Genomic DNA, 57,671 nt, shown 5'->3' on the forward strand with positions numbered 1-57,671 from the left:
TTGAAGGAAGAAGGAAGGGAAAGCAAGATGAGTTTCAGCGACTGGTGATGGCACTAAATCCTGGTGATGTCATTGTGGTTGCGAGTTTACAGGTGTTTGGAGAGGAGGCGACAAAAGTAGCCAGCCGTTTGTCGACCTTGCGACACAAGCAGGTACAGTTAATTAGTTGGAGTACTCAGCTACATTTGAATTACTATAAGCGAAGCGGTGGATTATTATAATAAATAGTTTAAGTGGGAATGAATACTTGAAAGTTGTATAGTGTTCATAAACTGATGGTCGTTATATACATCGGTGATAACTATTAGAAAATGAGAAATATTGTGCAGTTATCTGGATTAAAATGATAGTTTGTTCGTTTTGTATTTGCACGAATAAATGATGTTGAAACAATCAAAATGCGATTAAGGTCTATTTTGTCGAATTGTTATAAGTCAGTATAGGAAGGGGTTAAAGGAGGATATTATTGAAAGGTCAATCGAATATCAAGAATACTATCACATGTCGTTTTTTATATTAGTTAATTGGAAAAATCTCGACCTCCCAGAAAGGGTTAATGGAGCTACAAAAAGCTTATGAGAAAAAGACGGTAGATGCTGCTCTTTCAGGTTCTTACCAAACAGCGATTGAGGCTGTGATGCTGAATAAAACCATTCCGAATTATACGGTAGGGAAAAATACTAGATGAGTTGTACGCTGCTAATAAGGACTACTGGCCAGCATTGACTTAATAGATTTTATGAGTTATGAGTTTAATTTAATGAGCTATCAAAATGATTGTCATCTGATTATCTAATAGTAGAGTAATTAAAGCCTATCAGCAAAAATTGCTGATAGGCTATTTTTATTGCTCAATTATCTGACGGAATGACGAGAACTTAAACTCCGAATTGATCTATAGAAGGCCAAAAGGTGAACAGAATAGCTAGCGTTAGAACTCGTTTAATTGCATCAGCATTACCAAAAGAAGCACCTCCTACACTCCAATACTTATTTTCTTAAAAATTGAGACGATCTAGGTCAGAGATTAAGACTCACAAAGCGAAAAATCGTGTAACGTTTAAGTAGACCTATTTTATTGAGCTGAGTAACTATGTTACTTAATTTAAAAATAAACAAAAAACTATTTCTTAGTCTTACATAAACTAAGAAATAGTTTTATCTGTTTTATAGCTGAATCTACAAATAAAGAATTGTTTGGTTTTATTATACCTGTTTTTTTGAACGAGTCAACCCTTTTTTTCAAGCTATTTGGTCACTTGAACTACTTAACTGACGTTTTACTGGAAAAAAATAGGCCAGAATCGCATAAAAAAAAAGCTAGCTTGACCAATCGTTAGTTTTTTACGCCGTCAAATTAGCCGTCAATTTTAGATTATAAAGGAGTGCATGTATAATGTCAAAACGTGGTGAAAATATTTATAAACGTAAGGATGGTCGCTGGGAAGGACGATACCCTAAAGGCCGTAAGCTAGATGGTCATCTTTATTACGGCTATATCTATGGCCGTAGCTATAAAAAGGTCAAGGAAGAAGTCTCTTTATTAAGAGCGCGCTTCACTCTAAAAAATGGTCAAGCAGGTCAACTGTACCAAGGAACTACAACTGAATGGGTGAGCTATTGGTTAGAAGAGGTTGTTTCTCAACGTGTAAAATCAAGTACTTACGCGAGCTATATGAATAAAATAAGCGTCCATTTCATCCCAGTTTTTGGTAACCAGCCTCTACCAGCCATTACCAGCCAAGCTCTTGAAAGCTGGATCAAAGATATGAGGTCAAGATTAGCTTTATCCACGATCAATGTCCTATTTCGAATTGTTAAAGGGTGTTTTAGCTATGCTAAAAAACGTGGTTACCTTTTAACAGATCCGACTAAAAATGTATCCATTCCCATGATTTCTGTCAAAAAACCTCATGCTTTCTCTGTTATTGAACAAAAGAAATTGGTCAAAAGCTGTGAATCTGGTAAGCAATCTTTGCCTGTCATGATTGCCTTAGAAACAGGGATGAGAGTGGGTGAAATCTGTGGATTAAAATGGTCAGACATTGATTTTGAACAGAAGATTATTCATGTCCGCCGAACCGTTCAACGGCTGACAGACTATTCCCACAATAAACTGAAAACCTACTTGGAGGTTGGAACACCTAAGACCACTCGTTCACAGCGTACGATCCCACTTTCAGAACGTTTAAAAAAATTGTTATTAGCACAGAACCCAATGGGTGAGTCTCAATTTGTGTTAAATAACAGTGAGAAACCATTGGATCCTCGGACGGTTACTTACCGGTTTAAACGTTTGAAAGAACGATTAGGGTTGCCTAACTATACGTTTCACACGCTGCGTCATACCTTTGCGACTCGTTGTGTAGAGATGGGGGTTAACATTGCCGCTATTAGTTCTTTACTAGGGCATACCTCAATTAAAATGACGTTAGATGTTTATACAAGTTCGTTTATAACCGATCAACGAGCTGCTGTTGAAAATTTAGCTGCCTTGTAAAAAATAAAAAAATGAGAGTTTTGCTATTTTTTGCTTATTTGAATTAAATTTCGAATAAGGAATATTAAAACAAAGTATCATGACGAGTTAGGTGATTATTGAGTAGAGATAGTCTATCTTAGACTCTTTTTTTGTTCCTAAAAATTGTAAGCCGTCATCCTCGCCGTCAATAGCAGCGGAAAATAAGATGACGTCGCTGTTATTCTGATATTTCTTGGTTTATGTAAGACTAAGAATAGTTTTGCCAAAACCTCTTTAAAGAGTTATAGCTCATTTTAACAAAAATAAGGAAGAAAAGGTAATGAAATGCCACCTCTGATACATATAAAGTGATTTAGGATTGATAGGAATAGTCGATGGTTCTATAAACGGTAGACTGTGAACGTTTAAGAGTAGTCATCAATTGTGGTTCATTTAGTGTTCCAATAACTCTGCTTAAGTGATAAGGAGGAAGAGTGAAAGGGACTAATTAGAACACTCAAGAGATGTATGGAGTAGGTTGGTGTTTTGAAAGGGGGTGGCGGTTTTCAACAAGGAGAGAGAAGGAGAAGTGACGTGAGGAGTGAAAAAAATTCGATGAGGCAACAAAAAGAAAAAATGAAAAAATGGACAGTTTTAGGAGTAGGAGTTGTCATCCTAGGGTTTGGGCTTTGGAGATCACAGTTAAGTCCTTTGTTAGGAGCAGAAGCCGAAAAAAACTCCTCACAAAAGGAAGAAGCTAAAACAAAAGAGAAGGCAGCAAAAGCAACTAAAAAAGCAAGTGTGCCAACTCAAACATTGCCGGCTGTTTCCAATGATCAAGGACTATCAGCAACACCTAAAATTGTTAAGCTAGATCAGAATGAGACGTTTCTTGAAGCGGGAACGTCAACAGATGAGCTACAACAATTAGTGACCGATGTCGCTATTCCTAAATCAGCTAGTGGTGTTGAGTGGGAATATGTGAATGAGGATGGTTCGCCTGCAGCTCCAAGTAGTGAAAATATCGGGACTCAGCTGGTCTATCTGAAAATTACTGAGAATGGCACTTCATCAAGTATTCAAATCACTGTTCCAGTTACAGTGACTGATGACACAGTGTCAATTGAAGGCGATGTCGCGTATACAAGCCGGAAGCTTGATATTATTACCACATCTGATGTTAATGGCAATAATGATCAAGAAATATCGGATAACCTTAAACAGCGATTAGGACTTGAAGCCTGGGATATGGCGACAGGTGACGTTTTACCGATTAGTATTACGGATCTAGATGGCTTGGGTGGAAATGCGACAATCAGGCCTTATCATCTAACCTATGAGATAACCTTGTCAGATAAAACTGTCGCAAACGTTGAAAAAGAGTACACATTTTTAGCGGACAATATCTTGAATGGTGACTCAGAATCTGCGACTGCTTCGCCAATTACCAGATTCAATGAAACTGAAGAAACACTTGGATGGAGTGTCCTTGAAGAAGGGTCAACAGAAGGTGTTCTAGAAAATGCCATTAACCATTCTAGAATAGGTTTTGTAAAACGCGGGATAACGTCGAAATATCCTATTTCTGGTGGTGGGGCACAGGGGTTTTATGTTGACCGGGGTGCCGGATATGGATTTATCTTCGGTAATGACAAAATGTCTGCTATTCCTTACGTTAATAATACCCTATTATATCCGCCATCAAATACTGCTGAGGTCAATATACAATCTGGTGTGGAGCGTCGCTCGTACCCTAAGGAATATTATTTAAAGAAGGGGAATGTTCTTAAACAAATTTTAATTGATACGACTAATGAGGTTGCTTATGTCTATAACATTACAATTCAACGTAATCTGAATTTTTCAGTCATGTTAGCGATGTACAATACAGCCTCAACTGCCCGAAACTTCTCGATGTTAGAGATGGTCGACACTGCTTTTCCTAGTGATCAAGTTCCGATTTTATCTATGGGAAATAATAGTGGGTTCTATATGAGGGAGGGTGGAGGCCAGCTCGCTGTTAAAGTAAAAAATGCAGCAGGGGAGTATTTGTCAGATTTTACGATGCAAGCCGCTGGAGCAAATCTTGATGTAACACCATCTGGTTACCCTAATGCACCTAGAGCATTAAGAATGAAAAACTGGTTTAAAGCGGATTTCTCAAAAGCTGGACTTGAGCAGTATAATTATCCAAAAAATGAACCGATTATTAATGGTCCAAAAGCAACAACGAAGGCAGATACGGCATTTCAATTAGGTGCACCACCTCGCTCAATTAAACCTAATGAAGCTCTAACTACTGGTTTTGAATTGTTTGTCGGGGAAGAATTACCTTATATGGAACTTGCAGTTGACCCGAATGCCAAAAATATTTATCAGGATGATCTATTTGAGACTTTTGAAATGACCTATGATTTGCAGAAGGTTCCAGCTACTAGTTCAGGTCTGGCAACTAAGGGTAACATTATTCTGACTTATCCAAACGAGGAAGTAGGACAGGTTGAATTTACAGGGGTCGAACCGTCAGTAGGGAATGCCAACCGCGGCAAATTCTTAGAAGCTAATGGGAAACTTTATATTTCAAAAAGCAAATTGCCTGAGCGACTTAACGATGATCAAGGAACCATTAAGAGGTATAACACGACTATTATAGCGGAATATGGCGCACCAGAATTTCAGTATGAAGGACTTCCTTCTAATGAACTTGTTGTACCAATCAATGTGTACCATCTTGGTGGACAACCAATTGCACAAACCGTTAGGAAGGGGTCTGCATGGACTAAAACAGCCACTTCTTTAATTAAAGACCCAGTTATTTTGCCAGAAAATCAATCTTATTTAAAGATTGATTACGTAGAAGGAATGCCAGATACGTCAAAAGCTGGTCTACAATTTGTTAAGGTATCCGTCAGTGATACTAAGGCTGGGAAAACGACAATTGTCGATGTTCCAGTGAACGTGATTACTGGAACACCACCAACGACAGGTATCACTCTTTTAGGTGATGATGTCAGTATCAGAGCAGAAGAATTGGCTGGTAAGACTGACAATGAAATTGAACAAATTGTTTTAAAAGAATCTCGGGCAGTTGCGTGGGATAATGCGACAGGCCTGTCGGACGGAATCGAATTGGGCCTATTGCCTAAAGGTCTTGTTCAACCTGTTCCAGGTAAGTATCAATTGACTCTTAGCGCAAAGAGAGACGGAAAAGAGGTTAAGGCAATCATGTTAAACGTTACCGTTTTACCTGATATGTCTGCTGAAGCAGTCCCTCAAACAGTGTCGTTAGGAACAGATGTGAGTGATTGGGATGCTGATACCTTATTAGGTACGGTGACTAATGTTGAAGGGGCTGGTGCCGACTATGTCGTTACTTTAGTGAAAGCACCTGATACGATCCGAATCAGCACTGATAGTAGTATGACTGTTAAAGTTGCTAGTGCGGATAAACCCGATCAAGGAATTGATATGGAGGTTCCAGTGACGGTTACTTGGGGGAATTCACTTGCAATTGGTAGTGACTCTTCTACTCCAGGATTTTCTGACAAAACCTTAGCGTTAACATTACATGAAGATCAACAAGGCCAGCCATATTTGAGCTCAAGCTATGGTGAGTTAGAAGAAATCTATAAAGGGTATTATTTTGATTGGTTTGGGGCTCCTGCAATAGGACCTTTTTATCAACTTACTCATATTAAGACCGCAACGCAAGCGGCAGGTAAAGACCAAGCACTTGAAATCAGTGATGGTCCTAATCCAGTTGGAGAGGTCATGTTAGAAGCAACACGTTTAGATCGACCATATGATATTATGGCTCAACTAGAGACCAAGGGCAAATGGACGGTCAATTATGGTGATATCTTAAAAGTCTATACGGCAAAAGGAAAATATGATTTGTATGCTAAGGACCAAGGCCCAACCAACCCACAAGATGGCTTACCTAATGGGAAAACGATGTTTGTACGGCTAACTAAAACGGGCTTTAAACCTATCTATATCAATCAGTTGCAACCAAAAGAGGTCAGCATAAATGCCGCTTCAACTGGTTCAGAAGCAGACTACGATGCCAATTACAGTGATATTGCCAGTTATTTTGATATTCCTGCTGGTGCATCAACTACCAGTTATGCGGATATTACCTCAAATGGCTTTAAAAGATATCCGAAGCTTAATCTAGCGGTAAGTGAAAAAGATACTGGTAGTGTTTATGTTGCTCAGACGTTAAGTAAGACCAAGGATCAGCATCTAACTTATGCCTACGAGGTGTCGTTTGTTGGAATAGGTCCTGAATTACAAATCGTGTCACCGTCAGAACCTTTAAGCTTTGGAACTCAGGCTATTCAGTCTTATACCCAGGAAATTAAGCGGTCCGATCCAAATTGGAACTTTATGGTACTGGACAATCGCATGACCAAAAGCCCATGGGTAATTCAAGCAAAAATAACCAATCAATTTCAAACGACCGGCACGACTCCTAAAGAGTTAAAGGGAGCGGAGTTACGGCTCAAGCAGGGCAAGAATGCGATTAGCTTAAATAGTGGGTATCAGTCTATTTATCAAAAGGATGTCCCGGCGGCTAGTAATAAAGTAACATGGGCAGCTGAGGAAGGGTTCTTCTTGAAGGTTCCACCAGGTGCGATTGATAAAGATGCGAGCTATTCAACTACAGTTGAAATTGTCTTAACCGATGTGCCAAAAGAGTAGGAGGATGACATGAAAAAACTAAAACGAATTTCTTTGATTGCCATTCTTCTGGCTCTAGTTGTTGGGTGGTCAACTCAACAAGTGGTTTTTGGAGAAGAGGCTGGCATGACTAATAATGTCGGGGTTGGCTTTGATAATGACTATGAACCATCCAGTTCTAGTGAACCAGAGCCAGTTCCAACGCCTAAACCTAAACCTGTTCCAGCACCAACTCCGAAAGGGATTGCAAAGGTGTTGCCACAAACAGGTGAAGAACTAGGCAGTAGTACCGTCAGTTGGATAGGACTTTTAATGATCGTGTTGGTCATTGGTCGATTCCGACGGAAAAAAGAATAAGTGCGTAAAAAACGCTTATATATAAATCAATAAATAGGGAGAGTAGAATAATGAAAGCAATCAAAACAACGAAATTAATGGGGCTAGGGTTAGTTAGCTTGTGTGCCCTAACGCTAGGCGCACCAAGTGTATTAGCAGATACACCAGATCCAGCTTCAGCAAGTGCCAAAGCAGATGTAAAATTTGTCGAAGATACAGAAGAGGTTGACCCAATGGATCCTAATAAACCAGAAGTAACAGATCCAACAGATCCAAGTAAAGAGCCTGGCAAAGTGATTCCAGATGGTGAAGGGATCGGTGGTAATGGTAAAAAGACATTTAACATTAACTGGGTGTCTAACTTTAAATTTGGTGAAGTAAAAATTAAAGGAAGCACGATGACGGCATTTGCGCAACCAACTACTTTGAATTGGGCAGAAGACTCAGCGACTCCAGGTGAGATTGTTGCAAATGGTGAGAAAACCGTTGGGATAGCTAACTTCTTGCAAGTAACAGATAACACAGGTAATAATGATGGGTGGCATGTCATGGTAGAAGGCACCCCTTTTTACGAGTTAGATGATCAAAGTAAAGAGACAACGACTACTTTAGCAGGCGCACAGATCTTTTTAACAGAGCCACAAATAATTGGGGCTCCGGGGAATGAGGCGTTAGCGCCTACTTCTTCATTAGCTGCAACGACTGATATTTTAACAGGTGTTGGCGGACATAATGTGCTAGAAGCTGCTGGTGACAAAGGACAAGCAACTTGGTCATTAACATGGGGAGCTGACACAGATAAAACGACTCTTAAAGGAATTACCGTTGCTGGTGATACCGCAACAGGGAAGGCAACATCTGGTGTTAAATTAGCGGTACCAGTTACGGCTAAACCAAAAGTGAATAAGAGCTACCGCTCAAGTGTACAGTGGACCTTAACAGCTGCTCCTAAAAAATAGTAAGAGCAGATAGTCATGATTAAGATAAAGCCAAATGGGCTTAAAAGACAACTAAGGAGAGAAATAAACATGAAAAAAATGACAGTAGCAAGTTTAGGAATTTTATTGTTTAGTACATTACCATTAGGAAGTCAAGTTGCATTTGCTGACGAGACGACAGAAGGTCCAAGAGATCCAATCAAACAACCAGTCGCAAATAGTGACGCAACAGTTCTATTTGAGGCTGATGACGATACTGATATCGTTGTTCCACCAGGCGGCGGTGGCGGTGGTATCATCGATGAAGGTAACAGTGATGGTGGTAAAGGGGATGGGAACCCAAGTTTCAACATCGCGTATGTGTCTAACTTCCGTTTCAATGACCGAGCAGCAGATGACACTGATTTTACTAAGTTCGACGCGATTAAGTTAAATGCTAATGGAATGACTCTATGGGCTAAAGGGACACAATTAGCTATAAAAGAAGTTGACAAAGATAATCAATTGACAGGAGTAACTACCACTTATAAAAAAATTCCTAACTTTGTTCAAGTTGTTGATAATCGTGGGGAATTAAGTGGTTGGAATCTAAATGTAACAGCAACTGAGTTTACAGGTAAAGATAAAGAGGATAAAGAAGTGACATTAAAAGGTGCACAATTGTCATTGAACGAACCAAGCTTGAACGGTCCTGTTGATCCTGAAAACTTATTAGTAGCTCCTACATCATTTGCTAACGCTGTAGTAATAAATGATGCGCCTAAAACAATTATGAGTGCTAATGGTGAATCTGATGAGAAGGCTGCTGGCGGGATCGGGTCTTGGTCACTTAATTTTGGTGATAAGGAAAAATTAGCAGAGAATGACTATGAGACATTAGTCACAGATACAGGTGTTAAATTAACGATTCCTGCTTCTGCTGGAACTAAAGCGGGTGTTAACTATAAATCAAATCTAGTTTGGACATTATCAGATGCTCCATCTACAGTAGAACCTTAAATTATTTTATATCTAGTAGGAGAGCTTCTCCTACTAGATTCATGCGTTAAAATCGGCAATTGGAGGAGTAAACAAACATGAAAAAAGTAACAATACTTATAGCAAGTTTAATGAGTGCGAGCCTTTTGGGAGCGACTTTTGCGTATGCTGATGAAGCTGTGTATCCTGTTCGGGCTAATAGTGACGCAACCATCATTTTAGAAGATGATAAAGGGGAAGGTGGCGAGACAACCGGTCCCGGTGGTGGAGAAGATGGCAATCACGGCGGTGAGACGATCAAACCTCCAACGGGTGGTGAAGGTGGCGAGGGTGGTGTCGTTGACCCAGGCCAAAAAACGTCTCTACGTTTAAGCCTTTTAACAGCCTTTGATTTTGGGGCAATTAAAATGTCTGGTAATACAGAAACATATGTGGCTAAATTGCCAACGCCTGAGTTTGAACCAGGTGGCAAAAAAGAGCGTCCTAACTTTATCCAAGTGACAGATAATCGTGGTAATCTAGCAGGCTGGAATGTTACCGCAAAAATTGCGGAGCAATTTACTAACGGCACCACTACCTTAACAGGAAGTTTTATCACGCTTGACAATGGTTGGACAGAGCCACAAGCAGCTGATAATGCAGAATTTGCTCCAGCAGTTACAACAGGGACGATAAAATTGACAGAGACGCCTTCACCTATTGCTTCGGCAGCAGCTGGAAAAGGGATGGGAACATGGAATATCATGTATGGAACGCTTTATGCATCAGAGCAAGCCAAACTTGGCGATGCTAAAACGAGTGTTAACTTAACAATTCCAGGTAGTATTCAAAAATCTGAAGGTACTTATAAAGCAAAAATCGAATGGACGTTAGCTAACGCGCCAGCTCAATAAAAAAGTTATAAATGATGACGCGGTTTGAAGGAATGGGAAAGGAAGACCTTTTTCCCTTTCTTTAACCGGTGATAATCATAAGAGAAGGAGACGTGACAGGATGAAAAAACAAGCAGTGTTAAGTACTGTAATGTTGTTGCTATTTTTGGCTCCTGCAACTGCCTTGGCAAGTGAGACAGCTAATACAAACTCCAACGCCTATATCGAGATTGAAAAATATACGGGCGACGGCGAAGAACCTGTAAATCCAATTGATCCAAAAGAACCAGTTAAACCTGGACCAGATGATGATGGCAAAAACCCACATCCACCAAGTACTAAGGGGCCATTAAGTCTTAATTATATCTCTAATTTACAATTTGGCAGTCAAGAAGCGAACGGGAACGATGCAGTCTATCCAGTTAAACCAGACCGTGTGATTAACAGTCAAGAAGCAGAGATAGAGGTACCAAACTATGTTCAGATTACGGATAATCGTGGCACAAATTCTGGTTGGAGTTTACTGGTGAAACAGGATCAGCCGTTTAAAAATGGGGCTCACAGTTTAGAGGGGACGGAGATCGTCTTTACCTCAGCTGTTTTGAGTAGTAAATCAGGAAAAGAAAGTACGGCACCAAGTGCGACGCAGTCATTTACCTTAACACCTGATGGCAATGCAGCGGTCGTCATGACGGCAGCGACTGATCAAGGAATGGGAACCTGGGTCACCCGTTTTGGAAAAGATGTTGAAGAAGCGAAAACAGGGGTTCAATTGAAGATACCTGGCGACTCAAAAAAAGTGGCTGGCTTCTATCAAACAAGTTTAACTTGGACCTTAACGGATACACCGGTGAGTGAATAGGAAGTAATGGAAAGAAGAGAGCTGTGACTGGATTAGTTCCAGAAGGCCGCTTTTTTCTTCCAGCTTCGTTGTTCGTAAATGAGTATAAAGATATAAGCTAAAAGGGGAATTAAGAATGACGAAATATACTAGACGGATTGTTGTAATGGTAGCTCTAATCATGATGGGACTTATCAGCAGTCAAGTAGCATCAGCGGCGGAAATGAGCTTTTCAGTTGAGGCAAAATTACCAGATAATCAAGTGAATAAAAATAAAACGTATTTTGATTTGAGAGTGACGCCAGGGGTTAAGCAAGACTTAACCGTGGAGCTCCAAAATAATAAAGATGAAGTCGTTACGGTAGAATTACATGCTAATACAGCTATTACTAATGACAATGGGGTCATTGATTATGGGGAAGTTAAACCTAAGATTGATAAGTCATTAAAAGTCCCATTTGGAGCTATGGCAAAAATAGACCCAGAAATCGAGTTGCAACCTAAGGAAAAGAAAGTCGTGACCATACCTGTCGAGATTCCAGCAGAACCATTTGATGGCATCGTGCTAGGAGGGCTTCATTTTACCCAAAAAGAAGAAGAAAAAGATGGCAAAGCTGAGGCTGGCATGCAAATTGAAAATAAATTTGCGTTTGTGATAGGTGTTCGTTTATCAGAAAATGACGAACCTGTTGAGTCTGATTTAAAGCTACACAAGGTAGCTGCTGGGCAACGTAATTACCGAAATACCATTATTGCTAACCTGCAGACCCAATGCCGCGGATTTTAGGTGATATGACCGTTACAGCAGATGTCTATGCGGCAAAAGACTTGAAGACAGTTGTTTTTCATAGTAAACAATCGAGCCTTAATATGGCGCCGAACTCCAACTTTGGGTACGGGATTACTATGGATAATAAAGCTTTTAAGGCAGGGAAATATTTATTAAAGATGACGGTTGAAGCTGATGGTAAAACCTGGCCGTTCGAAAAAGAGTTTGAAATAAAAGAGGAAGAGGCAAAGAAGTTTAATGATGAGGCGGTTGAACTGGAAGAAGAGCCGACGAGCTATCTGCTTTATATTATCATTGGTGGTGTTGTTCTAGCTATTATCATAATTGGGTTGATTATTTGGATGATTATTCAAAAGCGCAAACACCAAGCTGAAATTAAACGTAATGCTAGTAAGAAAAAGAAACGTTCTAGTAGGTCAAAAAGTAAGAAGAGATAAACTGGTGGATTATGGGGAAATTTATTAGTACACGCATCAGTTTAAGGGAATGATAAACAAATTAGATAAGAAAATAAGTGGGGGATAAACATGAAAATTGGCTACACGATATTCAATGAAGAAATTAATCGTCTAAGAGAAGCAGGGGCGAGAAGTATCACGCTAAATGACGATATATTTGATGGAAATCAACAATTTATAGAGTTCTTGAGATTAAATAAGGAAAACGAGATTGTTTTAGTTAATACCAAAAGTATCAGCAGTTATCTTTCAATGATTCAGCTGTTTGGTATTATTGAACTGGTGAATGAATTAGACATCACGCTACATTTCCTAGATCAAGGAACAAATGCACCCTTACCTGATAAAGCGTATATTGAAATTCTTTGGCACCTGTCGAGCTTTGAAAAGGAGATTGTCAAGAATCGAGTTCGTCGGGGAATGGAAGTATCTAAGGAACGTGGGATATCAAGAGGAAGACCTACATTGGAAACTGATCTAGTTGAGAAAATCCGTAAGTTAAGTAGATATGAGAAAAAAACGATTCGTGAAATTGCCACTATTTGTGGGGTTTCTATCGGGTCTGTTCATAAATATATTAAAAAGATGGACGAAGAGGTTTAAAGAGTTATTGGGGATAAAAAGGGAACGTCTGGTTGTGGAAAACCTGGCGTTTTTTGTTTAGGTAGACATAGAAGGTATCTTGTACTAAATGATAAACCTGCTACTTTTTTATCTCTTGATTCATTATCAGGCGATAACTTAACGCTCGTTACTCATGGAAAAATTACTTGCTATGAAGTTCACTCCATGGTGTATGATAGACCTATCAATCAGAGAGAAAGGAACATCTATCATGAGAACTGTTTATATCATGCGGCACGGTGAAACACTTTTTAATCAACAGAAAAAAATACAAGGCTGGTGTGACTCACCCTTAACTGAAAAGGGCAAAAAACAAGCCAGAATTGCAGGGGAGTATTTCTCTAAGAATCAGATAATCTTTGATGAGGCATATTCTTCTACCTCAGAAAGAGCGAGTGATACGTTGGAGTTAGTGACTGACATAGACTATCGACAACTTAAAGGACTGAAAGAATGGCACTTTGGGCGACTTGAAGCAGAGCACGAATACTTGAATCCACCACTTCCTTATCGGGACTATTTCGTTGCTTTTGGTGGGGAAGGCGAGCAGGACTTTCAAGAAAGAGTATCGACGACTATTTTCGATTTAATGCAAGCAGGGAAGGCGGAGAATACCTTGATTGTTTCTCACGGCGCAGCTTGTCGGCAATTTATGAGAAAGTGGGCACAAACAAGTGAGGTAGATCAACAGGGGCGACTTGGAAATTGCTGTATCTTGAAGTTTGCTTTTGAGGAGGAGCAGTTTCAACTACTCGAAATTATTAATCATGATTTTACTTTGTTGGACTAAATTCATGATTTATATCCCAGATTTAATTGTACGATCTATCTAAAAACTATTGTGGTTTTGTCCACTCACAAAATATAATACTAAATCCCCCTACCATTGACTAATCCAGAGATTAGTCAATGGTAGGGGGATTTTTACCTATTAAGTTGTCGTATTTTTGGCGATCAATGTCGCAGCCACGACATTTTCATGGGGAATATAGGTCTCCAAAGAATTTACCGCTATTTTCGCCATTAACGGAATATTTTGATCAATCGAAGTGATAGGGTAAATTGCGTAATCTGAGACTGGAGAGTTATCGTAGCCAATAATTTCCACCTCTTTTGGGACTTGGACGCCCTTACGAATACAATCTCTTTGAAGCATATTAGCAATATCATCGTTAGAACAGAAAATTCCCAATTTTTTTCCAGGATATTTTTTAAGTAAGCTGTCCACGATGGCTGACATAGCATTTGAAGCAATGACAGAATATGGGTCTGTTAAATCTTCGCGGATGATGGTTTCATGTGGCAGATTTTTGACTGAAAACTCAAAACCAACAATTCGTTTAAATGACGGCCAATCTTCGTAGTAGCCGTTGTTGATATGGATCAAAACATCACAACCATCGGCTATTAATTTTTCCCCAGCAAGCTTCCCACCAGTGTAATTGTCACTGTTTATCTGACAGTAATTTCCTCCCGAACGCTCGATAGAAATGATAGGAACATCAAGCTGCTCGATATCTTCGGGGCTTAAAATATGACTGAGCAATATGATGCCTTTTACTCGGTAAGATTTTAACCTGTCAATCATATTTAGCTCATCTTCTTTTGTTTCTCGAGAGGTATAGACAATAAAGCTATAATCTTTTTCTTCCCCGTACTGAATGAGCTGATTCAATAATTCTGTATAAAAGCTCAGATGTAGCTGTGGAAAAATAACACCCACAAGGTTTGACTTTCCAGTTACCAATATACGAGCGACACTATCTTGACTGTAATTCAGCTCCTGAATGACGTTTTGAATATTTTCTTTTGTTTTTTGGGAAAGTAGCTCAGGTTTATTAAAATATCTCGAAACTGTCGTCAATGATACGCCACTTTTTTCAGCGATCTCTTTTATTCCGGTTTTATCCATAAATGTAACCTTTCTATGCCTGATAGTCTTCCTTATCAATATGTTCCAAACTAGTGAAGGGTTCCAATTAGGCTATCAATCTATTGTAATATACCTATCATACAATGGTGTCTCTTATATTTCAAGTTTCAATGAAAATATTTTCATTGAAATGACAACGAGATTTTCAGTAGAGAACATATTTTTGGAACACAGAAAAATAAAGTGAATACTCAATTTTCTCTTAAGATGTGATTATATAGACGGTTTTTGATTAGTTAATAACTAACTGTGATTTTTTTATTAGAGGATTTCAGTGATAATAATGACCTTTTGATGAAAAAATAACTGAAAACGTTTGACAATTAAATTTTCATATAATATACTTACGATGTAAAAGCTTACAAAAAAGTTAGGAAAGGGTCTGTGTGTATGAAGACGTTAATTGAGAAGGTTTAGGGATAAATAGACTGGATTTTTTCAGTAATAGTCAATGAAGTAAGTGAAAAAACACCAAGAAAGGTTGAGTGAAAATGAAAAAGAATAATAAGAAAAAATTTAGGTTGTTTACGGTGGCTACCTTAGCTCTTGTGAGTGTTGCAATGCTGACAGGATGTGGAAATGGGACAAGTGGTGAGAAAAAAGGAAAAAATAAGAAAATTACAGTTTTAGTTGAAAGTGGCAGTCCTGCTGAGACAGTAGCTAAGAGTACTGCTGACGCCTTCAAAGAAAAAACAGGATACGAAGTAGTAGTTGATTCAGTGCCATATTCAGGTATGTATGACAAAGTTTCAACGGAGGTTAAAGCGAAAGCTGCCGCACACGATGTTGTTTCCTTAGATGTCTTATGGTTGTCAGCGTTTGAATCTGTATTAACACCACTAAATGATGCCGTTGATGAAAGTCTTATTTCAGATTTTCTACCAACACTTAAAGAAGGTGGCACGTTAAATGATAATCTACTTGGACTTCCAATGTGGATTAACAGTAAAGTACTTATCTATAGGAAAGATCTTTTCGAAGATGAGACCAATCAGGCCGCTTTTAAGAAAAAATACGGCCACGAATTAACGGTTCCCGTAACGTGGGAAGAATACCAAGAATGTGCGGAATTCTTTACGAAAGATGGGATGTATGGAACAGCTGTTTTTGGCATGGCCTCAGGAGATACGGTCTGTAGCTTCCTTGATCATGCGTCACAAGCAGGAGCGACACCACTTGTCCTTGATAAAGACAATCGTGTGCTAATTGATGAAAAACCATATGTTGAGGCTCTCCAGTATCTTTGCGATCTTTACGAATCAGGCTATGCCCCAGAGGAAACGTTATCAGTTGCTTCGACAGAGGCCCAAGAGATGTTTAACAATGGAAAGCTTGCTATGCAACTTAATTGGAGCGACCAATACCCAGCAGCCTATGCGCTTGATAAAGAGAAGGTTGGCGTTGCACCAATGATCGGAGGCACTAAGGGAGTTGCTGCGACAACAGGTCCGTGGTATCAAAGTGTGATGAAAAACTCTGAAAATAAAGACGTAGCGATCGATTACATTAAATTCATGTACGATAACAACGAGAAGTATATGACAGAAGGGGCACTTAAAATTGCCGGTCGAACCTCTGTTTATGAAAAATACGCATCAGAAGCAGGAAATGAACATTTGGGAGCGGTACTGGATACACTAGACAATGAGTATTCACAAAATAGACCGGCAACCCCTCAATGGACAGAAATTGAAGAAGTCTTGGCTGGTGCTGTTCAATCAGCATTATCAGGAAAAACAACGCCTGAAAAAGCGTTGAAAGAAGCAAAGGCTGAGATAGAAGCCATTGTAGAATAACGTTAAAAAGGAGGGATTATCATGCAGTTGATATCTAGAAAAACAGTGCTAGCGTTCTTTTTACCAGGTGCACTTTTTATGGGAGTCTTCATGGTTTACCCTATTTTTAAAATGGGGATAGACAGCCTATATACTTTTGATGCAAGTGGGTTGAAAGAATTTGTTGGGATTGATAATTATATCAAGGCCTTCAGTAATGAGAGTTTTTTACAGCCATTAAGAAACACCTTAGTCTATATTGGGATAGCTGTTGTGGCAGAACTCATATTAGGTACACTATTAGCGCTGATTTTTGAGGTGAATTTTAAAGGAAATAAAGTCATCCGTTCCCTTATTTTAACACCGCTGATGATTGCACCTCTTGTAGCAGGACTCATCTGGAAGCTAATGTTAAGTGCACAATTTGGGATTGTTAATCAATTGCTAGTAAATGTGGGGATTCTTAACAATACCAATCAAATACTTTGGCTAGCAGACGAAAAATGGTCATTACTTTCAGTTGCCATAGCAGATATTTGGCTGACGACACCGTTTATGATGCTCATGATTTTAGCAGGCTTACAAGGAATTGATTCTAGTATGCTTGAGGCCGCAACGATTGATGGCGCAAACTGGTGGCAGAAAATCATCAAAATAAAATTACCAAATATCAAACCAATTTTGTTAACAGCACTGTCGATCAGAATTATTGATGCCGCCAGAACCTTCGATATTGTTTGGGCGATGACCCAAGGTGGGCCGAATAATTCTTCTGAGCTCATCAGTGTGGTAATTTACAAGACGTTAACTAGGTACAATAAAGTCGGGTATGCCAGTGCGATGGCGCTTATATTGGTGGTAACCCTTGTTATCTTTACTTTGGTATTTATGCAAGGATTATGGAACCCTAAGAAGAAACAAGCAACATAAGAAGAGGAGGTTAGACCATGGAGAAAAAAAGAAATTGGCAGGTTAAATTAATGGTCGCTATCGCAGTCATTTGCGCGGCTTTCTGGTTATTTCCTTATCTGTATTTGATTAGTTCGTCGTTTAAACCAGGCGCAGAGGTTGTGTCAATCCCAGCAAAATTCTTTCCTAAGGTTCTTTCTGTAGAAAATTTTACTGGCTTATTCGAGCGGATGCCTGCGTTTCAATATATTTTTAATAGTTTTTTGGTTGCAATTTGTAGTACACTTATCGCCGTTGTTTTGGGGGCTTTATCGTCCTATGCAATCCAACGTTCTGGCGCTAAACTAGCAACCTTTCTAATCATTTTAGTTTTATGCCTTAAAATGATTCCCACTTCAAGTATTGCCGTACCTATTTATGAGCTCATTACAACGCTCGGCCTATATGATACTAAACTAGCGTTGATCATCGTATATGCGGCCATTAACATGCCCTTTGTTATGTGGATCATGCTTGGGTTTTATGAAGGGATTCCAGTAACAATAGATGAGGCAGCATGTGTAGATGGGGCTTCTAGTTTCAAGACGTTTATCTATATTATCCTGCCTATCTGTAAACCAGGACTTGCGACGGCCTTTGTCTTTACCTTGTTCTTATCTTGGAACGAATTTTTGTTAGCACTCTTGCTGACAAGTACAAATGCTAAGACCTTTACTGTCGGTTTATCTGAATTTTTATCTGCCTATAGTATGGATCTAGGACCAATGGCAGCTGGTGCGCTTATTTTTAGTTTACCAGTGATGGTTCTTTCAATTGTGGCACAAAAATTTATCGTTCAAGGTCTAACTGCTGGTGCAATTAAAAGCTAGGTTTAGAAAAAAAGAAATGGGTTAAAATAGGAGGAAATATGGCAAGTAAGAATTATTATGACGTAACAGAATGGTCTATTGGTTCACCGTATGAGGATATTGGTGAAGTAATCAATAGTATGATAGTAGACATTAAGGAGAGACAAAAAGACATCGATCTCAACGATGGCGGAAAGCCAGGGGCGGTTATCTACATTCCGCCAGGCGATTATCATCTGAAGACTCAAGTGATGATTGATATTAGTTACCTTAAAATTATGGGATCTGGACATGGCTTTACCTCGTCTAGTATTCGTTTCAATGTTCCCAAAGAGGAATGGTCAGATTTACATGAATTATGGCCAGGAGGAAGTCGGATACTTGTTGGTAACTCCCTGAAAACAACGGATGAAGAAGCTGCTGGTGCTGCTTTTTATGTGGCAAGGGATGGTAATCCTCGAATCAGCTCAGTTGAATTTGCTAACTTCTGTATCGATGGGCTCCATTTTGTAGATGACGGATCAGGGATAACGAACCCAGAAAATACGTATGTTAATGGTAAAACAGGGATTTATGTTGCCAGTGCTCAAGACTCGTTTCGAGTGACAAGTATGGGGTTTGTTTACTTAGAGCACGGCTTGACGATTTATCATGCTGATGCTTTGACGATTCATGACAATTTTATTGCTGAATGTGGCAGCTGCATAGAATTACGGGGCTGGGGACAGGCATCAAAAATAACCGACAATTTGATTGGGGCAGGCTTTAAAGGCTATTCGATTTTTGCCGAAAACTTTGGCGGTTTGTTAATTACAGCAAATAATATCTTTCCGCGAGGGGCAAGTAGTATTCATTTTTCAGGTGTAACACGCTCACTAATTACAACAAATAGGCTTCATGCGTTTTATCCAGGGATGGTCGTTTTCAGTGAGGAGTGCTCGGAAAATTTAGTCTCATCGAATCACTTTTTACGTGATCATGAGCCGTGGACGCCTTTGCAAGACCGCGATAATGGCTTAGATGATTTATATGGACTTTTGCATATTAATGGTGATAATAATACGATTACAGGTAATCATTTTTCAGAAACGATTGACACCCAACATATCGTGCCAGCAGGAGCTGTACCAGTTATTATTCGTGTGGTATCAGGTAATGCTAACTATATTTCTACAAATCATATCGTGGCCACTGATGTACAAGCTCAGGCAAGTGAGTCCTGCTTTTCAGCTCAGGTCGGAGCGTTATTGTCAACAGAAGCGTCAGCCGTGTTAGATGTCATCACGGTCCTGATAGAAAGTGAGTCGTTGAGAAATACAGTTCTTGATTCAGGTACGGATGAACAAGTTAAGATGGACAAAAAGGTTAACGCGTTTAGAGCAACGCCGATGCCGGTTGGATAATAACTAACGGTCTTATTAATTAAGGAGGAAATTACACGTGTCAATTGAGGGAATGAAAAAAGCAATTAATCGTGCTCAGGCGGAAATTGATAAAAATAAAGTTGCGGTAAGTAAGGGCGCCATGAGGCAAAGATATCATTTTATGGCTGAAGAAGGTTGGCTAAATGATCCGAATGGATTGATCTATTTTCAAGATAAGTATCACTTCTTTTATCAGTACAATCCCTTTGATTCTTATTGGGGAGAGATGTACTGGGGACACGCCGTAAGTGATGATATGGTGCATTGGGAGTATCTACCAATAGCGCTTGCTCCAAGTGAGCCTTATGACCATCATCCAGAAGGAGGCTGTTTTTCTGGTAGCGCGATCGAGCATGAGGGACGCTTGTACCTTCTTTATACAGGCGCGACCAATGACGGTGAAGGAAGTAAGCAAAGTCAGTGTATGGCGTACAGTGATGACGGCATTAATTTCCATAAATATGAGAATAACCCAGTGATTCCTTCTCCGCCAGAAGGTTACAGTACTGAGGATTTTAGAGACCCAAAGGTATGGAAGCATGGTAATTATTTCTATTTAGTATGCAGTGGAAAAAAGGATGATCTTGCCAAGGCATTATTGTATCGCTCTGAGAACTTGAAAGACTGGGAGTTTTTCAATGTGCTTGCAGAGAGTCGAGGAGAATTTGGCTACATGTGGGAGTGTCCAGACTTTTTCCCGATAAACGGAGCGGATGGTGAGAAATATGTCTTGATGTTTTCGCCGATGGGGATAAAGGAACGAACGAGTCTCTATTTGGTAGGTGACATGAACTATGAAACAGGTAAATTCACTTATCAGACAGTTGGAACGATTGATTGGGGCTTTGATTACTATGCGCCACAGTCATTTGTTGATAAAAAAGGTCGACGGCTACTCGTTGCTTGGGCAAACGGCTGGCAATGGATGCCTTGGTGGAAAGATTGGGGACCTACCTTTAAAGAGGGCTGGTGTGGCTCGTTTAATATTCCTAGAGAAGCAATACTTGATACAGACAATACCTTGAAATTTGTTCCAGTTAAGGAGTTTGAATCAATTAGATCTGCTGAACAAAGTCTTTCAAACATTCAGCTTAAAGAGAAAGAAAATGTGCTAATTCCAACAGCTGATGGAAACTCATTTGAGCTAATGATGACTGTTAACCTTGCAAAAACGACAGCTGGTTCATTTTCTCTGTCTCTTAGAGGAAACGACAGTTTGGCAACCGTTGCGACAATTGATTTAAATGAACAAATGTTGTATGTCAGCCGTGATAATTCTGATAATTGGAGTCAGGGAACGACTAAGAGTCCTTTATTATTACAAGACCCAGATAGGTTGAAAATTCATATTTTTGTTGATCAATCTTCAATAGAATTATTTACTGACGACTATAAAACAAACCATAGTTTGAATGTCTTTGCAGCTAATGATCAGACTCGTAATTCTCTATCAGTAAGTGATGGTTTGCTAGTAATCGATGAGCTGACTACTTGGAAATTAGCTAAAAAAAATTAATGATTAACACTCGGAGATAGCGGTTATTTTCGAGTGTTTCAATTTATGGAGGAACATGATGAAGACGGTAGATGTAACAGCGATAGGCGAAATTTTGATTGATTTTACGGAATACGGTGTCAGCGAACAAGGAAATCCTATCTTGGAAGCCAATCCGGGAGGTGCGTCTTGCAATGTGTTGGCGATGCTTCGAAAATTCGATCGCAAGGTGTCATTCATAGGGAAAGTGGGTGCAGATAAGTTTGGGCGATTTTTAACAGAGAGAATCACTGAATTGGGAATCAATACAGATAGTCTATCTGTGGCTGAAGAGGTGCCTACTACTTTAGCCTTTGTCCATAATGAACTAAATGGAGAGCGTGAGTTTGCCTTTTACCGCAATCCAGGGGCGGATATGATGTTAGTGGAATCAGAAGTAAAGACCGAAGAGATAATGAAATCAAAAATAGTTCATTTTGGCACCTTGTCCATGACACATGAAGGGGCACGTCAAGCAACTCTCAAAGCTCTCGATCTAGCCAAGAAAAATCACTCTCTAATTTCATTCGATCCGAATATTAGAGAACCCCTATGGCAGTCAATGGCTGATGCTAGGCGTCAAGTAGAAATAGGCCTTAGTTATTGTGATATTTTAAAGCTATCAGATAACGAAATCAGATGGTTTACAGGTGAGCATGATTTCACTGAAGGAGTTAAAAAAATTAGAGAAACCTATTCAATTAAGCTGATTTTGGTGTCAATGGGTAGTGAAGGAAGCAGAGCGTATTACGAAGATAGGGTGATTGAAGTAGGGGCGTTTCTAAATGAAGAGACGGTTGAAACAACAGGGGCAGGTGATACCTTTTTTGGTTGTGTTCTCAATTTTATTCTTGAATGGGGGATCGATGAGTTGGATGCTGACAAATTGACACAAATGTTACAGTTTGGTAATGCAGCCGCCTCGTTGATTACCACGAAAAAAGGTGCACTTTGCTCTATGCCAGAAGTATCAGAGGTTCGAGCTTACGGTCAGTTTTAAAGAGGGATTAAAACAAAAGGGGACTAGTAAGGTGAAGTGAGTCTTCGTTTGTCTATGCTCCCTTATTTCTATATTTGATTAAACCTAATTAATAAACTTTTTCTCTAATGATAATAAATAACTCAAGATAGGATGCTCAATCTATATTAGATTACTTACTAGGTTTAGCTTGTTGATAATTAACAATGTTTATTCCTCATTATTTTTGCAGAAAATGTATAAAGCTGATTTTTTCATGAAGAATTAAAATTCAATGAAATCAATACTTTTGATAGACTTAACCATAAAATTAAGTTAAGCTATAATGAAATAGAAGGATAGAAAGGGGTGAATACATGAATTTTTACGACTGGATAAAAATCATGATCCCACCATTTCCCAACAAAGGATGTTTTTTCCCAAGCTAATAAAAATTTAGGAGCGTTTTTATGGAAAAAAACATCGAAGTATCACAAACTAAGACGATTAATTTAGGTCTACTCATCTGTTTAGTCGGTTTTCCACAAATTAGTGAAACGATTTATACGCCGTCATTAACAGAGATTGCTAAAAATTATCAGGTGTCATTGAATGTTGCTCAAATGACGTTAAGTATCTATTTTTTTGCTTTTGCATTAGGCGTGTTTTTTTGGGGGATTGGCTCTGATTATTGGGGGCGGCGGAAAGCGATGAATGGCGGAATCTTCATTTATATCCTTGGTTGTTTGCTTTGTTTAGGGTCAACCACTATTATCTGGCTGTTTATTGGGCGCTTTATTCAAGCCTTTGGGGCGAGCACGGGTTCGGTTACTACACAAACCATTTTACGGGATAATTATCGTGGAACGGAACGCCATCGGATATTTGCTCAAATTTCCGCTGCTTTAGCCTTTTCGCCAGCAGTTGGTCCACTAATAGGTGGAGTTGTCGGTCAATTTTATGGGTTTCGCGCAGTATTTCTTTTTTTAGTTGCAATGGGCATGTTCTTACTCTTTTGGAGCTTGAAACGGTTACCGGAAACACAGCTTACTCGACAGGTTCTTGGGCTAAAGGAATGTGTTACCATGGGGAAGAAGATGCTAGCTGATCGCTATACAGTGAGCTTTTGTCTATTGATTGGTTTATTTAATGGGATGTTGTTTAGTTACCATTCTGAAGCACCAGGTATTTTTATTGAGACGTTTCATTTTAGTCAAAGTCAATATGGGTTTATGGGATGTGTAGTTGCGTCAGCGACGATCTTAGGTGCATGGGGCTCAAATTGGAGGCTCTCTCGTCAATTACCAGAAAAAATCATTGAAACTGGGATTATATGGTCTTTAGTTGGCAGTTTATTTTTAAGTATCGTTGGGCTTCTGTCACTTCCTTTGAAGTGGCAGGTTATGTTGTATATTGTTGGAATAGCGGTTATCTTAATCGGAATAGGCATGTCTTTACCTAACTGTTTAAGTTTGGCGTTGGTCAACTTTCAAGAGGCTGCTGGTACGGCTGGTGCTTTTTTAAGTTTGGGTTACTACCTTATTGTCAGCAGTTGCACGTTCTTGATAAGTTTATTGCACACAGGCTCTATTCTTATCTTACCTTTATTTTGTTTAGTACTGCTGCTCATTTCACTGGGCTGTATTAAATGGGGGAGAGTGGCTGTTGAGTAGAACCTGTTAGTCAGTTATTCTTAAAATTGATTTTGTTAGAAAAATAATATAGGGTGGACGCAAGTTTAAAGAAACAAAAAAAGAAGGAGCTGTGAAAAAAGTCTCAAGGTAAATAAAGCAGAAGACCGAAAATCGTAAAAATGATTTTCAGTCTTCTGTTTTTTTGTTTATTGGGAGAATTAGTCTTGTTTGATAGCTTATTTAGCCTATATTTCCTCAAATTTGCAGCCATTAGTACAAACCTAATTTCATTGTGTACTATTTTTTTGGAAAACTACCTTATTTTTCGTCAAGTCTCCCATAATGGCAAACTGAGTTTTCTAGCGTTTCTATTTGTGAATTAGTAATAAAATAACCTGTTTTAGAGTTTTATGAATAATTTAGGTTTATTGAAGTATTTAATATCTGATTCTTAAAAATTTTTGTACTACCATAAATTTCATGAGTATTGTTCCAAACTAAATAGATATTTCGTATGATATATAAATCAGATAATTTAATTTTTTTAAGTCCTTGTAAGTCAATGTGTGGAACATCTACAATAAATGCAATACCTAAGCCAGCTCGTACTAATCCAATAACACTGTTGTCTTCATTTGATTTATAAATAGTTTTTAATTCAAAATCAGAATGTTCTTTTTTTCTAATGGCATCATAAATATTTATCCTCAAACCAGTTAAATCGTTATAGCCTATAAATATTTCATCACGAATTTCTTGATAAGTTACCTCATTTTTATCGGATAAAGAATGATTTTCAGGTACAATCAATACAATTTCTTCATTAAAAATTTTTTCTCGACTTATATCCTCGAAATTCTCCAAGTTAAATTCCCCACATAAACCTATATCAACGTCATCATTTAAAATACCTTCTAAGATTTGTTGAGTAGTCTGCTGAGTCAAATTAATTTTAATATCGGGATAAGTTTGTTGAAATATTTTCAGCAATTTAGGGATATAATGAGCTCCCACTGAAAAAATACTTCCAATATTAACTGTTCCAGATTCTTTTTCAGCTAGATTATGTAAAATATCTTGACCTAACTTTAAATCGTTTTGAGCTAAGTTAACATAATCCAGATAGAGTTTTCCGTACTTCGTCAACTGCACATTTCTTCCGCTTTTCTTAAATAAAGGGAGGCCTAATTCTTCTTCGATGCTTGCAATGGCTTTACTTAAAGTAGAGGTATTGATATATAGATTGTCGGCTGCAATTCTAAAATTTTGTTGTTTTGCTGCTTCTAAAAAGTACATTAGATGTTGCCAGTTCATTATAAACTCCTCCAAATCATATTTTTTAATCAGTGAATAAAATGAAACGATGTCGTGCAATATCGGAATTGTTTAACTAGTCTTTATATCATATCATTTATGTAAAGGTTTACACAATAAGTTATGGAGGCTATTTTATGGAAAAAACGGTTATTTTGAGTGCATTACGAACACCAATAGGAAAATTTGGAGGCTTACTATCAAAAATGACGGCGCCAGAATTAGGTAGTATAGCTATCAAAGAAAGTGTTAAAGAATCGAATATTTCTGTAGATCAAATTGACTATGTCATTATGGGAGAGGTTTTACAAGCTGGGGTTGGACAAATACCTTCAAGGCAAGCGTCGATTATGGCAGGATTGCCATTCTCAATTGGTTCTGAAACAATTAATAGAGTGTGTGCTTCTAGCTTACGAGCGGTTACTTCCGCCGATCAAATGATAAGAAGTGGTGATGCCGATATTGTTGTTGCTGGTGGTATGGAAAGTATGAGCAACAGTCCTTTTTCTCTGCCAAATATGAGATGGGGGCAGCGTATGTTTAATAGTAGCAGTGAAGATTTAATGATTAAAGATGGTTTATGGTGTTCTTATTACAATGTTCATATGGCGACTCATGGAGGGAAAGTAGCTGCTGAATATGGTGTTAGTAGAAAAGAACAAGATGAATGGGCTTTACGCAGTCAGCAATTAGCAAAAAAAGCAATTGAAGCTAATCGAATTCAAAATGAAATTATTCCAATAGAAATAAAAATAAAAAGAGAAGTTAAAACAATGATTCATGATGAGTCTCCACGATTTAGTACATCAATTGAGCAATTAGAAAAGTTGCCACCTTTGTTTGATTCAAATAATACTGTAACTGCAGGAAATGCTCCAAGTACTAATGATGCCGCAAGTGCTTTAGTGTTGACGTCAGAAAGTAAAGCTAAAGATTTAGGGTTGAAACCAATAGCAACTATCATAGACCAGGCGCAAGTTTCTCTAGATCCAGCTTATATTGCGGCAGCACCAGGAGAAGCAATAAATAAATTACTGGAAAAGAATAGTTTAACCGTAGATGATATTGATTTATTTGAAGTGAATGAAGCGTTTGCTGCCGTAGTATTAGTTAGTCAGAAAATTGCTAAATATGATTTGAATAAAGTGAATGTCAATGGTGGTGCTATTGCATATGGTCATCCTATTGGAGCAACAGGTGGACGTATTATTGCAACACTAGTACATGAAATGAGACGTCAAAAAATGACTTATGGTGTTGCCGCCATTTGTAGTGGTGGTGGTCAAGGAGATGCGGTTTTAGTTAAGTGTGATTATTAAAATGAAAATACTAGAAATGGAGTGTTAGGAAATGAAAATTATAGTTATTGGAGCAGGTCAAATGGGTTCAGGAATTGCTCAAGTTGCTGCCGAAGCTGGCTGTGAGGTATTAATGAATGATATTAGTATTGAACTTGCGGAAAAAGGACTATCAAGTATCAAGAAGAGATTAGATAAAGATGTAGCAAAAGAAAGGAAAAATAAAGAAGAAGTAGAAGGCATAATGTTATGTTTAACAGCTTCTGATTCACTGGACGATGCTAGAGATTGTGATTTAGCAATTGAAGCAGCATCTGAAAGTTTGACTATTAAACAAGGTATTTTCAAAAAACTAGATGATGTTTGTCCACCTAAAACTATTTTAGCAACTAATACGTCATCACTACCAATTACTAATATTGCTTCTGTAACAAATCGACCAGAAAAAGTAATTGGTATGCATTTTATGAATCCAGTACCAAGAATGAAGCTAGTTGAAATTATTCGTGGGCTTTTAACAACGGATGAAGTCTATCAAAAAATTAGAAATCTATCAATTGAAATGAAAAAAACACCTGTTGAAGTAAATGATTCACCTGGATTTGTTTCCAATCGGATATTAATGCCAATGATTAATGAGGCTATTTTCTGCTTATATGAAAATGTAGCGCAGCCTGAAGCAATTGATACAGTTATGACGTTAGGTATGAATCATCCAATGGGGCCTCTTGCTTTAGCAGATTTGATTGGGTTAGATACTTGTTTATCAATTATGAAAGTTTTATACAATGATTTTAAAGATAGTAAATATCGACCTTGTCCACTTCTAACGAAATATGTGAGCGCAAAGCGCTTAGGAGTAAAAACTGGTCAAGGATTCTATAACTATAGTAAATAGGAGGAAAGTAAAATGAATACGAGAGAAACAATTATACCTAAATTTGGTCCTTTTTCAGGCTTACGAGTTATTTCATTGGGGTCTCTAGTTGCTATGCCACATGCAGGAGCGATGCTAGCTGATTTTGGAGCAGAAGTTATTCATATTGAACGACCTGATGTCGGAGATACTTGGCGATTTATGCCACCGTTTTCCGATAAAAGTGGTGTTAGTACAACCTGGATGCAAGAGGGGCGAAACCGATTAAGTTTGACTTTAGAAAGTAATCTAAATAATCCAGAAGTTAAAGAATTATTCTTTGATTTAATTAAAAATTCAGATATCTTCATGGAAAATATGGTTTGGTTAGAAAAATTAGGAATTTATGACAAAGATCTGTTAGAAATCAATCCTAAATTAATTATTGCACATGTGAGTGGTTTTGGGCATCCTGAATTTGGCGGTGATCCAGAAGTACTAGGTCGTGCATCTTATGACATGATTGGTCAAGCTTATAGTGGCTTTATGTATTTAAACGGAGATAAAGAACCATCTATGCCAGCTTTAACCAAACCTTGGACAAGTGACTATATTTCAGGTATGCATTGTTTATTTGGTGTTTTAGCTGCATACTTTGATATGTTAAAAACAGGAAAAGGTCAGGTTGTTGATGTGGCACAATTTGAGGCTAATGCAAGAATTATGGCTGATACATTTGTTACATATACAGAGAATGAAGTGAATCGTACCAGAACAGGAACTAAATCAGTAGCATTCCAACCTTATGGACTATTCTTAGATAAAAATGATGAATATATTGCTATTGCAGCATTTGGAGAGGCAGTTTATCGACGCTTTATGAAAGCTGTTGATTTTGATATTGATTATTTTATATTTGATGAGTGTGCCAATGGGCAAGTAGCCTTAGAGTCTTCCAAGGGAATTGAATTAGATAAAGAGATTACAGAATGGTGTAAAGAAAGAAGTGCTGGGGAAATTGTGACTCAGTTATCAAAATTCAAAGTTGCAGCGTCTAAAGTATATACAGCTGAAGATTGTGTGAAAGATAGCCATTACCGAGCACGCAATAATTTTGTTACTTATGTGGATCAAACAAGCCAAAAAGAAGTTGAAGCATTCGGTATTGCTCCGAAATTAAGTGGTAATCCAGGAAAAATTTGGCGTGGAGCACCTTCTTTAGGACAAGATACAGATGATATTCTTAAAAAAATTCTAAATTATCCAGTTGAGAAAATTAATGATTTAAGAGAAAAAGGATTTATCTAATAAGGGGTGAAAAAATTGGAAGAAAAATATGTTTTATTAGAAATAATTGATACAATTGGAGTGATTAAAGTTAATCGTCCTAAAGCTTTAAATGCTTTAAATAAAGCAGTATTAACAGATTTATTAACTATAATTGATTTAGTTGAGAAGCGAGAAGATCTTAAAACTATTATCGTAGCTGGAGCAGGGGAGAAATCATTTGTAGCAGGAGCTGACATAACGGAAATGGTTAATATGACACCACAAGAGGCAATAGCATTTTCTCAATTTGGGCAATATGTTTTTGGAAGATTGGAAAGTTTACCTCAATTAGTTATTGCGGCTGTTAATGGTTATTGTTTAGGTGGTGGATGTGAATTATCAATGGCATGTGATTTACGTTTTGCTAGTCCTAAAGCAGTTTTTGGACAACCAGAAGTAGGTTTAGGAGTAACGCCAGGTTTTGGTGGTACACAACGATTGCCAAGATTAATAGGAAGAAGTAAAGCAAAATATTTATTAGCATTTGGAAATAATATTAAAGCTCCAGAGGCGTTAAAAATTGGTTTAATCGAAGAGATTATTGAAGAAGAAGACTTTTTAGGAGCGGTTGTAGAAAAATGTCAAAATTTAACTAAAAATAGTGCTTCGGCAATTAAAGATTGTATGGTATCTGTTAATGAGGGGATGAATATGGATTTACACTCAGCTTTATCATTTGAGTCGCAACGCTTTGGGCTGGGATTCTCACACCCAGATCAAAAAGAAGGAATGGAAGCTTTTACTGAAAAACGCTTAGCAGTATTTAAGTAAAAAATAAGCAGAACGGCTGGAATATGCTCCGTTATATCAATGCTAGCTTAAATTATGATAAAAGATTGGGGTTATTATAAAATGAATCAGATAACAAAATTATTAAACATTAAATATCCAATTTTTCAAGGTGCAATGGCACAAATTTCTAGATATAAATTGGTTAGCTCAGTTTCAAATGCCGGTGGATTAGGGATAATAGCATCTGGTGGAATGAGTGCTAATGAAGTCAGAGAAGAAATAAAAAAATGCAAAGAATTAACAAGCAAACCTTTTGGCGTTAATTTGATGTTGATGATGGATAATATTAATGAGATTATTGATGTTTTAGTAGATGAAAATGTGAAAATAGTTACAACTGGAGCTGGTACACCTAAACCATATATGCCGAGATTAAAAAAAGAAAATTTTATTGTTATGCCTGTTGTTCCTACAGTGAAAATAGCTCAAAAAATGGAAGCTCTAGGAGTAGACGCTATTATTGCTGAAGGAACAGAAGCTGGAGGGCATGTAGGAGAGAGTACTACTATGTCTTTATTACCACAGGTAGTAGATTCAGTATCAATACCCGTTATTGCAGCAGGTGGAATTGCAGATAGTCGTGGTATTGTCGCAGCTTTAACTTTGGGCGCAAGCGCAGTTCAGCTTGGTACACTTTTTTTAATAGCTGAAGAATGTCCGGTTGCTCAAAGTTATAAAGAAGCTGTTCTAGCTGCTCGAGACAATTCAACGATTGTAACAGGTAGAACTAATCATGCACCAGTTAGGTGTATTAGCAACGAATTGACAGATAAGTTTTTGGAGATGGAGTATCAGAATATAGGACGAGAAGAATTAGAGAAATTAACTTTAGGCTCTTTAGCTAGAGCCGTTCATGATGGAGATATAGTAAATGGAAGTGTTATGGCAGGACAAATTTCTGGGATGCTTACTAAAATAAAACCAGTAGATAAAATTATCTCAGAGTTAATTTCTAATATAGAAGTAATTGAACAGAAAACTAAAAAATCAGTAGAAGAATTTTACAGATAAGATAGAATCAAAAACAGACTAAAATCTTTATATATTGGTTTTAGTCTGTTTCTCTATGATTATGAAGAATGATATGTAATGTGAAGAAACTGAGACATAAAGTCGTTTTTTTTGAGAAATTGCCGAGCCTTAAACTTTTGCAACTTTAGTTGCTTAGAAGTTTAGGACAACGAAGTGAAGCGTAGTAAGACGTAGTGAGCAGACTTTTGGAGTGGGTTTATCACATAACGTACGTTAAATAAAAGTAGTGTGAGACTTTTGTCTCACACTCAGAAATATCTCCTCAGAGTGATTTTGATTTTTTAGTCGATTTTTGATATTTTTAGAGCATGCCATAATGAAATGCTTGCTTTGGTTATAAGGATAACTATACATACTTCATCGTGTTAGTAAGTGACATATGCATAAAGATTAGATGTAGAAGTCTGTTGTCATTGTCGTTATTGTTAATGTTGGCAGTATGGAGATGAAATAATTTTGTATAGGAAATTCCACCTTTCCAGAAAGGATTAATGGATATCTTGAAAGGTAAAAGTGCTGTGATGAGTCATATTCATGAGCGCCATGGGAATCTTAAATACAGTTATGGAAATCGATGATTTTGGTTGAAAGGCTACTATGTGAGTGCGGTAGGGATAAATCGAAAGACCATTACTAAATATATATAAGAACAAGAAGCAGAAGATCGAATATGAATATCTATTTTAAGTAACCACTATAGCGAAATAGAACGGTAGATGGTTGACGGTCTATTTAAAAGATAGTGAATGTTAACAGATTATCATCTATTGATGGTGCTACCTGAGATGAAAAATACTGAATGATCCAGAATTATTTTTTTTCCTATCTTTTCTCATTATTTTACTTTAAAATACAGTAAAAGTAAGGATTGCAAAGGGATTTTGCGGATTAGCAAGAGAAGTTTGCTAGCTTGTCTGCTCTAGTTGATAGTTATTAATTATCTGCTATGAGAGACTGAATTTGAAAGGAGAGAATAACTGAATTGAAATTAGGAGAAAAAATAGTTCAAATCCGGAAAGACAATAATCTTAGTCAAGAATCTTTTGCTGAGTTATTTAATGTTACCAGACAAACTGTTTCTAACTGGGAAAATGAAAAAAGTCATCCGGACTTAGAAATACTTGTAAAATTAAGTGAGACATTTAGTCTGTCAATAGATGAATTACTAAAAGAGGATAGTCACTTAGTTCAACAGATTGATTCTGAAAAGAAAAAGAAGCATGTTTTGCTTTTTCTTTTTGTTGGATTGGCACTGACTATACTAGTTACAGGAGCCCTATTTTATAAGTATCAACAATCAATCACTACGATATCATTTGATATGAATGACAGTCAGACGTTAAATGTCTCGAGTGATGACGAAGAAGTAGTGATTGGAACTGGCCATTTTTCATTACCTAAATCTGGTAAAGTGACGATTCGAATCATTGGAGACATTGATTCAGGTAATTTAGGGATGACCATAATTGATGGTGCTTCTAAGCGGGTGGTTTATGAAATCAAGAACGATCACATTGAAGATCAACAAACGATAATACTTGAAAAATCATCCTATGAAATTCGGCTTACGGCTGATAATTATCAGGAAAAAATAATTAGCTTGTCATATCAAGTTAATATTTCTAATAAGTAAAGTGACGTTTATCAGTCGATAATAAAAATGAGTAAACAATTTTTAAGCGGTAGTAGTATAAAACTCATCGCCCTAACCTCTATGCTGATTGATCATTTTGGAAAAATTGTCTTAATGAATGGGGGGATTATGAATGCTCCTTATAGCTATTTTACAGATCAACAATTTTCGTGGTTGCTACTAGTAACTGAAAGTTGTGCGATTGTTGGACGCTTAGCATTGCCTTTGTTTTGTTTTTTATTAGTGGAAGGCTTTTGTCACACGAAAAATTGGAAAAGATATGGTCTTGTTCTCATGGGTTTTGGGTTTGTATCTGAGCCAATTTACGATTGGTCGCTTACAGGGAAAATAATTGATTGGCAAGGGCAAAATGTGTTGTTTACATTAGCTATAGGTGTGGGATTATTAGCGTTAATAAAAAGGTATGATAACAATTGGTGGCTGGCCATTTTATTTTCTCTAATTGCGGCGATGATTACTTATTTTCTGCATGTTGATGGGTGGTATTATGGGATCTTTTTGATAACATCTTTCTATCTATTTAAAGATAAGTTATGGGGGAAGTGTTTATCTGTTCCTGTTATCGCGTATATCTGCGGGCTTGATTATTCATTTCAGGCGCTGATTGACCCCTCTTTTTTACTTGGTTCGGCTAGTATAGTGATTATCTTTTTTTATAATAATGAGCGAGGAATTAATATGAAATATTTCTTTTATTGGTTCTATCCCGCTCATCTATTGATGATGAAACTGATAGCAGACAAACTTATCACTTATTTTTAGAGGGGAGTTAAATCAAATAGAGGGTGAGACATGTCTCACCCTCTATTTGGTTAATGTTGCGGTTACGCCAATAATAAATTCATCACGGTTCTATAGACGAGTTCTGGTGTCACTTCAAAGGAATAGTTAGTCTCTAGTCGTTCCGTATATTTATGAGCGTCTTTACCAAAAGGTCCGATATCTAAAACAGGCAGATCTAATTTAGACATTTCGTCAATTGGCATGATGTACTTTTGTCCGAACCCAGGCATATTACCTTTTAATGATTCGAGTATTTTTTTGTCAGTAGGTGCTGCTGCAAAACTAATATCAGCGATATAAGGGAAAAAGTTTTTATAGACCAGCTCATAGTCAGTTTCTGTTTCGGCAACAGCGGACTTAACGGCATTTAATAAATTTTTCTCTTTATCATTTTTTCCATTAATAAAGATATGAGGGTAGTAAGGTGGGCTGAAATAAACCACCACAACAGGCTCTCGGTGAGACCAAAGACTATGGATTTTTTCAACCAATAAGAGCGCGAAATCTCGATCATCTAACGTGGTATCCGCTAGTTTTTCTGTGGTGAATTCTTCAAGAATCTGATCGAGTTTATCTCCCAACTCTGCTTTTACTTGGTTGTATAAATCTGTATAGGTTACGACCTTTGTTTTCCACGGCAACTTTTTGTAGTCGATGCCAGATAGCTCACAGAATTTTTTATAGTGTGAATTCAGGTCATCAATCGTTGTATCCATACATTCTTGAGCAGCAGTAACCATCTTTTCTAGCACCTGATCGGGTGTGCTAATGTGTGTGGCATAGTTAAAGAAAAGATTGGCGGTTTTAGCGCTTTGAACGGTATATTCTGGTTTTAAGTCTCGTTGCTTTAATGTAATTGGTGGTAGTGTGACCTGTCCTTCGGCAATGTCGCAATACTCAGGGTTAAGATTTATTTTTTTGGTTAATTCCGCGACGATCTGGTTGGGATCAAGTCCATTAAAGGCTTCGCCAACATGGGTTTCTCTCCCTACCACATAAAAAGAGGGCATAAGCTTTCCAACGGCTCCCACATAAACGTATTTCTTTTCGTCTCCATGAAATTCATGGGTCATGTAGTCCGTGTCAATCATACCTAGTATCTCCCAGTCATTTTCTAGGCGAATTCGGTTAAGTTCAGGAACCACGGCAAACATCCCAACAGAACTAACTTCTTCATCACATACGGCAGTATAGATAAGGTTGCCTTCAAAATTTTCGATGTCTTTTGAAAGAGCTTCGATCAAGGCGATAATCACCGCATCCCCGCTCTTCATATCAAAAATACCTCTACCAAAAATGTATTTTTCATTCTCTGAATCAATATCTTCTTGGACATCGACTGGTAGTTCATGTTTAATTTCTGACATTTTTTTCGTCAATTCATAGGGACTGGTACATAGGTCAATTAGGTCGCCATAATCAGAAACACCGACTGTATCAGTGTGACCCAATAAAGTGACGGCTTTTTTACTGTTTCCTTTTTTACCACGCAAAATAGCGATTACATTTTTTCGTCTGTGGATATCTGTCGGAATATCCTGCAAATAGAGATCCTGTGGATTTTTTTTATAGTAGTCTAGCTTAGAGAGAATCTCAATTACCTTGTTGCTGACATCAATTTCACCTTTTGTTTCAGATACGCTTAGAACCTTTGTTAATTCAATGGTAATCTCTTCAATGCGTTTGGCCAAGTTCATTTTATGGGCCAGTTCTTTGTAAGTTGTATACATAACCTTCTCCTTTTACTATTCATTATGCTACGTCTGCCAAAATAACTATCACTTGCCTCCAAGTCTATCTCAGTAAATAGAGTTAAAGTTTCAAAAAAAGAATAATTAGTATTCATTTTTTGAAATCGGTTACATTTATATAGTGATAAACTTACGTTGAGTTGAGTAGACTATCACTTAATTATTTTTTGTCAAAATTCATTACTCAGTTCAAAAAAAATTGAGATTAAATGGGAGGTTGTATGCTTAGTGGATGAGAATAAGAAGAAATCAAACAACGTAGAGCAAGGGAAATTGCAACGAAATTTAAGTCTTTTTGAAGCGACTATGTTCGGGGTTTCGTTTGTTATTGGAACGGGCGTCTTTTTAAAACCATCGTCTGTTTTAGCTTCATCCGGTTCAACGGGAATGGCCATTTTAGTTTGGATTGCTGCGGGATTTATTTCATTGTGTGCTGCGTTGACCATTGCAGAGATTGCTGCCTATATTCCTAAATTAGGTGGGATGTATACGTATTTGACGGAGCTATTTGGCGAGGCAACGGGTTTTGTTTATGGCGTGGTGACGATTGTTGTATCCGGTGCAGCGGGGCCAGCAGCAAGTGCGATTGCTTTCTCGACATTTGCTTCATATTTTGTGGATATGTCTGCCACCGTTATGAAAGCGTTGTCTATAGGTGTGATTTTATTGTTTGGATTAATTCAATATCTGTCAACAAAAGGGGCAATGAAGTTGCAGGTAGTAGGGACTATTGGAAAACTGATACCGATAGCGGCGATTTTGTCTATTGGTTTATTTAAAGGGAGCATACCTGGTGCGATTAATATGTCATTAGTTGGCGATGGCAAAACTTTGGCATTATCAGGTGCCTTGATTGGTGCGCTATATGCTTACGATGGTTGGATCTCTACTGCGGCACTAGGGGATGAGCTGGTTGAAGCAAATAGAAATCTTCCTAAAGCAATTATTTTCTCTTTGTCATTTGTAATTGCAGTCTACGCGTTATTTAACTTTGTGATTTTTAGAACGATAGATCCTCAGACAGTTGCCGCTTCAGAGAATATTGGGGTAGTGGTAGCAGAGAAATTATTTGGTAAGGCAGGTGCTACTCTAATCACATTAGGGGTATTAGTCTCTAGTGTTGTGACGATGAATGCCCAAATGATGAATAATGAGCGCTATATTTTACCGATGGCGAATCGCAAGCTGTTACCTGCTCATACATTTTTAGGGAAAATCTCACCTAAACGTAATACGCCAGTTGGTGCTATTATCTTGCAAATTGTGTTAACTATTCTTTATATTTTATCTGGAACATTTGATTCTGTGACGAATATTGTTGTTTTTGTTGTCTGGGTTTTCTTCACGATGGCAGTATTTGGGATTTTTATTCTCAGGAAAAAATATCCTAGAGATGAGAGTTTATATAAGACTCCTTTATATCCAGTGATACCGATATTGGGAATATGTGGTGGAGGTTACTTAGTTATCTCTACATTAATTAATGAAACAATGCTATCGATGATAGGGATTGGCGTGGCCTTGATGGCACTGGTTATCTACTTTGTCTGGCATAAGAAACGTTAGTAAGTAGTTTAAAAAGGCTGTGACAGATTTATGTCACAGCCTTTTTAGTTTAGCATTTATTTTTTATTTAGCGGCCATTTTCGCCGTTACTTGTTCATCTACTCTGAGAAATGGTAGGTAGATAAAGACACTGACAATAATGATTAAAATTTGTAGGACGGCTGCTCGCCAGTCGCCACCAGTTGCTAAGAAACCAGAAATAACGGGTGGCGTTGTCCATGGAATTTGAACGACCACATGATTAATTAGCCCTGCTGCTGTAGCGAAATATGCGACTGTCAGTGAAAATATTGGAGCGAGAACAAAGGGAATGATTAAGCTGATATTAAAAACAATTGGTAGACCGAAAATGATTGGTTCACTAATGTTAAAAGCGGCTGGTGCTACTGATAATTTAGCAAAATCCTTGTAGTCTTGGCGCCGACTGAAGATAAAAATGGCAAGTAGTAAAGCAATCGTATTCCCAGAACCACCCATAACAGCAAATGTATCTTTGAATGCCATGTTGATGATGTGAGGAATCTCTGTTTTATTAGCATACGCGGCCATATTTTCTTGCATGTTTTGAATTAAGAATGGGTCTAGTAAAGAACCGGAAATAACGGCTTGATGAATCCCGAAACCAAAGAATAAATTGGCAATGGAAGTAATTAGTAAGAAGCCTGGTAAACCAGTCGTGATTTTACTTAATGGTCCCGTGATAATTTTAGTAATCAATCCGTTAACATCCATATTGAACAGTTGATTAATAATAAATGAGAAAATAGCAAATGAGGTAATAGTAATCATAATAGGGATTAATACGTTAAAGGACTTTAAGACTGCTGGCGGAATATTTCCTGACAGTTTAATCTGTAATTTTTCATTGGTTGATAATTTAATAAAAAGTTCAGTTGTTAATAGTCCAACAAAAATTCCAACAAACATACCTGATGCGCCTGTATGAGAGACGGGAATGACACCAGTTACTTCGATAGCTTTACTAGCATTTTCTGGCATAAAGAGTGTTTTCATTGGGGTTAGAACAACAAATGTTGAGATGGCAACTAAAACAGCTGCAATTTGGTTACTATAATTTCTACTGATACACATGTGATAAGAGACAGCAGCAACTACTAATAACGTCGTGATACTTAAAGTCCCATTTCCAATCGATATTCCAATCTCTTGTATGGTTGTTAAGGTATCTGGGTTGATAATTTTCCCCATAAAGCCTGTTGGTTCCAAAATAACATAATTGATCAATGTAACAAAGCCTGCCAACATCATAAATGGCATAAAAGTTGCGAAGGCATCACGTAATGTCCGTAAGTGGATTTGATTGCCGATTTTAGTTGCAATCATGCCAAATTTTTCAAAAATGACGTCTTTTTTCGTCTTCTCCATTTCAATTCTCCTCATCTTTACTTTTCTGCAAACGATTCCTTCGTTCGTAACCAAATAATACATCATTTCTAAAAGAAAGTAAATATCTTTTTAAAAAGATGTATATCTTTGTATTTTTCAAGAAAGAAAACCACAAAATAAGACTAATAATTTTGTGGTTAGAAAAAATATTTAGTTTTCAACAAAAACAGCTTCAAAAATAAAATCTTTGTATATGTGGCGAGACAGGGAATATTCAAACGGTGTTCCAGATGCTAAGGAAACGACCTTATCCACTTCAATCATGAAATCACCTGTATCAATGGCTAAAATTCGCGCATCAAAATCAGTTGCTAAATCACCTTTTATCCAGATATGAGATGATTTTATTTCTAAATTTAACTCATCTCCAATATAAGCATAAACTGATTTTTTTAAGTGTTTAGGCTCTAGTCCCGGGATGACGGATAAAGGCATGAAGGTTTGTTCAATCGAATAGGGTTGTCGATCGATAAATCGACTCCTGATAATATTATAGACATAATCTTTTGAACTGATTTTCAACATTTCTGCCGTTTTTTCTGAAGGTAACTCAATCGAGAAGGTATGAATTTCTGAGTCAACATGTTCTTCTCCCACGACACTAAAAAGACCTTCATTGGGGCCGAAAACTTTAGAATTATCAATTGGAGTCCTGAGAACCTCCGTTCCAAATCCACTTCGACTTCTGATAACCCCTTCTGTTACTAGCATGTCTAAGCCTTTTTTTACTGTCAGCTTACTAGTGTTAAATGAGGTAGCTAGTTCATCGCCGGTTGGTAATTTATCCCCAATTTGATAGTGCCCTTTCATGATCTTGTCTTTTGTGTCTAAATAAACTTCCATGTATTTTGGAATTTTTTTCATTTTTTCACCCACTCCGTTTAATAGATATACTCACTACTATACTTTAGCATAAAAACACGTATCATTTCCACCAAAAAAAACACTTCTAAAATAAAAGTTATATATTTTTTATAATAAGTATTTCTTTTTGTTTTTAAGAGTGATATTATAAATTGACAAAGAGATTAAGAGGCACAATCATGTTAGTTGTTGACGATTGTGATTACTCTGGCTAATAATATTAGGAGGCTTATTATGAAGATGGAACACTTAGCATTTCCAGATGATTTCTGGTGGGGATCAGCTTGGTCAGCAGAACAAGCTGAAGGGCGTGGTGAAACTGGTAAGGCAGAAACCGTTTGGGAACGTTGGTATAAAGAGCAACCTTATCGATTTTATAAGGGAATAAGCTCGGAGGTAACGACTGATCATATTCACCGATATAAAGAAGATGTGCAACTTATGAAAGCAACGGGACATAATTCTTTCCGGGTATCGATTTCTTGGGCTAGAATGTTTCCAAATGATGGGGTAGGACAAGTCAATCCTAAGGCAATTGCCTTTTATCGAGACTTATTTTCTGAGATGACTCGTAATGGCGTAAAGGTTTTTGCTAATCTTTATCACTTTGATATGCCTGCGGCTCTGCAAGATCAAGGCGGGTGGGAGTCTAGAGACGTTGTAGATGCTTACGTTAATTTTGCCGACACTTGCTTCAAAGAATTTGGCGATTTAGTCTATCATTGGTTTACGTTTAATGAGCCACTGGGCCCAATTTTAGGCTCATATTTAGAGGATTTTCATTACCCTAATATCATTGATTTTAAACGGGGAGCTCAAGCGGCCTATTTTACTGTTTTAGCTCATGCCAAAGCGATTGAAGCATTCAAAAAGCATCAATTAACAAGTAAAATTGGGGTTATTTTAAATTTAAGTCCGACATTTCCTCGAAGTCAAAACGCTGCCGATTTGAAAGCTGCTGAAGTGGCTGATTTATTCTACACAAGAAGTTTTCTTGATCCGATGGTTAAAGGTGTTTTTCCAGAAAAACTTGTGACATTGTTGAAGGAGTACGATCAATTACCAGCAGATACGGATGAAGCTGATTTGGTTTGTATTGCGGGGAATACGGCTCAAATCTTAGGATTGAATTATTATGAACCACGACGTGTCAAGGCGCGTTTAACGGCTATTAACCCTGAAGGACCTTTTTTACCTGATTGGTTCTTCGATCATCATATTATGCCAGGGCGTCGTATGAATGAGTATCGAGGTTGGGAAATTTATGAAAAGGGCATTCTTGATTTATGTCTGGATATTAAGGACAATTATGGTAATATTGAATCGTTTATCTCTGAAAATGGGATGGGTGTAGCAGATGAAGAACGTTTCATGGATGAATATGGGCAAGTGATTGACACCTATCGAATTGATTACATTAAGGATCATTTGGCGTACTTATGGAAAGCGATTGAGGCTGGTTGTCAGATTAAAGGGTATCATCTTTGGACATTCATTGATTGTTGGTCATGGATTAATTCTTACAAAAATCGTTACGGGTTAGTCTCTCTCAATTTGGAAACGCAAGAGCGTACAATCAAAAAGAGTGGGGAGTTTTATAAAGAATTAAGTCAAAACAATGGCTTTGAGTATGATCTGGATAGATTAGTTTAGTTTAATGAATAATATAAAAACACCAATCACAGGAGTGGAGAATAAAAATCCTGTGGTTGGTGTTTTGTATTGTTTTCATGTTTGAAAGGATTTGCCACCGTTCCTGATTAGTCATAAAATCTAAAAAGTTTAGAGTCATTATGACGAAGGTCGTTGCTAAAAGAACGGCTAACCTACCTCCCTTAGATCAGGAAGCCTTTTTCTAAATGAGAAGCGGCGATAGATCACAATATGACCAACTAGATAGGCAAGACCACTTACAATTACAAGAGACTGAACGACATACCAAAGACTGATGGGGTCTGAATCTCTACTAATAATAATTAAACTGTTATTCAGAACAATATTAGCATAAAAGACGAACAGCCAAAGTATAGGGCGACGTAGTTTATTGAAAAGTAAATACTGATTGTTAGTTTCAAGCGATATTTTTTGGAAAGCATACTGCCCAATTAGTAAAGAACCAACACTGACAAGGGTAAGGAGGATAAACGGTCCTATCTTAACAGAGGTGCTTGATAGTGTAAAAATAAAGCCGTCTAACGGCGAGCGAAAATACCCTATTTCAGGGTCAGCTCCTGTGATTAAGCTGTAAAATAGATTAAAAAAATCAGTTAACGAGCTAAGAAAGAATGTAATTGTCCACCAAAATCCAGCGATTGTTAAGACACCAGTTAGCCATTCGCCAAGTAATAAGCCAATTAAACTACTAAGAGCATAAATTGTTAGCATTAATAAAATAGTGAAGCCACTAGAATTAATTAAAGCGCTGAGAGAGCTGTTTAGATAGTTCTGTGGGATGGTCGTCCAAATGCTTGTGACAGCAATTAGTTTACCAATAATCAAACTGAGAGCGAGACTACCGCCGATTAATAATTGTTTGTGTCAAAACGATTCTTTTTTTGAGAGAGGGCTAGATTAGAATGTAAGAACACTTTTCTCGGACTCAATTTGATTACGTGGTATTCTTAATAGAGAGAACATTAGTAATTGACATATGGTAATCATAAGAATATATTGGTGTCAATGAGCTGTTTATTTAAGTCAAAAGGAGAGGTGTGGATGGAAAAACAGGAAAGTCAGAGCTCTGTTAGACAAATGCTCAGCTTTATCTTTAAACGAGTGGTCAATCAGTGGCCGATGCTTGTGCTAAGTATGGGATCGTTACTTTTAATTGCTTTTTTTGAGTTTAGCATTCCCCAGTTGACTCAGCGAATTATTGATGTGATTATTCCTAGCAAGTCGGTTTCTCAATTAGCTTTGACAATTGCTATGTTGGTGGGGTTTGCTAGTGCACTGGGAGTGTTGAGCTATCTTTCAACTTATATTATGAGTCATATCAGTCAGACGGCTATTGTCGAGTTGAGGGAAGACTTGTATCGACACGTGTTGAAGCAAGATTTTAATTTCTTTGAAACTCAAAAAACGGGCGATTTGATGACTCGTTTTTCAGGTGATATCAAAACGATTCAGGATTTAATTTCGCCGACGACATTACGCTTATTTAGTAATGTCTTGACGTTTGTCTTTGTTTTAGGGTTTATGTTAATGAAGGACTGGCGTTTAACTGCGTTGATTTCTTTAACTTTTCCCTTTTTGTATGGGTTGAACTATTTCTTTAGTCGGCATATTAAAGCGGCTTTTCGGCAGGTTAGGCAGTCAACAGCTAAAATTAACAATCACTTACAAACGAGTCTAACATCCGTTTTATTGATTAAGAATTTTGCGACAGAAGAGTATGAAACGAAGCAATTTAGTGATCTTAATGAAGAAAATAAGGCACATTACTTAAGTGCGATGCGTTATCAAAGTTTGTTTTCACCCTCCATTGATTTTATCAACTATATTGGGATGGCGATTGTTTTAGGGTATGGGACTATTCAAGTGTTTAAAGGAGAATTAACAGTGGGGAACATTGTGGCATATTTGGCTTATTTAAAGCTGCTACAAAATCCTGTTCGATCCTTCACTCAAATGGTCAGTCGTTTCCAACAGTCTATCGTGTCTTATGAACGGATTATGGAATTATATGAGGTGCAGCCAGCAATTGTGGATGTTGTTAATCCTGTTGAGCTGACGGGTCTGAAAGAGGGAATTAGATTTGAGGGAGTTGCGTTTAGTTATGAAAAAGGGCAGCCGATTTTAGTAGATTTGTCCTTTGACTTGCCACGTGGGAAGGTGACGGCTCTGGTGGGGGCTTCTGGCTCAGGTAAGACTACGACGACACGATTGTTGACGAGATTGTACGATCCGACAGCAGGAAAAATAGTGATTGATGGTCGTGATAGTCGCGAGTACTCGTTGGCTTCTTTGCGACAACAGATTGGAATTGTGTCTCAGGATATTGAATTGATAGATGGAACTATCCGCGAAAATGTTTCGTATGGTTCACCTACTGCGTCGGAAAAATCGCTAATGGTGGCACTAGAAGCGGCCAAGTTGACTGAATTTGTTGCTTCTCTACCAAAAGGGATCGAGACTCAAGTTGGTGAGCGAGGAATTAAACTGTCAGGTGGGCAAAAGCAACGGATTGCAATTGCTCGGGTCTTTTTAAAAAATGCGCCAATTCTTATTTTAGACGAAGCAACCGCTTCTTTAGATAATGAATCGGAGCGTCATATTCAAACGTCTCTTGATAATTTACTGGAACAAAAAACATCCTTAGTGATTGCTCATCGTTTGTCAACCATTCATCATGCTGACATGATTTTAGTTATGGATCAGGGGGAAATTGTCGAGCGAGGCACACATGAAACGTTATTATCTATAGGTGGTCGTTATTATGAACTTTATCAAGCACAATTTAAATAGGGGAATCGGGAGAGCAATGTCACAATTTGCTCTCTTTTTTATAAAAAAAACTAAAAAAAGAAGAAAAATAATTTTTTTTTTGCCTTTTTTTAGCTAAATTGTCGATTAATATCGATAATACGCAGTTTAGGTGGTTTTTTACTCAAAACTAAAACAGTTGACAAAACAGTACTGTAGAATGTATAGTAGTGTTTGTAAATCAGTATTAAAATAAAATAAAAACTTACGGAGGTAACATTATGTTTACAAAAAAATTAGCACATTTAGCATTAGCATCAACTATGGTATTATCAATCGGAGCATCAGCTTTAACAGTAGGAGCTCACGAAGCATCTGCAGCAACAGTTATTTCTGAATCTGCTTACGAAACAATCATGGCATTTACAGCAGAAGATTTGAATAGCGCAACAGGCGTTAACTTGACAACTGCTAACGTACAAAAAGTATACAATAAATTAAAACAAGCTGCGACTTGGGAAAAATTAGGCTACACAGCTGATCAAGCTAAAAAAATCAGCCAACGTGTAACATTAAGTGCCAACCAAACTCAAGGAATCTTGAAAACAATGGTTAACACTTTAGGTATGCAATTGAAAGTTGTTCTTGTACACAACGCTAACTACCAAGGCGTAAACCTAGGATCAGTAATCTTAGACCCATCAACACCAGAAGTTGAAGTACCAGAGGTTGAAGTACCTGAAATCGAAAAACCATCAACTGGTATCGATGGACGTATTAAAGAAATCGACATCGAATTAGACTACAAAGCTAAAAACCAAGATGTTGATTTAGACTTGGATGTTAAGAGCAACGGTCAAATCAAAGCTAAATACGAAAATGAAGCGACTAGACAAAAAGTTGAAGGCGATGCTGCTAAAGCTGTAGTTATCAATGTTTTAAACGGTCTAGATGTTAACAACATGACTGAAGCACAAATTGCTAACCATGTAACAAGCAAATTAGGCGTTAACAAAAACTTCAAAAAATTTTCATTCAAAGTGAAATATTTTGACGGTTCAAAAGTTGACTTCAAAATTAAATAATAAGCTATGATAGATGGCGGCACTCAGTTATAATAGATGAGTGTCGCTTCTTTTATTGTATGGCAAGCAAAGTTTGTTATAATAGGAGGTGAGACTTGTGCTGGAGATAGCTAGTGAATGGGAGGACCATCAGATTTTGAAAAATACGAATCAGTTTAAAAAAGGCGTGTTGGAGTTGTGTGTCCTTTATTCATTACAAAGGAAAGACCGCTATGGATATGAATTAACTCAGCGGATTGATCAGCATATTTCAATTACAGAAGGGGCGCTTTATCCTGTTTTACGTCGTTTAGTGAAGGAAGGGTATTGCGGGACGTATTTAAAAGAATCCTCGAGTGGGCCAGCAAGAAAGTATTACTCGTTGACTGATGAAGGGCGCGAGTACTTAACGCTGCTAACAGAGGAATGGGATATTTTTGTACAGAACGTTAAATTTTTACGCGAGGAGGAAGATAATGAGCAGGATTGACCAATTTTTTACTGAAATGGAGTCGATGTTTCTTAAAGGAGACAGCGAGGCCTTTTATGATATTAAAGAAGATTTGATGGAACATATCCAAATTCAACTTGAGAAAGGGTTGAATGAAGAGGAAATAATTGAAAAATTAGGCTCTCCAGCGGAGCTGGTAGAGGAGTTCTATGAGGAGCAGCGTCTTCATACGGCGTTGACAGCTGAAACAGATGTTGTGGCAATTGAGGATGTAAAGCTTGTCTATTTACAAGAAAGAAAAGAGCGTGTTTATGGGATATATGAGCGGGTACAGCAGGTTCTAACGATACTCTTGCAGATTATTTTAGTGTGTCTGGGGCTTTTTTCGCTATGTTATCTGGGACTAGAGCTTGTGAGAGAAGGCCATATTGCATTCATTCCAGTGATGATTGTCCTGTCAGTTGGTTTTGGCTTGACTTTAATTAACCGTTCAAAAAAGGAGCGATATCGTGAAGGATTAACTAAAAGAATGCTCTTGATGTCTTTTTTATTTATCGGCTTGGTTATTGCGACTGTAGGAAGCATTGTGAGTGGGCAATTTTTCTATCAAGGGAAGATCTTGAGTCAAACAGTTAAGTTGAAAAAGAACGAGCTAAAATTAGTAAAAATAAAAAGTGATTTTCCGATTGATTTAATTACGATGCCGACCAATGATACAACGATCAAGCTTGAAATCAGAGGGAGAGGAAAATCAGAAGCTAAGAAGATGTTGGCTCAGCTTGAAAAGCAATCAAAAAATGAGTTGATATTGGATTTTGGTGAGAGCAGTGTTTTCGATAGCTTTACTAGCTTCAACCCTTTAGAGGTAGTGCTTTATGTCCCGATTGAATTGGGCGAGGCTGATGTAGAGTTTGTTTTAAATTCGGCACATGTTCAAGCACAAGATTTAGCAGCTAAAAAAGTAGATATTCAGTTAGCGCAAGGGGAGTTTAAATCAGATAATTTTCGAGTGGCTGATTTTTCGTTCCATTCAGAAGCGGCTGATCTGATTATGAATCATTATGAAGGAAAGATCCATGCTTTGAGTCGTAGTGGAAAGATTGTCTTGAAGAATGGTGAGGGAGATGTAGAGCTAGAAACAGTGGATGGCTTTGTTAATTTAGTTGGGATTGAAGCGCATAAAGCCACTCTTAAGAGTGATGACGGTAAGGTTGTTGTGACTGAGACGGATATTGCTGACTTGGTGATCAATAGTCAAACGAATGCGGTCGTTTTAGAAGGTCAGGAAGGAAACACGACGATTTCGATTGCGGGTGGAAAGTTAGTAGCATCGAATAATCAAGGTCACTTGGCGATTAAAAATAATGCGGCATCAATTATTGTGGATCAGGATACTGGGTTGGCTGGGAATATTACGAGTCAATCAGGTTTGGTAAAATGGGTTCAATCGCCGATGGCTCCAATTACGTTTAAAATTTCTTCGGATAAGGGGACCATTGTCAATCAAGTGACTCCGAGTAAGGCTGGAGAGGCTACGCGGACATTTGAAATTAGTAGTCAAACAGGTGATATTAGTTTGTATGATAAAGTAATAGGGGATTAATTTTTAGTAATGGTAACTAAAAGAGGTAAACCTAAAAGTGTGAGTCTGGGCTGATCGGAAGCTCCAGACTTTTTTTGTATAAAAAAACCTCAGCAATTAAGCTGAGGAGGGGCATGCTAGGTTAGAGAGCCTCTATTATAGCGTTTTTGCTGACTTGCAACCTTAATCTAGTAGACTAGGTTTGTGAGAGTTTTTCTGCAATTTCTTTTCATTTAGTTGTTGACCATCGTGGGAGATATTTTTTAAAATTTCAGCTACTTGGACAAATTTAATGGCATCATCAATTAGGTCATGATCTTGTAAGATAATTCCCTTTAGCAAAAAAAGTTCGTCAAGAAAATAATAGTTTTTTAAGCGGCTGCTCCATGAGATTCCTTGGTTAATCACACTCAGTGCTTCTTTATAGTTACGTAAATCAATATAAAGTGTGGCAATATTGTAAAAAACTTTAGCTAATTGGTTGTCAGATCGCTGTTTGGTTTGATTGTAAAAAGCGTTCATACTGTGCTTAAGGTAGGCGATTCCTCGGCCAGGGTTTCCTTGATTGGCTATTACTTTTCCCATTTCGCTTAGAATGATGATTTCCATATCACTCAAATGTTGTTTTTTTAAGTGGTAGGTGAAATCTAAGGCTGTTTGAAACGTGTCAAGCACCTGTGGGCTATAAGGGTTAAAATAATAGTCACAACAGGCTTGATAAAAATAATATTCTTGTTGTTGCTGCTTGGTGGTTAGAGTTTTGAAGACATCTGTCTCATCTATAATTCGTTTTAAGTTATGGTATTGAGTACTTTGATGATAAAATTTTATTAGCGCTAACCATTCATTTTTTTCTTCAGTAGTTGTGGATGATAGCTCATAATCGGTTCCGAGGATATAATCTAATGAGACCTCAAGTCGATCACACAGCTGTTTCATTAGGATTACGCTAGGAATAACTTCGTTGTTTTCAATACGACTAAGCATGGCTTGAGAGCAAATATCGGCAGCCAGTTCTTTTTGCGATAATTGTTGTGAGGTTCGTGTTTCTTTTAAGGCACTCCCAAAATGAAATGAATTATACATAGTATCAGCTCCTTTACTAAGCTATAGTGTCTTGAACTTCACTATAAGTTTAAGGCAAATAAATAGGCTAAGCAAAGGATAAGACCCAAAAGGAAGTAGAATTTTGTCAAACATCCGATAAATGATTAAATGGCGAAAAAGGGAGGGACCAAAGCAGTTTATGCTATGATTCCTCCCTTTGATTTTATTAGTTTGTGAATTGTGGTAGGTATTGTTTATGGGCGTCTAATAATTCGTCCATAACTGTTTGAGCAATTGTTCCACTAGTGATTAATGGGTTCATAGTGAAGGCTTGCATCAATGTTCCACGGTCACCAGTGACAGCGGCTTTGATGGTTAATTCTTCCATTGATTTCATCAATTGCAGTAAGCCACGAATTTCTGGCTCGAAGCTACCAAAGGTAAATGGTACTGGGCCGTTACCTGTGATTAGGCAAGTAACTTCAACAGCTGATTCAGCTGGTAAATCGCTAATAGTTCCGTTATTTCGAGTGCTAACAGTCATAACTGTGCGTTTGTCGTTATAGATAGAGTTGATAATCTCACAAGCCGCATCGCTGTATCGAGCGCCACCACGTTCAGCAAGTTGCTGTGGTTTGTGATCTAATTCAGGGTCTTTGTATAAATCGAATAATTCGGCTTCGATTTGTTTAACTTTTTCAGCACGAGTTCCATTGTTCTTGAAATCCTCGAGCTCATCAGCCAACATTTTGTCGGTCATATAATAGTACTGATGGTAAGGACAAGGAACCATGTGTAGGTTTTCAACTTGCTCATAAACGTAGCTGTTGTCTTCGATATTCGCTACAATGCTCTTACCTGTGGCATCTTTGCCATACATCCGATTAATCAATTCATCTGTCAGATTTTGACCATTGTTATCAGTTACTGTATGCCAATGCAAGTGGTTGATCCCAGCAAATTGGAAAAACAGTTCTTTTTGATTGCGCTCAAGTATGTCAGCTTCTTCAAAGACCGCATTAACCGGAATGTTACAAAGTCCAACAACCTTGTCCCAGTTTCCATAACGAAGAACGGCTTCAGTTACCATGCCTGCTGGGTTAGTAAAGTTGATTAGCCAAGCATTTGGGCAAAGCTCTTTCATGTCTTCGACAATTTCTAAGATAACAGGAACCGTCCGTAACGCTTTGAAAATTCCGCCAGCTCCATTGGTTTCTTGGCCAATCATCCCGTGACTCAATGGAATTCGTTCATCTAAAATTCGAGCATCAAGTAATCCCACACGCATTTGTGTTGTTACGAAGTCAGCATCTTTCAGTGCTTCACGACGATCTAGAGTCAAATGAACTTCGCAATCGATGCCAGCTGCTTTCACCATGCGCTTAGCCATTTCCCCAACGATCTCTAATTTCTCGCGTCCGGCTTCGATATCAACTAACCACAATTCTTTTACTGGTAATTCTGCATGACGTTTGATAAATCCTTCGACAAGTTCTGGCGTGTAGCTAGAACCGCCTCCAATAGTAACTATTTTTAATCCTTTTGACATAGTGATAGGTCATCCCTTCTGTTCTTTTATAGCTCTAGTATACCGTGAATTTTTTTTATGACTATCATTTTTGCTTAAAATGGAACAGTGTGATAATTAAGTGATTTGTTACTTTATTGAAACACTGTGTTACATTTTTGTTTCTACTCTTCTGAATCTTAGTGGATTAACAGGTCAGTTTACAAGGAAAAGGGTTGCCTATTTTTTATAATAGAATGGTGATAGTTTTAAAAGAAAATAATTTTCTTTTAAAACTTATTGTAAAAATGGTTTTCATGGGTTAAACTATATTTATGAAATCGCTATTATGTAGAAGGGAGAAAGATAACATAGGTTTGACTGTCCTTTTCTATAATTGATTAGAGGCTGAAAGGAATGATTGGTTTCGTCAGAGCGTGATTACGAGGCTTTGAAAATGAAGGGTCAAAAGGTGATTTTTAACTGAGAGACAGGAAATAAATTAGGATAAAAATGGAGGAAATACGTATGAAAGAAAAGATTTACCACCAATTAGCTGGAGGGTTAATTGTATCCTGTCAAGCGTTGGAGAATGAACCGCTACATAGCTCGTTTATTATGTCGAGAATGGCGCGGGCTGCTAAGGAAGCAGGGGCGATTGGAGTAAGGGCGAATTCAGTAGTTGATATCCAAGCAATTAAGGATACGGTGTCATTGCCAGTTATTGGGATTATTAAAAGGGATTATGCTGATTCAAGAGTTTTTATTACACCGACTTTGAAGGAAGTTAGACAAGTTTGTGCGACTGGCTGTGAGATTGTTGCTTTAGATGGCACAGTGCGTCAACGGCCAAATAAGGAAGATTTAGCAACTGTGATTAAGACAATTCGTCAAGAGTACCCAGAAGTTCTTTTGATGGCAGATACGGGAACCCTAGAAGATGTGCGTTATGCTGAAGACGTTGGTTTTGATATTATCGGGACGACTTTATATGGCTATACAGCAGAAACTGAAGGGTTGAACATTGCCGATGATGATTTTACTCATTTGAAAGCAGTGCTAGCATCTACTCATTTACCTGTCATAGCTGAAGGGAAGATTGACACGCCTGCGAAGGCTAAGCGAGTAATAGAGCTTGGTTGTTTGTGTGTGGTGAGTGGTGGAGCAATTACCCGACCTCAGGAAATTACGAAGCGTTTTATTGATGAGATTAAATCGCTTGAAATTGATAGTGGTAGCAATGGTGCTTTTTAGGCATCAACATTAAGGAGGAGTTACCTTGCAAGTAAAAAAGAAGAAGTATCGCGGCATTGAGAATCCATTATCGGGTTATTTGTTTATTGCCCCTCAATTAATCTTGTTTTTAGTATTTATCGCTTATCCAGTAGCTGAAGGGTTTCGAATGAGCTTGTTTCAATCATCTTATCAAGGAGAATTGTTTGTAGGATTAGATAACTATCTTCATTTATTTAAAGACCCAGTTTTTATGAAGTCAATTCTCAATACAGTTGTCTTTGTTATTGCGATTGTATTTTTAACGATTATTTTCGGTTTGTTTGTTGCGACAGCCGTCTATGATAAAAATGCGAGCTATGTCTCGTTTATTCGTGGGAGTTTTTATCTACCGGTGATGGTATCGATGGTTGTGATGAGTATGATCTGGAATTTTTTACTCAATCCTGCCAATGGTTTAATTTCCCATCTTTTAGGAAATATGGGCGCAGATAATGTGAATTTATTGGGAAGTAAGGTTTGGGTTATGCCGGTGATAATATTTGTTACTTTTGTGGGTAATGTGGGACAATCTATAATTCTTTATATTGCCGCGATGATCGGTATTCCAGAGGATTACTTTGAGGCAGCGCAGATCGATGGCGCGACGAGATGGCAACGAATTACCAAGATTTTGATTCCATTGGTAAAGCCGACAACCTTGTATTTGACAGTTATTAACATTATCGCTGTGTTGAAAATTTTTGTGGTCATTCAGTTATTAACAGGTGGAGGTCCAAATAATTCATCTGTCACGATGATGTACTATTTATATCAAAATGCGTTTGTTTACAATAATACGGGAGTTGCAGCGGCTGTGGGAGTTATTATGTTTGTCATTGCTTTATTATTATCGTTACCACAGTTTAAGACATTTGGAAAAAACGAATAAGGAGGAGAGGGTAGCGTGAAATTAATAAAAAGACTGGCAAAATTAGAAAAACCAGATTTAATTGTAAACATCGTTGTGACACTTTTAGCTATTTTGAGTTTGTTACCGCTTGCGTGGTTGATTACTAATTCTTTGAAGACATCAGCAGATATTTATAAGATGCCACCAGATATTTTACCAAAGTCCTTGTATCTTGATAATTATAAGGAGCTTTTCAATAATCAACCAGCTTTGCGTTGGACGTTTAATAGTTTTTTTGTCTCTTTTGTGACGACGGGGTTGAGTGTGGTATTTTCATCGGCGGCGGCTTATGCATTTGCTAAATTGAAATTTAAAGGGAAAAAGCTGTTGTTTACACTATTTATTGGGTCTTTGATGATCCCGAAGGAAACTTTTATTGTGCCGTTATTTAAGATTGTGGTGGCTTTTAATTGGGTAGATACTTATCAATCGTTAATTATTCCTAATTTAGCGACATGTTTTGGGGTCTTTATGCTTAAATCTTTTTTTGAAGCAATTCCTGATTCAATTAGAGAATCTGCTAAGCTTGATGGGGCTAATGAGTTCACTATTTTTTGGAAATTAATGTTACCAATTGCCAAGCCAGGAATCGGAGCCTTATTCATTTTGAATTTTGTGACATTTTGGAATGATTATCTCTGGCAATTGTTGATGGCAAGAAGTAAGGAGATGAATACCTTAACAGTAGGTGTTGCGGGATTAATGCAGGAAATTAATCCAAATATGGGCTTGAAAGTTGCAGGGGCTGCGGTAGCTGCCTTACCGATGATTGTCATTTTTATTTTATTTCAGAAGTATTTTACTAAAGGAATCGCAGCGGGAGCTGTTAAAGAATAAGAATAAGGGAGTGTACGTAGAAATGAAAAAGAGAAGCAAATTAGTAGTGGGTGTCGTTTTACTAGTATCAACACTAGGGTTACTAGCTAGTTGTGGTAAGTCTGATAAAAAAGCAGAGAATAAAGGCTCTGACAAGGTGACCTTGGAAATGTGGTTGACGCCACAATGGAAAGGGGTAATGGATGCTTCGGAGGATAAGGCGGACTATGACAGTTTCTTTAAGGAAGCAGCTAAGCGTTATGAAGCTGAAAATCCGAATGTGACAATTAATGTTCAGGTAATTCCAGGTGAGCAAAGAGCTGATAAGTTAAGTGTTGCTATTCAAACGAAAGAGTTGCCAGATATGTTTTTTGACTCTAGCTTCGCGTTAAGTGAGTATGCTCATATGGGCGTTTTGGCGCCATTAGATGACATTATTGATGATGAGACTAGAGGGGATATTTCTGAATCTATTTGGGGTAATGTGACGATTAACGATCAGACTTACTTCTATCCATTTGGACATAATCCTGGTACGTTAGCTTATAATGCAGACATGTTCAAGGCTGCGGGGCTGGATAAGTATGTAGCAGATGAGCATGAGATTGCGAATTGGTCAGTGGATGAACTTCGAACGATAGCAGAAACTTTGAAAGAAAAGAATAAAGAGGTGGCTCCTTTTGGCTTATTTGCTAAGAATAATCAAGGGGATACATGGAATATGTCTTATATGCGGATGTTTGGCAACTCCTTTTTTAATAAGAAAGGTCAAATTGTTGTGAATCAGGATAATGGTGTCGAGGCTCTTGAGTTTATTGATAAACTGAGAAAAGATGGGCTGACGACAACAGGAGCAGAGACATTGACTAGTAATGATGTTAACGCGATGTTCCAAAACAAACAAACGGCCATTAATTTTACTAATAGTGTGCTATTTAATGGGATTGCTAAGGATATGGAAGACGGTAAGGTCGAAAAGTTTGATATGCGTTTGGCCAATATTCCTGGGAAAAATCAGCCAGTTTCATTTACTTATGTGACGAGTTCAGTTGTGTTTGATTCTGGTGATAAGGCTCGAGTTGAGGCGGCGAAGGATTTTGTTAAGTTCTATTCAACAGATAAAGAGTTGGTTAAGGCATCTAAAAATACGTTGCCAGTTCGTGAATCTGTTATTGAAGAGCTTCAAACTGAGATGCCTTATCTAGCGGCATACAATAAAAATTCTGAAAATATTATCAATTTTTCTAACAATACTCCAGGATATGTTGAATTGAGAAATGCCTTTTTCCCTGAATTGCAAGCACTCTTTACAGGAGATAAATCAGCTAAAGAGGCACTGGATTCCTTTACAGAAAGTGGCAATCGAATTATTGAAGATAATACTAAAAAATCAGTTATCTTGAAGTAATAAAGTGGGTGACTAGGGAGGAGGATGTGATGATTTATTTTGATCAAGAGCAAGGCAGTCACTATTTGAAAACCGTTCCTGATTGGGCTGTGATTGAGGAGACGTTAGACAAGATCATGGCTGGGCTAATGGATGAGGGCCGCTATCAATTGAACGAGAGGCTATCTGTATCGATTTTTACTTACCAAACAGCTGATTCCTGGAAGAGGCAATGGGAAGCTCATAGTGAACATATTGATGTTCATGTGATAGTAAGTGGTCAAGAAATTATCGAGTTTATCTCAACAAAGGGTCTAAAAAAAGAGGCTATCGACAACGTTAACGATTCATATGAAGTTCAGGGGAATGCAAGTAATCAGTGGCATTTAAAGCCTAATCAGCGATTACTAATCTACCCAGATGAGGGGCATAAAACAGGGGTTCAGTGTGACCGGTCGGAGCAAGTAAAAAAAGCTGTATTCAAAATTAAGGTAAAGTAGGTGAGATGTATGGAGCCAATTCTTTGTTTTGATATTGGGGGAACAAGTATCAAGTATGGGCTTTACACCTCTGAGGGACAGCTTCTTAACTTGTTTCCAAGTGTCCCGACACAGGCTGAACAGCAAGCTATTTTAGAGACGGTTCGTCAGTTGATTGTTGCGGTTAAACACACTCATGAGATTGCAGGGATTGCGATTGCAAGTGCTGGGGTAATTGATAGTCAAACGGGCACAGTAATTTATTCTGGTTACACGATTCCTGATTATACTGGAACGGCATTTAAGCAGGTATTGGAAAAAGAGTTTAGCATTCCTTGCGAGGTTGAAAATGATGTTAATGCCGCTTGTTTAGCGGAATCGTGGCAAGGGGCTGGGGTAGGCTATCAGTCAATGGTTTGTTTGACGATAGGAACTGGAGTGGGCGGTTCCTTGATGATTAATGGTCAATTAGTTAAAGGTGTTGGATTTACAGCAGGTGAGATTGGTTATATGCAAGTGGACGGTCACTATTTTCAAGATGTTGCATCGACTACCTTTTTAGTTAGGCGAGCCAATGAGTTAAATGGTTCTGAGAGGTTTACGGAAGGGAAAGCTGTTTTTAAAGCGGCTAAAGCAGGTGACAATACGTGTTTTCAAGCTATTGATGAATTAATTGGTTACTTAGCAAGTGGTTTAGTCACAATAATTTACTTACTAAATCCAGAAATCATTGTCTTAGGTGGAGGGATTATGTCCCAAAAAGCTTATTTAAGTGATAAACTGGTAGAAAGAGTGTCAGAGAAACTCATTAGTCCGATGTTTGATAAAACAGCTATTAAGTTTGCTGAGAATCAAAACAACGCGGGAATGTTAGGAGCTCTGTATCATTTTAATCAAAAACATAGTAGGTGAATGAGATGAGTATACTAGAAGAGATTCAAAATCAATTCCCAGACTTTTCCGAGAAAGAAAAACAAATTGCCACTTATTTATTACAGAATAGTGAGACGATTAAGAATATTAATATTTCTGAATTGGCTAAGTTGACGCATTCGTCACCAGCCACAATTACTCGTTTTGCTAAAAAAATGAATAGTAGTAGTTTTGTTGATTTAAAGATTCGCTTGAATTCATCTAGTAATCAGGAATCAGAGAATAGTCAATTAAAAAAAGCGGATCAAATTTATGATTTTTATTCGAAAGTGATTGAAAATACGCGAAAGATTACTAAGACAGAACAAATTGAAGCGGTTGTTTCTTTAATCGAGCAGGCAGAGCGCATCTTGATTTTAGGTGTAGGAAGTTCTGGCTTGACGGCAACTGAATTAACTCAACGGTTGTTGCGTATGGGGTTAAATGTTACGGCCATTACCGATCCACATTTTATGATTATTAGCAGTTCAATTGCGGCTAAAAATGATTTGGTTATTGGCATTTCAACGTCAGGAGAAACAAATGAAGTGGTTAGTTCAATGAAACTGGCTAAAAAGTCTGGCGCAACCATTGTTAGTTTCACTAGCTTCAGTCATAGTCATATTGCTCAGTTAAGCGATATTAGCTTGGTTTCGTACAGTAGTCACTTTGTGGATAATAGGAGATTTATTAATTCGCAGTTTGCCACAATGTACATTGTTGATATTATTTCAACATTATTATTAGAAAAAGAAATTTACAGTTATAAGATGGACCGCACCATTGATGTTATCACGAAATCTTTGGATGACGAGTTCTAATTAAAGGAGCAGATAATGAGAGATTTAGAAAAATATAAAGGGATTATCCCTGCATTTTACGCTTGTTATGATGAGCAAGGGGAAGTCAGTCCTGAGCGCGTGCAGAAGTTAGCGAAGTACTATTTTGAAAAAGGCGTTAAGGGATTATATGTTGGAGGGAGTTCTGGTGAGTGTATTTATCAAACGATAGCTGAGAGAAAAGTAGTACTTGAGAATGTAATGGCAGCTGTTGGTGGGAAAATGACGATTATTGCGCACATTGCGGCTCCTTCAACACGAGATAGTGTTAAGTTGGCAAAACATGCTGAGGCTTTAGGAGTTGACGCTTTGGCTGCAATTCCACCTATTTATTTTGTTTTGCCAGAGAAGGCGATTGAAGCTTATTGGGCAAGTATGGCAGAGGCGACGTCACTTGATTTCATTATTTATAATATTCCACAAACAACGGGGTATGCTTTGTCGGTTGACTTGCTAAATAACATGCTAGAACGTGATCAAGTGATAGGGGTTAAAAACTCTTCAATGCCTGTGATGGATATTAACACGTTTAAGCTGAACAGTCAGCGTGAGATTATTGTTTTTAATGGACCTGATGAGCAATTTGTTGGCGGTCGTGCGATGGGTGCCGATGGTGGGATTGGTGGTACTTATGGTGTTATGCCGGAAGTTTATTTGAAAGCAGATCAATTAATTAAAGAAAATAGAATGACGGAAGCGCTAGAGCTACAATATGAGATTAACCGAATCATTTTTAAAATGGTTTCATGTGAAGGTAATTTGTATGATGTGATGAAAAAAATATTGTCTCTTGATGGCATGGAGATCGGTGAAGCGCGGCTACCTTTGCCACGACTAACTTCAGCAGACCTTGTAATTGTTGAAGAGGCTCGTGAGATGATTCATGACTTGTTGGCTAAAATTAAGTAATAGTAAGAAAAGTTGGGATATAAAGTCGTTTTACCCCGAGTGCTACGTAAACTTCGATTGCTCGAGTTTTGAAAAATTGCCGATCCTTCACTTCGATGATCCTCATTTCTAAGGGCTAAGGCCCAAAGAATGATGGTTTGCAACTTTAGTTGCTTAGAAGTTTAGGACAACGAAGCGAAGCGCAGCGCAGTGAAACATAGTAAGCAGACTTTTGGAGTGAGCTTGTCACATAACATACGTGAAAACAACGAGGGCGAGACTTTTGTCTCACCCTTTTTTTGTTCTTGACTTAGAGTTCACTCTAAGGTGTATGATGAGATTAATTAGTTGAGACTTAAATATAGGTGAAAAACGGGAGGGTAATCAGATGGAGTATGTAAAGTTTGGCAATACTGGCATGGATGTGTCAAGAATATGCTTAGGTGCGATGGGGTTTGGAGATCCTAATAGTGGGTTCCATGAGTGGGTACTTGAGGAAAAAGAAAGTCGTGGCGTAATCGAAAAAGCGCTGGATTTAGGAATTAATTTTTTTGATACAGCAAATGTTTATTCGTATGGGGCTAGTGAACGCATTCTAGGGAAAGCGCTGAAGGATTTTGCTGTACGTGATGAGGTAGTGGTTGCAACAAAAGTTCATCAAAAAATGCGCCAAGGTCCAAATGGTAGTGGATTATCACGGAAAGTTATTTTAACGGAAATTGATCACAGTTTGGAACGGTTAGGCATGGATTATGTGGATGTGTATATTTGCCATCGTTGGGATTATGAGACACCAATTGAGGAAACGATGGCGGCTCTTCATGATGTTGTTAAATCAGGAAAGGCAAGATATATTGGTGCTTCATCGATGTTTGCTTGGCAATTTGCTAAAGCACAGGCTGTTGCTGAGAAGAATGGTTGGACCAAATTTGTTTCAATGCAAAATCATCTAAACTTATTGTATCGAGAAGAGGAACGAGAAATGCTACCTCTTTGTCAGGACCAAACAATTGCGGTAACGCCTTATAGCCCTCTTGCTTCAGGTCGTTTAACACGAGATTGGTCAGCTACGACCAAGCGATTTGAGTTGGATAAGGTTGCACAGTCAAAATATGACACAACTTTGGCGCAAGATCAGATCATCGTTGAGCGAGTAGCAGCACTTGCCGAAAAATACCAAGTCGAACGTGTGCAGATTGCTTTAGCTTGGTTACTGCAAAAGAATCAGGTAGTAGCGCCAATTATTGGAGCTACGAAAGATAATCATTTGATTAGTGCTGTCAAAGCACTAGAGGTGACTTTGAGTAAAGAGGATGTCATATTTTTAGAGGAGCCTTATGTCCCTCATGTTATTGTGGGACATAATTAATAAGTTAGGTCTCTAAAATAGCGTGAATCACCTTGATAGCTTCTTTATAAAGATGAGGGGATGAGTTCTGGTGTTCTTCAA

At 37.8% G+C, this 57,671-nt stretch carries 50 protein-coding genes and 2 pseudogenes (1 of these 52 running past the window's edge); 43 read left to right on the top strand and 9 right to left on the bottom strand.

The genetic code is table 11. The features are described 5' to 3' along the window. The 13 genes and pseudogenes from AC5KOD_RS19665 to AC5KOD_RS19725 all read left to right on the top strand — a co-directional run. Positions 1-221: recombinase family protein (locus tag AC5KOD_RS19665; protein WP_496916290.1), on the top strand; the 221-nt coding region annotated here is incomplete at its 5' end. Between the two features lie 302 nt (positions 222-523). After that, positions 524-731: pseudogene (locus AC5KOD_RS19670) on the top strand (family 4 glycosyl hydrolase); the annotation flags it as partial. Between the two features lie 665 nt (positions 732-1,396). Further along, entirely contained in the window at positions 1,397-2,500 is a 1,104-nt protein-coding gene (locus AC5KOD_RS19675) for a tyrosine-type recombinase/integrase (protein WP_496916291.1), read from the top strand. A gap of 555 nt (positions 2,501-3,055) precedes the next feature. Next, positions 3,056-7,165: a hypothetical protein gene (locus tag AC5KOD_RS19680; RefSeq protein WP_496916292.1), complete on the top strand. Its 4,110-nt coding sequence runs from the start codon at positions 3,056-3,058 to the stop codon at positions 7,163-7,165. A gap of 9 nt (positions 7,166-7,174) precedes the next feature. Then, positions 7,175-7,501, top strand: coding sequence for an EF2685/EF0750 family sortase-dependent surface protein (locus AC5KOD_RS19685; protein WP_496916293.1), 327 nt, complete (start codon positions 7,175-7,177; stop codon positions 7,499-7,501). Positions 7,502-7,551: 50 nt separating this feature from the next. Next, positions 7,552-8,439, top strand: coding sequence for a WxL domain-containing protein (locus AC5KOD_RS19690; RefSeq protein ID WP_496916294.1), 888 nt, complete (start codon positions 7,552-7,554; stop codon positions 8,437-8,439). 69 nt (positions 8,440-8,508) lie between these two features. Then, entirely contained in the window at positions 8,509-9,417 is a 909-nt protein-coding gene (locus AC5KOD_RS19695) for a WxL domain-containing protein (protein WP_496916295.1), read from the top strand. Positions 9,418-9,494: 77 nt separating this feature from the next. After that, positions 9,495-10,289, top strand: a complete 795-nt coding sequence (locus AC5KOD_RS19700) for a WxL domain-containing protein (protein WP_496916296.1) — start codon at positions 9,495-9,497, stop codon at positions 10,287-10,289. Between the two features lie 100 nt (positions 10,290-10,389). Then, positions 10,390-11,130 carry a WxL domain-containing protein gene (locus AC5KOD_RS19705; RefSeq protein ID WP_496916297.1) on the top strand — a complete coding sequence of 247 codons (741 nt, stop codon included), beginning with the start codon at positions 10,390-10,392 and terminating at the stop codon, positions 11,128-11,130. A 115-nt stretch (positions 11,131-11,245) separates the two neighbouring features. Further along, the gene (locus AC5KOD_RS19710) at positions 11,246-11,896 is read left to right on the top strand and encodes a DUF916 domain-containing protein (RefSeq protein WP_496916298.1); all 651 of its coding nucleotides are present in this window, start codon (positions 11,246-11,248) and stop codon (positions 11,894-11,896) included. A gap of 5 nt (positions 11,897-11,901) precedes the next feature. Next, on the top strand, positions 11,902-12,336 hold the full coding sequence (locus AC5KOD_RS19715; RefSeq protein ID WP_496916299.1) for a WxL protein host-binding domain-containing protein: 435 nt from the start codon (positions 11,902-11,904) through the stop codon (positions 12,334-12,336). A 90-nt stretch (positions 12,337-12,426) separates the two neighbouring features. Further along, positions 12,427-12,960: a recombinase family protein gene (locus tag AC5KOD_RS19720; RefSeq protein ID WP_496916300.1), complete on the top strand. Its 534-nt coding sequence runs from the start codon at positions 12,427-12,429 to the stop codon at positions 12,958-12,960. Positions 12,961-13,189: 229 nt separating this feature from the next. After that, positions 13,190-13,771, top strand: a complete 582-nt coding sequence (locus AC5KOD_RS19725; RefSeq protein ID WP_496916414.1) for a histidine phosphatase family protein — start codon at positions 13,190-13,192, stop codon at positions 13,769-13,771. A 141-nt stretch (positions 13,772-13,912) separates the two neighbouring features. On the opposite strand, the gene AC5KOD_RS19730 is transcribed toward AC5KOD_RS19725, so the two are convergent. Then, positions 13,913-14,893 carry a LacI family DNA-binding transcriptional regulator gene (locus tag AC5KOD_RS19730; RefSeq protein ID WP_496916301.1) on the bottom strand — a complete coding sequence of 327 codons (981 nt, stop codon included), beginning with the start codon at positions 14,891-14,893 and terminating at the stop codon, positions 13,913-13,915. Positions 14,894-15,405: 512 nt separating this feature from the next. On the opposite strand from AC5KOD_RS19730, the gene AC5KOD_RS19735 reads away from it, so the two are divergent. The 7 genes from AC5KOD_RS19735 (at position 15,406) to AC5KOD_RS19765 (ending at position 24,035) form a co-directional block, all read left to right on the top strand. Further along, positions 15,406-16,710, top strand: coding sequence for an ABC transporter substrate-binding protein (locus AC5KOD_RS19735; RefSeq protein WP_496916302.1), 1,305 nt, complete (start codon positions 15,406-15,408; stop codon positions 16,708-16,710). Between the two features lie 21 nt (positions 16,711-16,731). Then, positions 16,732-17,619 (top strand): carbohydrate ABC transporter permease, encoded by an 888-nt coding sequence (locus AC5KOD_RS19740; protein ID WP_496916303.1) that lies wholly within the window; start codon positions 16,732-16,734, stop codon positions 17,617-17,619. Between the two features lie 17 nt (positions 17,620-17,636). Next, complete coding sequence (locus AC5KOD_RS19745) at positions 17,637-18,467, top strand: carbohydrate ABC transporter permease (protein ID WP_496916304.1); 831 nt, start codon at positions 17,637-17,639, stop codon at positions 18,465-18,467. A 38-nt stretch (positions 18,468-18,505) separates the two neighbouring features. Continuing rightward, a complete protein-coding gene (locus AC5KOD_RS19750) occupies positions 18,506-19,849 on the top strand; it encodes a NosD domain-containing protein (RefSeq protein WP_496916305.1) in 1,344 nt (447 codons plus the stop codon). Between the two features lie 37 nt (positions 19,850-19,886). After that, positions 19,887-21,386 carry a glycoside hydrolase family 32 protein gene (locus AC5KOD_RS19755; RefSeq protein ID WP_496916306.1) on the top strand — a complete coding sequence of 500 codons (1,500 nt, stop codon included), beginning with the start codon at positions 19,887-19,889 and terminating at the stop codon, positions 21,384-21,386. A 58-nt stretch (positions 21,387-21,444) separates the two neighbouring features. After that, positions 21,445-22,404, top strand: coding sequence for a carbohydrate kinase family protein (locus AC5KOD_RS19760; protein WP_496916307.1), 960 nt, complete (start codon positions 21,445-21,447; stop codon positions 22,402-22,404). A 428-nt stretch (positions 22,405-22,832) separates the two neighbouring features. After that, the gene (locus tag AC5KOD_RS19765; protein WP_496916308.1) at positions 22,833-24,035 is read left to right on the top strand and encodes a multidrug effflux MFS transporter; all 1,203 of its coding nucleotides are present in this window, start codon (positions 22,833-22,835) and stop codon (positions 24,033-24,035) included. 369 nt (positions 24,036-24,404) lie between these two features. On the opposite strand, the gene AC5KOD_RS19770 is transcribed toward AC5KOD_RS19765, so the two are convergent. Continuing rightward, positions 24,405-25,310 (bottom strand): LysR family transcriptional regulator, encoded by a 906-nt coding sequence (locus AC5KOD_RS19770; RefSeq protein ID WP_496916309.1) that lies wholly within the window; start codon positions 25,308-25,310, stop codon positions 24,405-24,407. Between the two features lie 137 nt (positions 25,311-25,447). On the opposite strand from AC5KOD_RS19770, the gene AC5KOD_RS19775 reads away from it, so the two are divergent. The 8 genes and pseudogenes from AC5KOD_RS19775 to AC5KOD_RS19810 all read left to right on the top strand — a co-directional run bounded on the left by AC5KOD_RS19775 (position 25,448) and on the right by AC5KOD_RS19810 (position 33,033). Then, a complete protein-coding gene (locus AC5KOD_RS19775; RefSeq protein WP_496916310.1) occupies positions 25,448-26,629 on the top strand; it encodes an acetyl-CoA C-acetyltransferase in 1,182 nt (393 codons plus the stop codon). 31 nt (positions 26,630-26,660) lie between these two features. Beyond that, a complete protein-coding gene (locus tag AC5KOD_RS19780) occupies positions 26,661-27,506 on the top strand; it encodes a 3-hydroxybutyryl-CoA dehydrogenase (protein WP_496916311.1) in 846 nt (281 codons plus the stop codon). Between the two features lie 12 nt (positions 27,507-27,518). Continuing rightward, positions 27,519-28,772: a CaiB/BaiF CoA transferase family protein gene (locus tag AC5KOD_RS19785; RefSeq protein WP_496916312.1), complete on the top strand. Its 1,254-nt coding sequence runs from the start codon at positions 27,519-27,521 to the stop codon at positions 28,770-28,772. 15 nt (positions 28,773-28,787) lie between these two features. After that, positions 28,788-29,564, top strand: a complete 777-nt coding sequence (locus AC5KOD_RS19790; protein WP_496916313.1) for an enoyl-CoA hydratase-related protein — start codon at positions 28,788-28,790, stop codon at positions 29,562-29,564. An 81-nt stretch (positions 29,565-29,645) separates the two neighbouring features. Beyond that, positions 29,646-30,596, top strand: coding sequence for a DUF561 domain-containing protein (locus AC5KOD_RS19795; protein ID WP_496916314.1), 951 nt, complete (start codon positions 29,646-29,648; stop codon positions 30,594-30,596). A 512-nt stretch (positions 30,597-31,108) separates the two neighbouring features. Further along, positions 31,109-31,261: pseudogene (locus AC5KOD_RS19800) on the top strand (transposase); the annotation flags it as partial. A gap of 338 nt (positions 31,262-31,599) precedes the next feature. After that, a complete protein-coding gene (locus tag AC5KOD_RS19805; protein ID WP_496916315.1) occupies positions 31,600-32,250 on the top strand; it encodes a helix-turn-helix domain-containing protein in 651 nt (216 codons plus the stop codon). 27 nt (positions 32,251-32,277) lie between these two features. Continuing rightward, positions 32,278-33,033, top strand: coding sequence for a TraX family protein (locus tag AC5KOD_RS19810; protein ID WP_496916316.1), 756 nt, complete (start codon positions 32,278-32,280; stop codon positions 33,031-33,033). A gap of 62 nt (positions 33,034-33,095) precedes the next feature. Here AC5KOD_RS19810 and AC5KOD_RS19815 read toward each other — a convergent pair whose 3' ends face one another. Further along, positions 33,096-34,784 carry a M20/M25/M40 family metallo-hydrolase gene (locus tag AC5KOD_RS19815; RefSeq protein WP_496916317.1) on the bottom strand — a complete coding sequence of 563 codons (1,689 nt, stop codon included), beginning with the start codon at positions 34,782-34,784 and terminating at the stop codon, positions 33,096-33,098. Positions 34,785-35,033: 249 nt separating this feature from the next. Here AC5KOD_RS19815 and AC5KOD_RS19820 point away from each other — a divergent pair, with 249 nt between their 5' ends. Next, on the top strand, positions 35,034-36,371 hold the full coding sequence (locus AC5KOD_RS19820; RefSeq protein ID WP_496916318.1) for an APC family permease: 1,338 nt from the start codon (positions 35,034-35,036) through the stop codon (positions 36,369-36,371). Positions 36,372-36,434: 63 nt separating this feature from the next. On the opposite strand, the gene AC5KOD_RS19825 is transcribed toward AC5KOD_RS19820, so the two are convergent. Beyond that, positions 36,435-37,757, bottom strand: coding sequence for a PTS sugar transporter subunit IIC (locus AC5KOD_RS19825; protein WP_496916319.1), 1,323 nt, complete (start codon positions 37,755-37,757; stop codon positions 36,435-36,437). A 171-nt stretch (positions 37,758-37,928) separates the two neighbouring features. Beyond that, positions 37,929-38,642 (bottom strand): GntR family transcriptional regulator, encoded by a 714-nt coding sequence (locus tag AC5KOD_RS19830; RefSeq protein WP_496916320.1) that lies wholly within the window; start codon positions 38,640-38,642, stop codon positions 37,929-37,931. 234 nt (positions 38,643-38,876) lie between these two features. Here AC5KOD_RS19830 and AC5KOD_RS19835 point away from each other — a divergent pair, with 234 nt between their 5' ends. Beyond that, on the top strand, positions 38,877-40,295 hold the full coding sequence (locus AC5KOD_RS19835; RefSeq protein WP_496916321.1) for a glycoside hydrolase family 1 protein: 1,419 nt from the start codon (positions 38,877-38,879) through the stop codon (positions 40,293-40,295). 168 nt (positions 40,296-40,463) lie between these two features. Here the strand turns inward: AC5KOD_RS19835 and AC5KOD_RS19840 are convergent, their stop codons facing one another. Continuing rightward, the gene (locus AC5KOD_RS19840; protein WP_496916322.1) at positions 40,464-41,141 is read right to left on the bottom strand and encodes a hypothetical protein; all 678 of its coding nucleotides are present in this window, start codon (positions 41,139-41,141) and stop codon (positions 40,464-40,466) included. Between the two features lie 216 nt (positions 41,142-41,357). Here AC5KOD_RS19840 and AC5KOD_RS19845 point away from each other — a divergent pair, with 216 nt between their 5' ends. From AC5KOD_RS19845 to AC5KOD_RS19860, 4 genes are all read left to right on the top strand, one after another. Next, positions 41,358-43,106, top strand: a complete 1,749-nt coding sequence (locus tag AC5KOD_RS19845) for an ABC transporter ATP-binding protein (RefSeq protein WP_496916323.1) — start codon at positions 41,358-41,360, stop codon at positions 43,104-43,106. A gap of 239 nt (positions 43,107-43,345) precedes the next feature. Beyond that, positions 43,346-44,149, top strand: coding sequence for a YusW family protein (locus tag AC5KOD_RS19850; RefSeq protein WP_496916324.1), 804 nt, complete (start codon positions 43,346-43,348; stop codon positions 44,147-44,149). A 97-nt stretch (positions 44,150-44,246) separates the two neighbouring features. Beyond that, positions 44,247-44,618: a PadR family transcriptional regulator gene (locus tag AC5KOD_RS19855; RefSeq protein ID WP_496916325.1), complete on the top strand. Its 372-nt coding sequence runs from the start codon at positions 44,247-44,249 to the stop codon at positions 44,616-44,618. Next, a complete protein-coding gene (locus tag AC5KOD_RS19860; RefSeq protein WP_496916326.1) occupies positions 44,605-46,182 on the top strand; it encodes a DUF4097 family beta strand repeat-containing protein in 1,578 nt (525 codons plus the stop codon). The genes AC5KOD_RS19855 and AC5KOD_RS19860 overlap by 14 nt, the downstream gene beginning before the upstream one ends. A 162-nt stretch (positions 46,183-46,344) precedes the next feature. On the opposite strand, the gene AC5KOD_RS19865 is transcribed toward AC5KOD_RS19860, so the two are convergent. Together AC5KOD_RS19865 and AC5KOD_RS19870 are read right to left on the bottom strand one after the other, a co-directional pair. Next, positions 46,345-47,247: a helix-turn-helix domain-containing protein gene (locus tag AC5KOD_RS19865; protein ID WP_496916327.1), complete on the bottom strand. Its 903-nt coding sequence runs from the start codon at positions 47,245-47,247 to the stop codon at positions 46,345-46,347. A 187-nt stretch (positions 47,248-47,434) separates the two neighbouring features. After that, positions 47,435-48,757 (bottom strand): 6-phospho-beta-glucosidase, encoded by a 1,323-nt coding sequence (locus AC5KOD_RS19870; protein ID WP_496916328.1) that lies wholly within the window; start codon positions 48,755-48,757, stop codon positions 47,435-47,437. Between the two features lie 486 nt (positions 48,758-49,243). Between AC5KOD_RS19870 and AC5KOD_RS19875 the strand changes: the two genes are divergently transcribed. From AC5KOD_RS19875 to AC5KOD_RS19915, 9 genes are all read left to right on the top strand, one after another. Further along, positions 49,244-49,969, top strand: a complete 726-nt coding sequence (locus AC5KOD_RS19875) for an N-acetylmannosamine-6-phosphate 2-epimerase (protein WP_496916329.1) — start codon at positions 49,244-49,246, stop codon at positions 49,967-49,969. Between the two features lie 25 nt (positions 49,970-49,994). Continuing rightward, positions 49,995-50,879 carry a carbohydrate ABC transporter permease gene (locus AC5KOD_RS19880; protein WP_496916330.1) on the top strand — a complete coding sequence of 295 codons (885 nt, stop codon included), beginning with the start codon at positions 49,995-49,997 and terminating at the stop codon, positions 50,877-50,879. Positions 50,880-50,894: 15 nt separating this feature from the next. Next, positions 50,895-51,737: a carbohydrate ABC transporter permease gene (locus AC5KOD_RS19885; protein ID WP_496916331.1), complete on the top strand. Its 843-nt coding sequence runs from the start codon at positions 50,895-50,897 to the stop codon at positions 51,735-51,737. 22 nt (positions 51,738-51,759) lie between these two features. Further along, positions 51,760-53,124: an ABC transporter substrate-binding protein gene (locus AC5KOD_RS19890; RefSeq protein ID WP_496916332.1), complete on the top strand. Its 1,365-nt coding sequence runs from the start codon at positions 51,760-51,762 to the stop codon at positions 53,122-53,124. 29 nt (positions 53,125-53,153) lie between these two features. Next, on the top strand, positions 53,154-53,603 hold the full coding sequence (locus AC5KOD_RS19895; RefSeq protein WP_496916333.1) for a NanQ anomerase/TabA/YiaL family protein: 450 nt from the start codon (positions 53,154-53,156) through the stop codon (positions 53,601-53,603). 9 nt (positions 53,604-53,612) lie between these two features. Further along, a complete protein-coding gene (locus AC5KOD_RS19900; protein WP_496916334.1) occupies positions 53,613-54,494 on the top strand; it encodes an ROK family protein in 882 nt (293 codons plus the stop codon). 5 nt (positions 54,495-54,499) lie between these two features. Further along, positions 54,500-55,315 (top strand): MurR/RpiR family transcriptional regulator, encoded by an 816-nt coding sequence (locus AC5KOD_RS19905; RefSeq protein WP_496916335.1) that lies wholly within the window; start codon positions 54,500-54,502, stop codon positions 55,313-55,315. Between the two features lie 15 nt (positions 55,316-55,330). Continuing rightward, complete coding sequence (locus AC5KOD_RS19910; protein WP_496916336.1) at positions 55,331-56,242, top strand: dihydrodipicolinate synthase family protein; 912 nt, start codon at positions 55,331-55,333, stop codon at positions 56,240-56,242. A 367-nt stretch (positions 56,243-56,609) separates the two neighbouring features. After that, entirely contained in the window at positions 56,610-57,590 is a 981-nt protein-coding gene (locus tag AC5KOD_RS19915) for an aldo/keto reductase (protein WP_496916337.1), read from the top strand. A gap of 4 nt (positions 57,591-57,594) precedes the next feature. Here AC5KOD_RS19915 and AC5KOD_RS19920 read toward each other — a convergent pair whose 3' ends face one another. Then, a protein-coding gene (locus tag AC5KOD_RS19920; protein ID WP_496916338.1) for an aminoglycoside phosphotransferase family protein crosses the window boundary here: on the bottom strand, positions 57,595-57,671 show its final stretch. The gene runs 796 nt beyond the window's last position; only the last 77 of its 873 coding nucleotides appear in the window; its start codon lies beyond the right edge, outside the window — the gene reads right to left on this strand; the stop codon is at positions 57,595-57,597.

Source organism: Vagococcus sp. WN80Y (assembly GCF_059621045.1).

Excerpts from the sequence above, each read along its gene's own strand:
- AC5KOD_RS19690 (WP_496916294.1), top strand. The coding sequence starts at position 7,552 with ATGAAAGCAATCAAAACAACGAAATTAATGGGGCTAGGGTTAGTTAGC.
- AC5KOD_RS19870 (WP_496916328.1), bottom strand. The coding sequence starts at position 48,757 with ATGTCAAAAGGATTAAAAATAGTTACTATTGGAGGCGGTTCTAGCTAC.
- AC5KOD_RS19710 (WP_496916298.1), top strand. The coding sequence starts at position 11,246 with ATGACGAAATATACTAGACGGATTGTTGTAATGGTAGCTCTAATCATG.
- AC5KOD_RS19810 (WP_496916316.1), top strand. The coding sequence starts at position 32,278 with ATGAGTAAACAATTTTTAAGCGGTAGTAGTATAAAACTCATCGCCCTA.
- AC5KOD_RS19915 (WP_496916337.1), top strand. The coding sequence starts at position 56,610 with ATGGAGTATGTAAAGTTTGGCAATACTGGCATGGATGTGTCAAGAATA.
- AC5KOD_RS19845 (WP_496916323.1), top strand. The coding sequence starts at position 41,358 with ATGGAAAAACAGGAAAGTCAGAGCTCTGTTAGACAAATGCTCAGCTTT.
- AC5KOD_RS19705 (WP_496916297.1), top strand. The coding sequence starts at position 10,390 with ATGAAAAAACAAGCAGTGTTAAGTACTGTAATGTTGTTGCTATTTTTG.
- AC5KOD_RS19865 (WP_496916327.1), bottom strand. The coding sequence starts at position 47,247 with ATGTATAATTCATTTCATTTTGGGAGTGCCTTAAAAGAAACACGAACC.
- AC5KOD_RS19685 (WP_496916293.1), top strand. The coding sequence starts at position 7,175 with ATGAAAAAACTAAAACGAATTTCTTTGATTGCCATTCTTCTGGCTCTA.
- AC5KOD_RS19850 (WP_496916324.1), top strand. The coding sequence starts at position 43,346 with ATGTTTACAAAAAAATTAGCACATTTAGCATTAGCATCAACTATGGTA.
- AC5KOD_RS19675 (WP_496916291.1), top strand. The coding sequence starts at position 1,397 with ATGTCAAAACGTGGTGAAAATATTTATAAACGTAAGGATGGTCGCTGG.
- AC5KOD_RS19735 (WP_496916302.1), top strand. The coding sequence starts at position 15,406 with ATGAAAAAGAATAATAAGAAAAAATTTAGGTTGTTTACGGTGGCTACC.
- AC5KOD_RS19825 (WP_496916319.1), bottom strand. The coding sequence starts at position 37,757 with ATGGAGAAGACGAAAAAAGACGTCATTTTTGAAAAATTTGGCATGATT.
- AC5KOD_RS19750 (WP_496916305.1), top strand. The coding sequence starts at position 18,506 with ATGGCAAGTAAGAATTATTATGACGTAACAGAATGGTCTATTGGTTCA.
- AC5KOD_RS19730 (WP_496916301.1), bottom strand. The coding sequence starts at position 14,893 with ATGGATAAAACCGGAATAAAAGAGATCGCTGAAAAAAGTGGCGTATCA.
- AC5KOD_RS19860 (WP_496916326.1), top strand. The coding sequence starts at position 44,605 with ATGAGCAGGATTGACCAATTTTTTACTGAAATGGAGTCGATGTTTCTT.
- AC5KOD_RS19905 (WP_496916335.1), top strand. The coding sequence starts at position 54,500 with ATGAGTATACTAGAAGAGATTCAAAATCAATTCCCAGACTTTTCCGAG.
- AC5KOD_RS19910 (WP_496916336.1), top strand. The coding sequence starts at position 55,331 with ATGAGAGATTTAGAAAAATATAAAGGGATTATCCCTGCATTTTACGCT.
- AC5KOD_RS19895 (WP_496916333.1), top strand. The coding sequence starts at position 53,154 with ATGATTTATTTTGATCAAGAGCAAGGCAGTCACTATTTGAAAACCGTT.
- AC5KOD_RS19770 (WP_496916309.1), bottom strand. The coding sequence starts at position 25,310 with ATGAACTGGCAACATCTAATGTACTTTTTAGAAGCAGCAAAACAACAA.
- AC5KOD_RS19875 (WP_496916329.1), top strand. The coding sequence starts at position 49,244 with ATGAAAGAAAAGATTTACCACCAATTAGCTGGAGGGTTAATTGTATCC.
- AC5KOD_RS19780 (WP_496916311.1), top strand. The coding sequence starts at position 26,661 with ATGAAAATTATAGTTATTGGAGCAGGTCAAATGGGTTCAGGAATTGCT.
- AC5KOD_RS19815 (WP_496916317.1), bottom strand. The coding sequence starts at position 34,784 with ATGTATACAACTTACAAAGAACTGGCCCATAAAATGAACTTGGCCAAA.
- AC5KOD_RS19700 (WP_496916296.1), top strand. The coding sequence starts at position 9,495 with ATGAAAAAAGTAACAATACTTATAGCAAGTTTAATGAGTGCGAGCCTT.
- AC5KOD_RS19775 (WP_496916310.1), top strand. The coding sequence starts at position 25,448 with ATGGAAAAAACGGTTATTTTGAGTGCATTACGAACACCAATAGGAAAA.
- AC5KOD_RS19795 (WP_496916314.1), top strand. The coding sequence starts at position 29,646 with ATGAATCAGATAACAAAATTATTAAACATTAAATATCCAATTTTTCAA.
- AC5KOD_RS19785 (WP_496916312.1), top strand. The coding sequence starts at position 27,519 with ATGAATACGAGAGAAACAATTATACCTAAATTTGGTCCTTTTTCAGGC.
- AC5KOD_RS19890 (WP_496916332.1), top strand. The coding sequence starts at position 51,760 with ATGAAAAAGAGAAGCAAATTAGTAGTGGGTGTCGTTTTACTAGTATCA.
- AC5KOD_RS19765 (WP_496916308.1), top strand. The coding sequence starts at position 22,833 with ATGGAAAAAAACATCGAAGTATCACAAACTAAGACGATTAATTTAGGT.
- AC5KOD_RS19715 (WP_496916299.1), top strand. The coding sequence starts at position 11,902 with ATGACCGTTACAGCAGATGTCTATGCGGCAAAAGACTTGAAGACAGTT.
- AC5KOD_RS19740 (WP_496916303.1), top strand. The coding sequence starts at position 16,732 with ATGCAGTTGATATCTAGAAAAACAGTGCTAGCGTTCTTTTTACCAGGT.
- AC5KOD_RS19830 (WP_496916320.1), bottom strand. The coding sequence starts at position 38,642 with ATGAAAAAAATTCCAAAATACATGGAAGTTTATTTAGACACAAAAGAC.
- AC5KOD_RS19695 (WP_496916295.1), top strand. The coding sequence starts at position 8,509 with ATGAAAAAAATGACAGTAGCAAGTTTAGGAATTTTATTGTTTAGTACA.
- AC5KOD_RS19835 (WP_496916321.1), top strand. The coding sequence starts at position 38,877 with ATGAAGATGGAACACTTAGCATTTCCAGATGATTTCTGGTGGGGATCA.
- AC5KOD_RS19760 (WP_496916307.1), top strand. The coding sequence starts at position 21,445 with ATGAAGACGGTAGATGTAACAGCGATAGGCGAAATTTTGATTGATTTT.
- AC5KOD_RS19900 (WP_496916334.1), top strand. The coding sequence starts at position 53,613 with ATGGAGCCAATTCTTTGTTTTGATATTGGGGGAACAAGTATCAAGTAT.
- AC5KOD_RS19745 (WP_496916304.1), top strand. The coding sequence starts at position 17,637 with ATGGAGAAAAAAAGAAATTGGCAGGTTAAATTAATGGTCGCTATCGCA.
- AC5KOD_RS19720 (WP_496916300.1), top strand. The coding sequence starts at position 12,427 with ATGAAAATTGGCTACACGATATTCAATGAAGAAATTAATCGTCTAAGA.